Source organism: Pseudoalteromonas sp. S1727, assembly GCF_005886375.1.
GTDB classification, from domain to species: Bacteria; Pseudomonadota; Gammaproteobacteria; order Enterobacterales; family Alteromonadaceae; genus Pseudoalteromonas; species Pseudoalteromonas haloplanktis.
This window is the reverse complement of record NZ_PNDT01000017.1, coordinates 1-49,451: the sequence shown is the minus strand read 5'-3', so window position 1 is coordinate 49,451 and position 49,451 is coordinate 1. Positions and strand designations below refer to the sequence as shown.

Sequence of the window (49,451 nt, the reverse complement as noted above, 5' to 3'; positions counted from 1 at the left end):
ACCTTGAACCTTGAACCTAATTTACGGTTTCTTCAATATCTTATCTTTAAAGTCGAGTACTTTGCCGATGCCTGAGCCTAGCTTCATTAGGCTTTGCAGTTGCTCAGGGCTTAAGCGTTGTAGTTCTGATGACCACTTTGTGACGGTCTCTAACAAGTCGTGAATTTCTTGCATTTGTTGCTGAGCGAAACGCTCATCATCGTTGTGGGCTTCTTCTAATATGTTGTCACGTAATAGGCTTAAGGTTGGGTCTATTTCACGTTTTTTGCGCTCTTCAAATACGCGGTTGGCCATATCCCAAATAGTACCGGCGGGGGCGTAGTATTCTTTTCTGTCACCGGGAATATGCTGCACTTTAATTAAGCGCCAAGATTGTAACTCTTTGATCCCCATGCTGACATTACCGCGCGAGATGCTTAAAGCATCGGCAATTTCATTTGCTGTCATAGGTTCTTTAGTGATGATCAAAAGCCCACACATTTGCCCAATTGTGCGATTAAAGCCCCAGCGGCTGCCCATCTCACCACAGTGCATTACAAAAGCAAAATTTTTATCTGATAATGTCATTGCTGCTCAAGTTTCAATAAATAATGAAAGCTATGCTAGCACGCTGGAAGGTGATAGCAAGTGCTAAGCAATGCTTTAGCGTTTATCATCGAATTAAGTATAAAAACTATTCGCAAAAAACTTGATGTAGATTAATATTTGTGCAGTCGTGCTATGTTAAGTTATGACTTAATCATAACTATAATTAACCGTTATTTACTGACTCTCTCACAACCGAAGGAATGAATATGAAAGCTGCAATTAATACACAATACAAAGGCCGTTTAGAAATTACTGATTTACCCATCCCCGCAGTGGGAGCTAATGATGTGCTGGTAAAAATTGCCGCATGTGGGGTGTGCCATACAGACTTACATGCTTGTCATGGTGATTGGCCAGTAAAGCCAAAAATGCCGTTAGTACCAGGCCATGAGGGCGTGGGGGTAATAGAACAACTCGGTAGTAATATTACTCATTTAAAAGTCGGTGATCGTGTGGGTATCCCTTGGCTTTATAGCGCTTGTGGGCATTGTGAATTTTGTTTAGATGGCAAAGAAACCTTGTGTTTATCGCAACATAATACGGGTTATTCAATTGATGGCGGTTATGCAGAATATTGTTTAGCGCATGGTGATTATGTAGTTAAACTTCCTGATGGTTTAGGCTTTTCAGAAGCCGCACCATTATTTTGCGCCGGTGTTACCACTTATAAAGCACTGAAAGTGTCGGACGCAAAGCCTGGGCAGTGGGTTGCCATTGTCGGTGTAGGTGGGCTTGGCCACCTTGCTGTGCAATATGCTAAGGCTATGGGTTTAAACGTGATTGCTGTTGATACAGGTAAAGAGAAGCTCGCTTTAGCTGCTGAGCTTGGTGCAGATATAACACTTGATTTTAAAGAATGCGTACCCAGTGAAGCTATTTTTGACAAAGTAGGGGGCGCACATGCTGTTGTATGTACGGCGGTGTCTAAAGCGGGATTTGAACAAGCATACAAAAGTGTACGTCGCGGCGGAAAATGTGTATTAGTCGGTTTACCCCCAGAGGAAATGCCGCTGCCGATTTTTGATACCGTGTTAAACGGGGTTTCAGTGGTTGGTTCAATTGTTGGCACGCGTAAAGACTTACAAGAGTGCTTAGAGTTTGCGGCTCAAGGCAAAGTTAAAGCAATTATTGAGGAAAAGCGCCTTGATGATATTAATGACATTTTTGACGATATGTTAAAAGGTGAAATTAACGGCCGAATTGTCGTAAAAATTTAATTTGAAAGAATGCAAAGCGCACAGTTTGTGCGCTTAACTTCGTATCCTCACTTAGCTCATAGTTTATAGCTTAAGGTTAACTTCGCATTTCGCTCTTCACCCGGCATGCCGCCTAAAAACATGGCTTTTGAATAATACACTTTATTAAATAAGTTATTTAAGTTGAGCTGCAATCCCCATTTATCGGTGTTGTAGCTCAATGCGGCATCATAAATAGTATAACTTGGCACATAGCCATCGGGGATGCCAAATGATGATGAGTTAGTACTGCGATCATCAACGTATTTAACACCGGCGCTTATTTTTAGTGGCTTTGAAAGTTCAAACCAGTGAGCGCTATATGTTAACCAGCTACTTGCAGTGACATATGGCACGCCTTTTTGACGGGTATCAAACGTACTTGAGTTGGGGTTTTGTTTATCACGGGCATCCTGATAAACACCATTGATGTTCACTTTCCATTGCTCATTTAAATAGGCGTTTAAATCAAGTTCCACACCGCGGGTTTTTTCTTCGCCATCAAAAAAACTCTCTGGTATTGATGGATCAGGATTCATGTCGTCAAATGCAGGGTTTACATACTCTAAGTTAGTTCTTGCGGTATCAAACACCACTAATGAGGCGAGGAGCTGATCATCAAAGCCTTTCATTCTAATACCTAAATCAGTACTGAGCGACTGCGCATCATCACGGTCGGCCTCATTACCTGCAACTGAACCTAAAACACTATATGCTGTGCGACCTTTTGAATGGTTAATAAAAATAGAAACGTCATCGCTTGGTTTGTATGTCGCACCTAGATTATAGGTTAAGCCGTTATCTGAGGTACTGGCTTCTGGGGTTGCTGCAGCGGCACTTGCACGGTACCGGGCATCAACACCTAAATGTTCATACTTTTGGGTAATTTCGTTGTAAGCGATGCCCACTCGTGTGGTAAACGTATCGTGAATGTAGGCTACATGCTGTAAACCTAACCCCCAGGCTTGTACTTTTTTATTATAATTACTGGTTTTTAGCGGATCGTAATCACTAAATTGACCTTCGCCCCAATTCGGGTTACGAATATCTAAAATATAAGGTAAAGCGCCTTGATAAGTTACATCGCCGTTTTTATCGGTTAGAACGTAATCTTTATCCCAAATAGAATACTGCGTAAAGCGGATATCACGGTCTTCGTAGTTTGCATTTACTAAGAATTCGTTATCAATATCTGCAAGGGTAAAGTCGTATCGTAAATCTGCAAAATATTGCCATGACTTTTCGTCTGCCTCAACTTGGCGATATTCTTGGCGTCGTGCTGCAAATGGATATAGCACATCATCAACCACCAAAGGTGCACGAGGATCTGCATTGATCACCCCATTGCGTTGCCAATACACATAATTGTATGCACCGGTTTGACGGGCAAAACTCGATTCATAATTACGGTATTGTAATTGTTGGTTCAAAAATAAATCATCAGTTAGATAATAGTTATGCGTCAACTTAAAGCGTAATTCTTCACCTTCATTATCTTTCGCCATTGGTGAAATAATACCACGATGACCGAATTTATACGGGGTTAAACCATCGCTATCAGCTAGTGAATTAGCTAATTGCTCACGTTGCGCATCTGATAATTGCAGACCGGCAGAGGTTGGATCGTTAACTAAATCATCTGCTGTAACTTGTCCTGCTGTTTTACCATCTACAGACTGCGCATTATAAATACGGATAGGGTGGCCTATAGAGTCAACAGCAATGGCATCCTTAATATAAGCTGCTGAAATCATGATATCTTGCTTGTCATCGAACACATATTTCAATGCGCTGTAAATTTCATCTCTGTCATCTTTTAAATCACGATAACCATCACTACGTGCAGTTTTAACATTCACTCTGTATGCAAGGTTATCTGTGATCGCGTCAGTACTATCAAACGATAGCGAGTAAGTATTCCATTGGCCTACTTCAGCTTGAACTGTGTGTTTGGCTTCAAACTCTGGTTTCTTTTCAATTAGGTTGATTACACCACCCGCACTGCCCATACCATATAAACCTGTAGCAGGACCTTTAAGAACTTCTACGGCTTCAACATTAGTCAGTGACCGTGTTGGGTTAAAGGTATTACCTAAACCTGCACCACCGTACATGCCATCATAGGTGTAATTTGCACCTAAGCCACGAATAATTAAGTTATCGCCAATGCCGTAGTTGTTACCGGCTTGTGTTACGCCGCTAATATTACGTGCTAAATCTTGTAAGTTATCGACACCTTGCGAATTTATCAGTTCTTGGTCAACGACTACAATTGGTGCGGGAGTTTCCATTAGCGACATATCAGACTTAGTCGCTAACCCAGAATTAAGCACGACATGGTTTTGCTTTTGATAAACTGAGATGTGCTCAATATCTGATTGTTCAGCAGCTAAAGTGCTATAAGATGTTAAACAGGCGAGGGAAAGTAGTGAAAGTTTATGGGTCGTCATAAAATGTTATCATTGAATTGTTTTTAGCAATGATAATGTGTTGCATTTGTATTTCAAGTGTTAATTACCTAGAACAGGCAAATTATTTTATTTTACGAAAGTTTATTACCTTTTGTTTTCCAATGGTTTACAAGGAGTGTGTTTTATAGCCACCTCAAAAGCGAGGGGGCTATCAGCCCCCACACCAATACTTATTTGTATGTTACTCCTGCTTTCATTACAAATGCGACATCTTCTAGCAAGGTAATATCTTGCAAAGGGTTGCCTTTGACTGCAATGATGTCTGCTGCAAAACCTTGTTTAATTTGCCCAAGCTGATTATCAACTTTTAGCAATTTAGCGCCATTTATTGTTGCGGCTTGAATAGCTTGCAGTGGTGTCATACCAAACTCAACCATTCGTGAAAATTGCTTGGCATTATCACCATGAGGGTAAATTGCAGCATCAGTACCAAACACCATATTTACGCCGGCTTTTACTGCACGGCTAAAACTATCACGTTGTTTTTTAGAAACTTGGCGCTCTTTAGCTAGGTTTTCTTCAGCAACCCCATTTTGCTCACCAAAGGTGAGGGTATATTCAGTGTTATAAATATCCATTGAAAACCAGGTGCCATGTTTTTTTGCAAGTGCAATTGCTTCATCGTCAACAAAGCTAACATGCTCAACACTATCTACACCGGCGACAATCGCGGCTTTTATCCCACTTGTACCGTGAGCATGAGCTGCTACAGTTAGGCCGCGCATGTGGGCTTCATCTACAATCGCGTTCATTTCATCTTGACTATATTGTTGAATGCCCACTTTTGTGCCTTTTGAAAACACCCCGCCCGTGGCGCAGAACTTAATAACATTGGCACCGTACTTGATGTTTTCACGCACTTTTTCGCGCACCGCCCATGGGCCATTGGCAACGCCTTCAGCGGTGTATTTCATTTCAGGCGGTAGGCGGTTGTTATCACAGTGGCCACCCGTAACTCCTAATGATGGACCAGCAGCCCAAATTCGCGGGCCTATAATATCACCGGCATTAATACCATCACGTACAGCAATGACACTGTAACCGTCTGCACCAACATTACGTAATGTGGTAAATCCAGCCATAAGCGTCTTTTCGGCAAAGTAAGCCGCTTTTATTGCTTTGCGTGGTATTGACTGACCAATACGTTCGCTGCGAGGTACGGTTGGATCGCTAGTTAAATGCACATGCATATCCATTAAACCTGGTACAAGCGTTAGCTCAGAGAGTTCAATATGGTGATCACCTGCTTGCAGCTGCGGTACTGCACCTTTGGTTACTTTGGTAATAATTCCATCGTCGATTTGAATAAGGGGAGCATTAATTAATTTGCCATTATTAACATCAAGCATTGCTTTAGCTGTAATGTACGTAGAAGCTTGAGCATTAAATGCACTGGCAAACAGTAAGCTTAATGAAGCTGATAATGATAATTTATTCATTGTTTTCTAATTTTTGGTTATTTTATATGGCAATGTAGCAGGGAGCTTTTCTCCTGTAAACAAAACGCGTTGACCGTCGCATTTTCTTTATTTAGCTGCAGCAAAGTCGCATAATTATTGGTAATACTTACACTCAGGGAAAATTATGAATACATTTAAGATTACTTTGTTGGTTGCCGGCGTGCTTAGCGCCTTAGTTGGATGTTCGAACACAGTCAATAATAATCCCACTTCACAAACAGCAACTCTTTCAGAAACTGCTACTACTGCAAGCCAACAATTAGATGCGTTAGTCGAGCAGTACTTTGTAGAGTCGTTACAATTTTCCCCACTTGATGCGACATATATTGGATACCGTCAATACAATGACCAGTTTACAGCCCCCAGCAATGAACAAAACAGAGCTATGCAGTACGCTTTTTATAAAGACTATCAGCAGCGTTTGGCAGCAATAGATCAGCAGCATTTAACTGGTCAAGCGTTATTAAGTTACGAAATACTTGAGCGAGATTTAGCATTAACGATAGAAGGCTTTCAATTCCCTCGTTATTTATTACCAATCAACCAAATGTCAGGCGCGCATAATACTTTTGCAGGCTTTGGTTCAGCACAAAGTGCACAACCTTTTGTTACTGTTCAAGACTACGAAGATTTCATCCATCGTGCTGAGGGATTTGTGACTTGGTTATCATCGGTACAAGTTGCAATGCGCCAAGGCATAAAACAAGGTGTGGTGTTACCTAAGCCGCTTGCTGAAAAGTTATTACCACAATTTCAAGCGCATGTAGTTAGTAGTGCTGAACAATCGCTTTTTTATAGTCCTATAAAACAGTTACCAGCAGATTTCAGTGCAGTGCAAAAGCAACAACTTACAGAGCAGTATCGTGTACTCATTATGGATAAGTTAGTGCCTGCTTATGCGAACATGAGTGAGTTTTTAGCCACCACATATATTCCCAATAGCCGTGAAACCGTCGGCTACAGCGAATTACCAAATGGTAAAGCGTGGTATGAGTATCAAATAAAGCAAAATACAACGTTGAACTTGAGCGCTGATGAAATCCACGAAATTGGCTTACAAGAAGTGTCACGCATTTTAAATGAAATGAAAGCAGTAAAAGAGACGGTTGGCTTTGAAGGTGACTTAAGTGAGTTTTTCACCCATTTACGTGATTCTGATGAGTTCTACTTTGACACACCAGAGCAACTAATTGCCGCTTATGAAGCAGTGAAAATAAAAATTGATGCACGTGTGCCTAAATTATTCAACATAGTGCCTAAAGCCGACTATGTTGTAAAAGCCGTTGAAGATTTTCGTGCTGAATCTGCCGCTGGTGCATCTTATCAATCCCCCGCGCCGGATGGTTCTCGACCAGGTATTTTTTACGTTAATACCTTTAATTTAAAAGCACAGCCTAAATTTTTATTAGAAACATTGTCTATCCATGAAGCGGCGCCTGGGCACCATTTTCAAATTGCCTTGCAGCAAGAGGTTGAGTCACTTCCTGAATTTCGTAAATTTGGTGGCTACACGGTATTCGCAGAAGGCTGGGCTTTATATGCAGAAAGCTTAGGTAAAGAGCTGGGTTTATTTACCGATCCATATATGTGGTATGGTCGTTTATCTGATGAGCAATTACGTGCCATGCGTTTAGTGCTCGATACCGGTTTTCATGCCAAAGGCTGGACGCGTCAGCAAGGGATTGATTACATGCTTGCTAATTCATCGATGGCATTTACAGATGTGGTGGCCGAAGTTGAGCGTTATATTGCTTGGCCTGGTCAGGCGCTGTCCTATAAATTAGGTCAGTTTAAAATTCAAGAGCTACGTGATTACTGTAAACAGGCTTTAGGCGATAAATTCGATATCAAAGAATTTCATACCCAAATATTGATTGATGGTGCATTACCAATGCCAATCCTAGAAGCCAAGATCAAACGTTGGGTTGAAAAACAGCAATAATCACTTAAAACGGCGCACAAAGCTATTGGGCTTTGCGCGTCGTAGTTGATTACGTTAAAATGCGCGCTCAATGGGGCGCTGAGTTTAACTATGTTAGAAAACCAATTTTGGCTTAAAAAATCACTTGAGCAAATGTCACAAAATGAATGGGAAGCTATTTGTGATGGTTGCGGTAAATGTTGTTTAAATACACTCATTGACAGTGATTATGATGATGAGTTTACTGTAACAGAGCAACTGCGCGAAGGTGAAGAGTTACTTTTTACTAATATTGCTTGTCAGTATTTAGATGAACAAAGCTGTGGCTGTAGTGATTATGAAAATCGTCAAACCCTTGTCCCAAGCTGTGTCAAATTAACTAAAGAAAACTTGGCGAGTATTTTCTTTATGCCGCCAAGTTGTAGCTATAGACGTTTACACGAAGGGCGAGGGCTGGCATCTTGGCACCCGTTGCGTAATAACGGTAGTAAAGAAAAAATGCATCAGCTTGATATTTCAGTTCAGGGTAAAACGGTCAAAGATTGTGATGTCGATTTTGATGACTTTGACTTGTATGTTGCTCAATGGCCGATGAAGGATTGCGATTAATGACAAATTTGATGGCAACAATTGGCCTGATAAACCCTAAAAGTCCAACCAATGTGGGGGGAGTATTACGAGCTGCCGGTTGTTATGATGCACATCAGGTATTTTTTACTGGTACACGGTATTTAAATGCTAAAAAATTCCATACCGATACAAAGAATGTGGTGGAGCGGATCCCACTCACGCCTGTCGCTGATTTAGCAAAAGCTAAACCTGAAGGGGCAACAGTTGTGGTGATTGAGCTTATTGAAGGGGCCACCCCATTGCCTGAATTTGTTCATCCTGACAATGCATTTTATATTTTTGGCCCTGAAGATGGCTCTATTAGTAAAGATGTGCTGAAATGGTGTGATGAAGTGGTGTACGTTCCAACTATAGGCTGTATGAACTTAGCGGCCACTTGCAATGTAGTGCTTTATGACCGCTTGGCTAAACTTGGCGGTGTTGAAAGTTCAGATAAAACAATCATTAAAAGCCGCGATACAAATAATAAAATGAGATGGGCAAAAGCATAGTATTGTTAAAACTGATACGATGCACTAATAATTGGCCCATGGGTGATGGTTTTGTATTCAAAATAACTTTTATCATCTTCATCACCTGTATGGTAATTCACGTATGTGCCTTTGTACAAAGCAGAAACGTCCCAATGATCGCTAAACTTATAACTAACCCCTAGTTTTAAGCTTGCTGTTAGTTTGGCCGATAAGCCAAACCCACCTATATCGCCCGATGAAGTGAATAACCAGTTATCTGCAAGCTGTTTATCCACTTTAAAACCTAATATAAGATCGACCCAATCTTCATCTCGGTCGACTAATGATGTCGATGGTAACCTATTGGGCTCAAGGTTAAATTCATAACTGTTATCCCAACGACGTAGACCAACATAATTAATCCATTCTCCTAAACTAGGGCTAGACTGTTTATACGCAACGGAGACTTCTAATACGCCTTGCCTGACTCTTGCATCAAGCACGCCTAAAGCGGGTTGTGACAAAGACTTACTTAAATCCATAAAAGCCCAATCAAACATTAAGCCCCAATTACTTTCATGAAAAGCTTCACCTCTAAGCATAAATCCACTATCAAGGTTGTTTAATATGGTGTCAAAATTCACTTCCAGCGGTGTATCCACAGTACCAATTGTTGAATCACCGTCGATATTGGTGAACATCAAATAAGGTTCAATTTTCAAATCCCATGATTCACTGTGAGCATATGAACTAACGAAACAAGAAATAGTTGTTAGCAAATAAGGAAGTGTTTTATTCATGTTTAGTCCTTGTGCATAAATTAGTATCACTAATTTAGTATAGTTCGCTATTTTTGTTTTGCTCTGGTCTTTTAATTTATTATTGATATTAAATTGGTATTTTGTATTGGTAACTTAAATTGGTAATGTTTGTTGCTGTCCTTCAATAATTGTTAAACACAGTCGTTAATTAAGTGATTGTTTAGAATGTGTTTATTTTTAATCTTATATGTGGCTTGTTTTTCCATAATTGAGCGTGGTTTTTTTGTTAGTTATTTCTTGATGTTGTGTTAGAGTTTTGTTACTTATGGTTTTTACCAATTCAACTAATTGGTTTTAACCTTTTTTGGGTCGCACACACTGTAAATGTAAGGGTAAGTAATGAGGTTTATACGGCTTTTTTGTAGTATTTTAGTCTGCACGTTGTTGTTTGGGCTTGTTGGCTGTGATTCGTCAACGCCATCGAGCGTTAATACTTCAAATAACAATGGCAATGCTGTTGAAAATGAATTTGATGAACTAGAAAATCAATGGATCAATTTTGATTTTTCTGCTCCTGTAACATTAAGTGCTGTGCATCTTGTATTTTATAAAGGGGATGAACGTACTACTTACTTTAAGTTTGAGTCATCTAACAATAATCAGGATTGGACCACCTTATTAGATACAGGGAGTTCGGCCAATACGACTCAGTTCGAATCTTTTTACTTAGCTAATAATGTTACTGCACGCTATTTTAGAATTGTTGATTTGGGTGATAGCAATGAGACTGCGAATAATATAACGCACATAAAATTCACTTCAGAAACCGATGAAGGTGCCTTAGTTATCCCTGGTTTGATTGAAGCTGAAAATTACACTTCCTCATATGATTCTACGCCAGGAAATCAAGGTGGTGAATTACGTGAGGGGGATGTAGATATTTGGCAAACAACCGATTCATCTGGAAGCTATAGCATAGGTTCTATAACTGATGAAGAGTGGTTAGAGTACGAAATTAATGTTGGTAGTAGTGGCCAATACACTGCCAATTTGCGTATTGCATCTGTTACTGGTAGTGGCTCAATTAGATTGCTTATTGATGGCATAAAAAAAACTGATTTTATTGTTCCTGCAACAACACAATGGGAAACAAAAAGTGTTGATTTAGGAATTTTAACCACGGGAGTGCATACGCTAAAGCTCGCTATGACTGATGGCGATTTCGAACTGAACTGGATTGACTTATATAAAAATACCGCACAGTTAACTGCTTTAAACCCTAATGTAGCGCCTTCAGCTAACTTTGACTTAACTGATTGGTACTTAGGTGTGCCAATTGACGAAAATGGAGATGGTAAATCAGATTCTATATCTGAAACACGGCTCGCTGCAGGTTATGAACATCCGCAATGGTTTTATACAGGCTCTGATGGGGCTATGGTTTTTAAAGTGGAAATCGATGCGCCAAAAACATCAACTAACACGAGCTATAGCCGAAGTGAGCTACGTGAAATGCTTCGCGCTGGTGATACGAGTATTAGTACTCAAGGCATCAACAAAAATAATTGGGTGTTTTCAAGCTATTCTACAGAAGATAAAAATGCCGCTGGTGGAATTGATGGCGAGCTAACAGCTACCTTGAAAGTCGATCACGTAACAACCACAGGCGATAGCTCACAAGTAGGGCGTGTTATCATTGGCCAAATTCATGCCAAGGATGATGAACCTGCTCGTCTTTACTATCGTAAATTAAGCGGCCATAGCAAAGGATCTATTTATTTAGCCCATGAACCCAGTGGTGGCAGTGATCAAATATACGACTTGATTGGCACAAGTAGTAGCAGTGCCGCTAATCCGAATGATGGTATTGAGTTAGGAGAGATCTTTAGTTACTCAATTAAAGTAACTGGCAACACGCTGTTGGTCACCATTATGCGTGATGGCAAACCTGATGTTACGCAAAAGGTTGATATGAGTAAAAGTGGTTACCATACAGGCGATGATCAATATATGTATTTTAAAGCCGGTGTTTATAATCAGAATAATATCGGCGATGCGAATGATTACGTGCAAGCCTCTTTTTATAGCTTATCGAATAGCCATAACTAAAATAAAAATAGACTGAGGGGCCTTTGTGGCCCTTGTTAATAAATGAAGCTTTTATTTTTTGGTAAGTAATACTTTTTGAACTTAGCATGTTTATGAATCGCGTCACAATTTGCGGAACGTTCCAATTAAAATTTTGTGATCTTATTTTCTCAATGTGTAGAATCGTTCTTAACTTGTTAATGGAGTGAAAATCACGTGAGTGAAATAAATACAAATAAAAGCTTTGTCACCGAACAGTCGCAACAAAATAAAAATTACCTGTTACCTTTAACGGCCATGACGACCCTATTTTTTCTCTGGGGATTTATCACAGTTTTAAATGATGTGTTGATCCCACGTTTAAAAGGGGTGTTTGATTTAAGCTACACAGAAGCAATGCTGGTACAGTTCTGTTTCTTTGGTGCTTATTTTATCGTGTCGTTACCTGCCGGCCTGCTAGTCAATAAATTTGGCTATAAGAATGGGGTGCTTACTGGGCTTATTGTTGCATCAATAGGGTGTATGCTGTTTTACCCTGCGGTGGTTGTACACGAATATTGGTTATTTTTAACTGCCTTATTTGTACTGGCTGGTGGTATTACTGTTCTGCAAGTTTCTGCTAACCCATACGTTGTTGCACTTGGTCCTGAGAAAACAGCTTCTTCTAGATTGAACTTAGCTCAAGCACTCAATGCTCTGGGAACCACTGTTGGTCCTTATGTGGGCGGTATATTATTTTTTGGTGCCGCAGGGTCTTTAACTGCAACGGCAGCCACTGCTGAGTCAGTGAAAATCCCTTATTTGGTTTTGGCCGCTGCGTTATTAACCATTGCAGTGGTGTTCGCCTTTTTAAAACTACCGGAAATAGCATCGCATAAAGAAGAAGTAGATTGTAAAACGAAAGGTCACTCTTTAACTCAAGCTCCTCATCTAGTGATGGGAGTTGTGGGGATTTTTTGTTATGTAGGCGGTGAAGTGGCGATCGGTAGTTTTTTAGTTAACTTTTTCGGTGAAGCACATATTGCAGGCCTAGAAGAGCATGCGGCCGCAGCTTTAATTGCCTATTATTGGGGAGGAGCTATGGTAGGGCGCTTTATCGGCTCTGCTTTACTACAAAAAATAGCGCCATCAAAAGCCATTGCATTCAATGCCACTGTGGTAATTGTGCTATTGCTAGTCACCATTTTCACACAAGGGAATATCGCATTATATGCAGTCCTGTCGATTGGCTTATTTAACTCTATATTATTTCCAACTATTTTCTCAGTGGCTATTCAAGGATTAGGTGCATTGACCAGTAAAGGCTCAGGCTGGTTGTGTTTGGCTATTGTTGGTGGTGCGTTGATACCATTAATTCAGGGGGTGGTTGCTGATGTGGTGAATATTCAGATCAGCTTTATTATTCCTGCTCTATGTTATGTCTTTATTGCATGGTATGGATTGAATGTTGTTAAGCTTACTGACAAGTGGCAACACGTTATAAAGTAAATATCAAATATGCTCTGTAAAATTTTTTGAGACACGACGATGCACTTACAAACAGTAAGTGCATTGTTACTTTTTAACGTATAAATCCATAAAGCAGCCTCTCTATATTCATTTCGAGTTTCAAAACGACAAAATAATCTGCGTTGATTTACTATTGAATACGTATTCAGTAGGCTGCTATTAAAAATAATATGGAACGATCCAAAGTAATTACCCTGAGCAATCAATGGCTTGCTGAATTGGTTTAAAGCTACGATCTGATTAGCTGTGCTGCTAGAGCGTGTTGATTTTTTATTTTGATACTGTGATATTAACCATGCTTTTGTCGTATTTTTGTCTGTGATATGGCTACTTTTTAGGAATAGTTAAGACAAAGTAATTTTATTTTGTTAAAAAGTAAGTTGTTAACAATGATAAAAACAAAAATAGGTATGTTATGCACAGCTCGCTTAAATTTACCACTAAGGTGACTATCGCAGCGTCCGTTGTACTTGTGCTGGTGCTGGGGTTATTCACTATCAATAACTTTATGTCAATGCGCGCGCAGACACAACAGCAACTGTCATTAGTATTACAAGAAAGTTCTCAATCAGTTTCTCAAAATATAGCGAATTGGCTCAATAATAAGCTTGCTATAGTCAAATCGATAGCAAATACTCATCAGCAAAATGATCCTCAGGCATTAACGCTCAATCAGCTTAACACTGCCGAAATGGCGGGGGATTTCAAAAATACTTACATAGGCAAGCCTGATGGTACATTTGTACTTAATGACCAAACTGTGGTGCTACCTGCCGATTACGATGCAACAACCCGCCCTTGGTATAAATTAGTTGAAAACAAAACCAGCACAGCTTTTACCACTCCTTATGTTGATGTGACCACGAATGAATTAACGATCTCTGCGGTAGCACCCATTTTAAATAATGGCCGTTTTAGTGGGGTTGCCGGTGCAGATATTGATATGCAAACAATCACTAAAATAGTCAATGAAATTGACTTTTTAGGGTTTGGTTATGGGTTTTTACTCGACAGTAATGGCCGTATTTTAAGTCATCCTAATACTGAGTTTAATGATCAGAATATGGCTACTTTATTTGGCAAAAATTTGGCGTTACAACCTGAGTTTGTTGAGCTTAAAGTCAATGGTGACGAGCATTTAGTTTCTTTTACACGCATTAAAGGAATTGAAAATGTTGATTGGTATTTAGGCGTTGTGATCAACAAAGATATTGCCTTTTCTTCGGTTGCTTCATTTCGAAACATGGCGGCTATCTACATGTTATTAGGGATTGTAGTAACTATTTTTATGATGCAATTTTCATTGCGTTATTTAATGCAACCAATGCAACGTTTGAATGAAGCAATAAAAGATATTGCCCAAGGAGAAGGTGACTTAACTCGCCGTTTAGAAATTGAAAATAATGACGAATTTGGTGAGTTGTCAGGTTACTTCAATGCCTTTATAGACAAAATTCACACCTCTATCGAACAAGTTAAAACCACTACAGTGGAACTTGAGCGTTCGGTAGAAAGTTTAGTCGAGCAAACGCAATCAACATTAAGAATGTATAGCGACCAAACTAAACGTACAGATAATGTTGCCACGGCAATCAACCAATTGTCATCCAGTGCGATTGAGATATCGAATAGCGCTACTGATGCATCTACGCTTGCAACGGAAGCAAATACACAGTCTGTACAAAGCCAAAATTCATTAACCGATAATATTAACGCGATCGGTGTGTTATCTAACAATATGCAACAAGCTCAAGATATTATTAATCGTGTGGCGGAGCATTCAGCTAGTATCGAGCAAGTACTTGAGGTGATCAAAGGGGTTAGTGAGCAAACTAATTTACTAGCACTAAATGCGGCAATAGAAGCGGCGCGTGCAGGGGAAGCTGGTCGTGGTTTTGCTGTTGTGGCGGATGAAGTACGGCAACTCGCTCATCGTACTCAATTATCAACCCAAGAAATTGAAAACACAGTAAGTCAATTGCAACAGGGGTCAGCAGAGGCAGTCGCGGTTATGAAAGACAGCTTAGTTGAAAGCGAAAACAGCGTAAAACAAGCGCATATAGCGGGCGATAAAATGGCTGCGGTCACTCAATCAATTAAAGCAATTGACGATGTTAATCATGGTGTGGCCAATGCAACAGCAGAACAAAATCAAGTTATTCAATCACTCGATAATGACATTCATACAATAAGTGAGTTATCTCAACAAGGCCAATTAAACTTAAATAATACCTTGGCAGAATGTACGCGCTTAAAAAAACAGTTTGATGAACTTGAGAAAATGGTATTACGTTTTAAAGTTTAGTTAGATTGTTCGTTGTTATGATTTTTAAAAAATAAGATAAATAATGCCTAAGTCACAACCAAGCCAGCCCAGTTGGCTAAATTTAATTAATATTGAAAGTGTTTACAGCGCTGAAAAACAGCGTCGTGCATTTACATTTTTCACGATGATCTCAATAGCAGTGGTATTGATTTCAACATTACTTATTCTCAATTATACGGTTTATGCAACGTTATTAACGGTAATGCTCTTGATTTCCGATGTGACTTTGTTAGGTTGTGCTGTTTACTTTGTTTCGACTGGGCGGTTAACTTGTGTCGCAATATTGGTGCTCAGTATTATTTGTGTTTTATGTTTAGCCTTAGTGTATACCGGTGGTAAGCAAAATACCGCGCTTTATTGGTTGATGTTTTACCCTATTGTCGCTTTTTCAACATTAGGCTTAAGGGTTGGCTTTTTTGTCGTCTCAGTTTTATTAGCATTTACTTGCTTTTTTTTATTTGGTGCTGATATAGGTCAAGTAAGTTATGGTCATGCTGAAAAAGTGCGTTTTACAGCTTCATTCATTTTAGTGTTTTTATTTACCTTCATAGGTGAATACTTTCGTAATAAAAGCCACTTAGAAATTGCCCGGATGACGTTACTGCAAAAGCAAGATGCACATACAGATCAGTTAACTGGGCTTGCAAATCGTCGTTTTGTTAGTAGCCATTTTTTGCCACTTGCAAAATCACGACCTGAGCAGTATTTACCTTTTACAGTATTATTAATCGATCTTGATCATTTCAAAGAGATTAATGATAACTTTGGTCATGACTTTGGCGATCACGTACTCATTGAGTTTAGTAATATGCTTGAAGAGCAGTTACGTTCATCTGATATAAAAGTTCGCTACGGTGGCGAAGAGTTTATGGTAATACTGCCAAAAACTCAGCTGACTGTAGCACTGAGTGTTGCTGATAAGTTTAGGGAACACATTGCCGCACAAACGATAACGTTTACACAGCAGCAATTAACGCGGCTCACCTGTAGTATTGGAGCTGCCCAAGTTACAAAAATTGATGATTTTAATAAATCAGTTAAGCTGGCAGACGAGTATTTATATCAAGCCAAGCGTGAAGGTCGTAATAAAATAGTGTCAAGCAATTAGCAAGGGGATGATAATGAACAGTAGTACTCAGCTTATCTATGTATACGACCCAATGTGCAGTTGGTGTTGGGGGTTTAAAGAATGTTGGCAAAAAATTTACGCTGAGTTAGCCTCTGAGCTCGATATTGTTTATAAAGTCGGTGGACTTGCTGCTGATTCTGATCAGCCAATGCCTGAGAATATGCAACGCTTTTTACAACAAACTTGGCAACGAATTGCTGCTCAGACGGGGGCAAGGTTTAATTTTGACTTTTGGAAAAACTGTCAGCCTCGTCGCAGTACATACCCGGCATGTCGTGCTGTGATTGCTGCTCGCCAATTTGATAAAGAGCAAGCCATGTTACAGACAATTCAACAGGGTTATTATTTGCAAGCACAAAACCCGTCAGATCTATCCACACTTGTGAGCTTTGCACAGCAACTTAACCTCGACAGTGACGTTTTTTTAGCGCGAATGCAAAGTGCTGAACTTGAACAGCAATTACAACAAGAGTTAGCCTATGTTCAGCAATTACCAATACAAGGCTTTCCATCGTTAGTGCTGCGTCATCAGCAGCAGTATCATGCCATTGCCGTTAATTATACCGATGCGGATGATGTGATAAACCGCATACGAGCGGTACTTAATTGATAAATTTTATTGCAGCTTAGCTGGTGCTTGCTGATAGAGCGCATCTGTTGTTTACCTAGCTGCATTGTCTTATTACGCTATGAGCGTGTACTTCAGCGTGCGGTACCTTAAATAGCAATTCATTATTCGTTTGTTGGCATTTTTTGTAATTTATTGCCGTTGTCATAAAACAGACTTTTTACCGCAACACCTTTGTCATTTTTCATCTATAGAATCTCGTGCATTGATATAAAGCAACTAGCAAATCCGCTAATTTAACGAGTAAAGGTGTATGCGATGAAAGGCGTTAAACCATTGATATTAGCTAGTATTGTTGCCATGAGTGCAACAGTGCAAGCAAATGATCTAGATAAGGTTATCGATAAAAGCAGTGAAATTAATCAATCAGCTGCGCAATCACAAACAAAAATAGACAAGATTGCAGATTCAATGCAAGGGCGTTTACAACAGTTTAAAACTCTCAATAAAGAAATTGATGGTTTAACGGTTTATAACGCTCAACTAAGCAAACAGCTTAGTAATCAAATCAGTGAAATGGAAGCCATTAACCTATCAATGGATCAGGTTTCTATTATTGAACGTCAAATTACCCCATTAATGCTACGCATGGTCACAGGTCTTGAGCAATTTGTTGCACTTGATGTGCCTTTTCTAAAAGAAGAGCGTGCGAAGCGCATTGCTTCACTAAAAGACATGATGGATCGTGCAGATATCAACTCTAGTGAGAAATTTCGCCGCCTTTTAGAAGCGTACCAAGTGGAAGTTGATTATGGCCGCACAATTGAAGCGTATACAGCTTTACTAAGTGTTGAAGGTCAAGAGCGTGAAGTTGATTTTCTTCGTATTGGTCGTTTAGAGCTTATCTATTTAACGCGTGATGGTAAAAATGCAGGGAGCTGGGATCAAAATACCAAGTCATTTGTTGCGTTACCAGACTCAACAATTAGCCAGATCAGTAAAGGTTTACGCATTGCACGTAAGCAACTTGCCCCAGATATGTTAACACTACCAGTACACGCGGCTGAATAAGAGGTTTATGACGATGAAATTATTAACCAAAATGACAAAAATGGCCGCTTTAGTCACTGGCCTTGGTTTTGCCTCTACGTGTATGGCAGCAGAGCCAATTGACTTAGATGCGTTATTAAAAACACTTGAGCAAGGTAAATCTGCACAGTCAGCACAAAACCTGCAACGTGAACAAGCGTTTAAATCGCGTGAAAATGAACAAGTACAAATGCTTAAAGATACTCAGGCAAGACGTAACCAAATGCTTGCTGAGTCTGAGCGCCTTGAAACGCAATTTGAAGAGAATGAAGTAAAATTAGCCAATCTAACAGATACGCTTTCTAACCGTATGGGTTCATTAAAAGAATTGTTTGGTGTACTGCAACAAGTTGCAGGGGACTCAAGTAATAAATTTATGACCTCAGTTGTGTCAGCACAAATCCAAGACCGTAGTAAATTTATGGATGAACTAGCTGTTAAAATGGGTTCAACCTCAAACCTAGCGTCAATCGAAGATATCGAAAAAGTGTGGTATGAACTACAACGCGAAATGACAGAGCAGGGTAAAGTTACCCGTTTCAATACTGATGTAATCGTTGAAGGCGGCGCTAAAGCACAGCAAGAGGTTGTTCGTGTAGGTGCATTTAACCTTATTTCTAACGGTAAATACTTAGAGTATAACGCGGCAACAAATACAATTAGCCAATTAACTCGCCAGCCTGTTGCGCGTTTTACAGCTACGGCAGAAGATCTACAAAATACAGACTCTGGCGTTGTGCAATTTGCACTTGACCCTACAGGGGGCTCAATTCTTGGCTTATTAGTTCAAGCGCCTGATACTGAAGAACGAGTTCACCAAGGTGGCACGGTAGGTTATGTCATTTTGGGTGTTGGTCTTGTTGCTCTACTTATCGCTATTGAGCGTTTCTTATCGCTGATGTTAATTGGTGGCAAAGTTCGTCGCCAGCTTAAAGATAGTGTCGCACGTGATGACAATCCACTTGGTCGTGTAATGAAAGTCAAAGATCAATACCCAGATGTTGCATACGATACACTTGAGCTTAAATTAAGCGAAGCAATTCTACGTGAAATGCCAAAGATCACCCGTAATCTAACGCTTATTAAAATTATCTCAGTGGTTGCGCCGTTACTTGGTCTACTCGGTACCGTAACCGGTATGATCAATACCTTCCAAGCAATCACCCTGTTCGGTACTGGTGACCCTAAACTAATGGCGGGTGGTATTTCACAAGCACTCGTTACAACGGTACTTGGTCTTGTTGTGGCAATCCCCACTGTGTTTTTATACACCTTGCTTAACACGCGCGCTAAAAACATCTTGTTAATCATTCAAGAGCAAAGCGCAGGTATTATCGCTGAACGTAGCGAGAAAGGAGCATAAACCATGGTGCTATTGATTGATTCAATCAATGCTATCCGTGATTTTCTCGACACTGGTGGCCAAGTCCTCTTGGTCATCGGAGTGTTAATCTTCGCGATGTGGTTATTGATACTCGAGCGATTTATATTTTTCTTTCAAGGTTATAAGCACTACAAGCGTGATGTTAAAGCAAATTGGCACAATCGCCCTGAGCGTAATAGCTGGCATGCAGAGCAAATACGTCAAGCCATGATCTCACGCGCTGGTATTAAGCTTAATGCCAACTTAGCGTTAATCAATGTCATGGTTGCACTATGTCCGTTACTTGGCTTATTAGGCACAGTAACGGGAATGATAGAAGTATTTGATGTCATGGCCGTAACAGGTACGGGGAGTGCACGCTCAATGGCATCTGGTGTTTCTAAGGCGACTATCCCGACAATGGCGGGGATGGTTGGCGCACTGTCTGGTGTATTTGCTTCTACATTTTTACAACGCCGTGCTAAGCGTGAAGTAGAGCTACTTGAAGATAACATGGTTTTAGACCACTAATAAAATTTGTAAAGCAGTCAACGGGCTGCTTTACCAAGGAGTAAACGATGAGAGCCCCATTAGGTAATTTATTACAAGAAGACGAAGCAGAAGAAATTAACATGACGCCAATGCTAGATGTTGTTTTTATCATGCTTATCTTCTTTATTGTTACAGCATCATTTGTGAAAGAGGCCGGTATTGATGTGAATCGCCCAGAAGCAGCAACAGCCGTTAAAAAAGAACGTGCAAATATATTAGTTGCAATTTCTGATACGGGTGAGATTTGGATTAATAAACGTAAAGTCGATGAACGTGCGGTACAAGCAAACATTGAACGTTTAAAAGCAGAAAACCCACAAGGTAGCGTTGTGATCCAAGCGGATAAAAAAGCCACCACAGAAGTATTAATTAAAGTGATGGATGCATCACGTGCTGCAGGTGCGTTTGACGTTTCAATTGCTGCGCAAGAAGCATCATAAGGAACTGATATGTTGCGATATTTAGTTGCATTAGTCATTGCCGGTGTTGTTACCTTTATGCTTTTTTTAGGTATGCAAGCATTGATCACCGGCGGCGAAGGGGCAATGAGTGAGCCTGTCAAAGGTAACGTACTTGATTTTGTTCGTCTTAAAAAAGAAGAAACAGTTCAAAAGAAAGAGCGTAAACCGCAAAAGCCACCAACACCAAAAGAGCCGCCTCCGCCTATGGAATCACCGCAAATGCAAAACAGTGATCCAAATGCATCGGCGTCTAACTTTGATTTTGGTGCCAGTGTCGATGCCGATGTAAGTTTAGGTGGTGGGTTGGCACTTGATTCAAGTGATGGTGAGTACCTACCAATTGTGAAAGTAGCTCCTGTGTATCCGCGCAGAGCACTATCGCGTGGTATTGAAGGGTATGTGATTGTTGAATTTACAGTAACCAAGCAAGGTACTGTTCGTGATGCGAAAGTAGTGAAAGCTGAACCTGAATCCTTGTTTGACCAAGCTGCAATGGACGCGGCACTTAAGTTTAAATATAAACCACGTGTGATCGACGGTGAAGCTGTTGAGGTTGCAGGTGTACAGAATAAAATTTCTTTCCAAATTAACGGCTAGAAACAGAGGATTGCGATTATGAAATTATTAAAAACTGCATTAGCGTGTACTTTTGCTATTGGTACCAGTGTTGCGCTGCCAAGTTTAGTCTCATTGTTGCCAGGAGTTTCGCTTGCGAGCGTTTCTGCACAAGAGCAAAAAACCACAAAAGTGCCTGCACTGCGTGAAAAAGTATATAGCCAATTAGCACGTGCACAAAAGCTTGCTGACGATGGTGATGCAAAAGCTGGCCTTGAAGCGCTTGATAGTATTAATGAGCGTTCTTCAAGTATGAACTCATATGAAATTGCTATGATGCATAACTTTTACGGCTTCATTTACTATAACGAAAATGACTTGCCTAAGGCGATAGCCGCTTTTGAGAAAGTAATTGCTGAAGAGGGTATTCCTGAAAGTTTACGTGTGAGTACTACGTTTAGCTTAGCGCAACTTGCTATGGCTAATAGTGACTATAACAAAGTTATTGATTTTTTAGCTAAGTGGGATCAAATCAATACAAAAGAAAAAACCGACGCCTATTATGTGTTGAAATCACAAGCGTATTATCAGTTAAAAGAGTATCAAAAAGGTGTTGATAATATTAATCAGGCTATTGCGTTAAGTGATAGCCAAGGGAAAGAGCCAAAAGAAAACTGGTTAATTCTGCAACGAGCGATGTATTACTCACTTAATCAAACTGACAATGTTGTTGCTGTTCTTGAGCGTATGGTTAAGCTTTATAACAAGCCAGAATACTGGGTACAACTCGGCGGCATGTATGGCGAAACAGGTAAAGAAAAACAACAATTAGCAGTGCTTGAAGCCGCATATCAGCAAGGTTTTCTTACGTCAAAATCAGATTTACGTCAACTTTCCCAAGTGTACTTATATAACGGCTTAGCATATAAAGCGGCTGTTGTGATGAGTAAAGGGATTGACTCTGGTGTTGTTGAAAAGTCAGCTAAAAATTATGCGTTTATTGCAGAAGCCATGGTTCAGGCTAAAGAAGATGATAAATCAGTTAGTTACTTTGCAAAAGCGGCGGATCTTTCAACGCACGGTAAATATGAGCAGCGTTTAGCTGAGGTGTATGTAAATTTAGAGCAATACGAAGAAGCCGCAGATGCAGCGCGTAAAGCACTTGATAAAGGTTCTCTTGATTTTGAATCTAATGCTTATGTCGCATTAGGTATGGCGCAATATAGTATGCAAAATTTTGAGGCCTCTATATTAGCGTTTGAACAAGCTGAGAAACACAAAAAATCGCAGCGATTGGCTGAACAATGGATAAAATATGTTAAGCGTGAAAAGTTACACGCTGAAACTTTACGTACTGCATTGTTATAGTTCATCACTTATTATTGTAATTTTAACGGTCATCGTTTGATTACAAACCTATTTTATAATCGCAACACCAAAACCGCCTTCGGGCGGTTTTTTTCGTGTTTTTATTTCCTAACAAATTGTTTTTTAATCTAATTACATTGTCATTTTATGTTTATGAAAGTGTAACTGTATTGTCACACAGCTCCCGTAAAGTATCCCTCGTTGAAAAAGTTAAGTGACCTTAATACATGGTTTTTGTGTCTTAAAGTGACCTACAGAAAACTTAATGCGCTAATAAAATAACTAAATATTAATTACCCAAATGGAGTGAACAATGAAATTATCTGGCTTATTTAAAATCAGTCTTGTGGCTGCTGCTATGACGCTTGCAGGTTGTGGAGGAGATATTGAGATCACCCCAACTGTTAACGATAATAGTACGACTACAGATAACAGTGTGAATAATTCTAATAATACTAGTGGTGGTGGTAACACTGATGATTTTGAGTGTGCTAGTTACGAGTCAGATGCAGGTACTGTACAAGGTATTTTTGATGGTAAAGATTGTACGTACAATGATTCATTCGCAAGTAAATCTATTGAGATCACTAGTAATATAACTTTCAAAGAAATCCCAGATGGTGGTGTTCACTTATTCTCCGATGCCTTACTAATTGGCAACGATGGTGATACAACAAGCGGTTTTGTTGTGCCGGAAAATGGGCCTACTTTAACAGTAGAGCCTGGCGCAACACTTGCTTTTCAATCTGGTGAAGCAATAATTCGTATTGCCCGAGGTGCTAAAATTCAAGCAAACGGTACAGAAGCTAAACCAATTACATTCACGTCTGCAAATGCTTTTGACCGTTTTGATAGTGCAGGTAATGGCGCTCGTTATGCTGATTGGGGCGGTATCATAATCAACGGTAACGGCATTACTGATCAATGTACTGATGCAGAGCGAGCAGCAACTACATGTAATGTGCCATCTGAAGGTATTACAAGTTACTTTGGCGGTAATGATAATAGTGACTCAAGCGGTAGCATTAAGTGGGCTAAAATTTGGTATGCAGGTTCAGGCCCTAAAGTGGGTGGTGAAGGCGATGACCTTAACTCACTAACGCTTAATGCTGTGGGTTCCGGTTCAGCATTTGATTACTTGCATATCCACCAAGGTTTTGATGACGGTATCGAGTTTTTTGGTGGTGCAGCGACAATTAAACACATTGTTGTTACTGATACGCAAGATGATTCATTTGACTTCGATGCAGGTTGGCAAGGTAAAGGTCAATTCTTATTTGTTCAACACGGCACTGTAACACTTGCTGATGGCACAATTGCAAATATGGGTAATAATGGTTTTGAATCAGACGGTGTTAAAGGTGAATCTTCTGCTGAAGTGGCACCAAGTAATCCAACCCTAGCAAATATTACGGTTATTACTACTGACGCTAAGTCAGTACGTGATGATGACCCTTCACAAGCTTTTAAGTTTGACGATGAGTTTAATGCTAATATTTATAATGCTTTGTTAGTTAAGAAAAATGCAGTGGAATCGAGTTGTATCGAGCTTTCTTCTGATGGAGAGAAACAAGCCGATAAAATTATGTTTAATAATTCTGTTATGGCTTGTTCATCAAACTTCGCAGAAACAGATACATTTGCGGGTGGCCCATTAGCAGCTCAAACAAAAGCTTCTTGGTTTGAAAATGGCGGTAGTAGTGAAATTTTAACTGATGATGTTGTAGTATTCGCTGATAATGGCTTCGCTACTAATACAGCCTCTACAGATATAACAATCGCTGCTAATGATTTAACTATTCTTGATGATAGCTTTTTCGAAACTGTGGATTACATCGGTGCAGTATCTGATCAAGATACTAGCTCTAGCTGGTACAAGTGGGTTGAAACTGCTCTTGCAGCAGCTGCTCAAGACTAATACCTGCTCATTTAGAGTTATGAAATGTAGGCGCCTTCATGCTTAGTCACAAGCAATTGGCGCCTGTTTTTTATCAAATTGATTAGGATGTAAATCATGTCAAAACAATATAGGCTGAGTAAACTGTCACTCGCAATTGGCCTGGGATTGTTTATTCACACTAGTTATGTAAGCGCAGCTGACGAACAACTCGAAAATAACGAAATTGAAGAAGTTGTTGCTGTTGGTACACGCCTTCAAGGTAGCGCAGCTGCCGTAGTTGAAGAGCGTAAAAATCAAGCTTTTGTTGCAGATATACTAGGTGCTGAACAACTTTCAAGAACTGGTGATAGTGATGCTGCATCTGCACTTCGCCGGGTTACTGGTTTAACGCTCGTAGATGGTAAATTTATTTATGTGCGTGGTTTAGGTGAACGTTATTCAAGTGCTCGCTTAAATGGTGCATATGTTCCAAGTCCAGATTTAACTAGAAATGTACTGCCATTAGATATATTCCCAGCGAGTATTATTGAGAGTATGGCGGTACAAAAAGCCTACTCGCCAGATATGCCAGCAGCGTTTGGTGGTGGTAATATAGATATTCGCACTAAATCAATTCCATCAGAGTTTACTGCTGGCGTTGAACTTGGAGTTGGGTATAACACTTCTGCTAATGATGGTTATAAATATTCAGGATCAGACAGTGCAATTCCACAAGCATTAAAAGATGCAATTGTGCAATACCACGGTAACTTTAGTGTTAGTAATATTGTAAGCAGAGACCTTTTAGTTGATAGTGAACAAGGCACTCGCGCTGAGCAAGCTACGGCTATTAATAACCAATTACTTAAATCACTGCCGCGAAATTATGCATTAGAAGAAGATTCAATTGATCCCGAATATGGTGTTAAAGCGCATATAGGCGATAGTTACGAAGAGTCTTATTTTGGTGGCAAAATCGGTTTTTTACTCTCTGGTGCCTATGTAAATGAATGGGATTCTAGAACACAGTTCTCATCAGTTATTACACAAGATCAAGAGGATTTAGAAAACTGCTCAACTACGTTGAAAACATCGGAAGATGTTGCCGGATCTTGTTACAATACATTAAAAGACTCTACAGTTACGACTGAAAACGAGCGCTATAACTTAACTGGAAGTGTTGGTTATTCTTATAAAACTCATAGTATTTCAGCGCAGCATTTATACATTGTAGATAATGAGGATGAAACTGAAGTTTCAATTTCTCAAAGCCCTGCGGGCAGTTCTACATTTAGTATTGCAGGTAATGGCATTGCAAACCGTAACCATGAGTTTAACCTAGAGCAAAGAGAGTTAAATATTAGCCAATTTTTAGGCCAACATACTTTCCTTGATTACTGGGGGGTTGGTTTTGATTGGCAATATACACGCTCTGAAGCGACTACAGATATTCCAACAAATGCTAACTATAAATTTAGAGACCAATACGATAGTGAAGGTAATTACGCTGGGTCAACAATCACAGGTGATGACAACCGTGTGATCATGTCTTATACAGACATGGAGGAGCATGTTACTTCATACGGTGGTAATTTTAACCTGCCACTTACTTTTGATTCTATGGAGGTAGAATTCAAAGTTGGTTATGATTTTTCAGATAGAGCACGTGTGTATAATACATCAAGCTTTACAGTTAATAACAGCTCAGGCTCACCAATCACAATAAACGATGGTACAAATGATCCTCTTGCTAATAGCGGTTATCTTTCAGATGAGTTTATCGATAATAATGGTGTCTTAGTCGACTTTAATGAGCCAACAGCTCCTGATGCTGATGATTATATCGCTGCGCAAAAAATAGATGCAGGATACGGTTCTTTTGATGTTATCTATGATCAATGGCTACGTGTTAGCGGTGGTATTCGTTATGAGCAGTTTAGTCAATCATCTGTGGGTACTTCGAGTTTAATCTTTGATGGTGAAGACCTACAAAATATTTGGTCTCCTGAAAAGATTGAGGCAGGGACTATCTTAGAAGATGATTGGTATCCAGCTCTGTCGTTAACCTACCTAGGCGGTGAAGATTATCAAATTCGTGCTGGCTATGGTGAAACTGTTGTTCGACCTGACTTTCGTGAAGTTGTACCGGTTACATACTTTGATCCGCTCACTGATATTCGTACATTTGGACGTGTTGGCCTCAAAAGCAGCCCGATTAAAAACTACGATTTACGTTATGAATACTATGGCCAAGCTGGTAACTCATTCAGCGTAGCTGCATTCTATAAAGATATTCAAGCGCCAATTGAAACAGTATTAAGAGTCGGCGACGATGATTACTCTGCTAGTTTTGTTAATGGCGATACAGCAGAAGTTTACGGTGTTGAAGCAGAGTGGTTACAAGACCTTACAATGCTAACTGAAGGTCTTTTCACCAGTGGTAATATTACATTGAGTGACTCCGAAGCGACTATCGACCCTGCATTAGCTGGTAATTTAACTAATCCTAAAAAGCGTATGACAGGTCATTCAAAATATGTCGTTAATATGCAATTAAACTATGATTCACCCGATGGTATTCATAGTGCATCATTAGTCTATAACGTTTTTGGTGAACGTATTCTTGCTGCGGGTGTTGCGGGTCGTGATGATGCGTATGAGCAACCATTTAACTCATTGGATTTAGTTTATACTTGGTATCCAAATTTTAACTCTAAAGTTAAATTCAAAGTACAAAACTTACTTAATGAAGATAAAGAGGTTACTCAGTCAGATATCATTGTTCGTTCACGTGATGAAGGCACTGAACTAAGTATCAGTTACTCTTACGAGTTCTAAAACATAGCCTAGGAAGGCGAATATAAAACCCTACAATTATTGCCCTACCTTGTGTAGGGCTTTTTTATTGTCGTGGCTTATTGTGCATACATACTTTTATATGGCGTTATTATTAGGATTAAGATTTTAAACAGATAGGTCAGGGATTTTAAACTGCAGATACAGTGAGGCTTTATAAGAACCCAGAAATATAATTCTGGGTTCTTTTGTGGACTCTAGTTACCGCATTTTATGCTTGCATACAAAGGATAGCACTGGTTTTTACTCCCAGTACTTTTTGAAGCCCATGCGCTATCGTACCAATCGTATTCTGCATAGGAAGACTCATCTTCACCACATTTTACAGCACTGCCAGTTACTTCTTCTTTATAGCCTTGCTCTTTGCAAAATTGGTTGCCAGATAATGAACCGACAAAAAAGTTTCTATAACTATTATTTACTCGTACGGTAGGGTTGATATATGTCGCTGTAGATAAGCTGGTTGTGGAACCTGTTACTTGCTCAACACTGGTTGTTGAGCTGGCAAAAGATGTATTCGATTCTACATTGATTTCGTTAGCCTGTGCTGATACACCTAAAGATAACAAGACTACAATTAGGCTAGATAAGTATGATGTTTTCATTTGTTTGATTCCTTTTAAAAAATAAAATAATACACAATACATCTAACTTCAAAGTGCAAGTTCATTGTAAATCTTATTTATTGCATTTCTATTAACCTATTTAGGAATGAAAATACAGTATGTACACATTAATAAGCTGGGTACTGTAGTTAGTTTCGACGTTAGCTTTGTGCCTTGAAGATTATCTGCTTTAGTTAAGAAGCAAAACAATGTTGTTATCAACAATTGATGATAGATTGAATATGAAAAAATTTTATGTTCTATGAGTAACACTGGTGTTGCCTCGATCACAGTGCTAGATTAACTGTTCTAAAAATTAAATCTCACGCAATGAATTTTAATTTTTAATGAATTAGGTATTTCTTATGACTCAAACAGTGGAACAAACAATGAAAAAAGTAGGATTGGTCGGATGGCGGGGCATGGTTGGCTCTGTATTATTAGAGCGTATGCAACAAGAAAATGATTTTGCTCATATCGACACCACTTTTTTTACTACCTCGCAAACCGGTCAACTTGGCCCTGATTTAGCGGGTCCTGCTAAACCATTACTCGATGCAATGGATTTTGATTCACTCGCGCAAATGGACATTATTATTACCTGTCAAGGTGGTGATTATACCAAAGCCGTTTACCCGCAGTTACGTGAAGCCGGTTGGGATGGTTACTGGATTGATGCAGCGTCTGCTCTTCGTATGAGCGACGACAGTATTATTGTACTCGACCCTGTCAATAAAGATGTGATTGAACAAGGCCTTGAGCAAGGTGTTAAAACCTATGTGGGTGGTAACTGCACGGTTTCACTGATGTTATTAGCGCTGGGTGGTTTATTTGAGCAAGACTTGATTGAATGGGTAAGCCCTATGACCTATCAAGCAGCCTCAGGTGCAGGTGCGCGCAACATGAAAGAGCTAATCGCGCAAATGGGTTCTATTCACGCAAGTGTTGCTGATAAACTTGCCGACCCACAAGCGGCTATCTTAGAAATTGATAAACTAGTCACGCAGCAAATTGCATCAAGTGATTTGCCGCAAGATCAATTTGGCGTGCCTTTGGCTGGTAGTTTAATTCCTTGGATTGATGTGCCAATGCCATCAGGCCAATCAAAAGAAGAATGGAAAGCGCAAGTTGAAGCGAATAAGATTTTAGGCTCATCTAAGCAACCTGTTCCTGTAGATGGTTTATGCGTACGTATTGGTGCAATGCGTTGTCACTCACAAGCAATGACCATTAAATTACGTGAAGATATTAGCGTTGAGAAAATCGAGCAAATTTTAGCATCACATAATGAGTGGGTTAAAGTTATTCCTAATGAGCGAGATATTACAGCCACTGATTTAACACCTGTGAAAGTAACTGGCACGCTTAGTATCCCTGTAGGACGTATTCGTAAATTAGCGATGGGTCCTAAATATATCAGTGCATTTACCGTTGGTGACCAATTATTATGGGGGGCTGCAGAGCCTTTACGTCGTATGCTACGAATTATTGTTGATAACAATTAATTCGTTTTCGCTTTGTTTTTAAAAAGAGGACTATGTCCTCTTTTTTTATTGCTAATATAAATATTCTTCTGTTTTTGTGAATAATCTGTACAGCGTTGTTTTTTGTTCAGTATAATGACTTAAATGTATTTGATAATAATTTAGATTATTGTATAAGCTTAAACAGAGGTGCACATGCGCGTGAGTTACCCCATCAGATTAAATCTATTAACGAAAGCAATTCTGACGGTTATCGCTGTTCCTTTCGGGGGATTTGTTAGTTTTCAATCTCAAGCAGCAGATGATATTGAATCAATTGAAGTTTTCGCTCAGGCATTGAAAATAGATACCCCTGCCCAAGAAACGCCTAAAGCGGTCTCTATCTTAACAAAAGAAGAGCTCGCTATTCGAGCTCCACAAAAATTAGATGAAGCTCTGCGCTATACCTCAGGTGTAACAGTGCAGCCATATGGCGCTGACAATGATACCGATTGGTTTAAAGTACGTGGCTTTGACGCTGCAACTTATCTAGATGGCAATCGTTTATTCCGTGATGGTTATTATACTTGGTTGCTTGAGCCATTTGGCTTGCAGCAAGTTGAAGTTGTTAAAGGCCCTTCAGCGATTTTATTTGGTGAAGCGCCTCCTGGTGGGGTGGTCAATGCGGTTTTAAAAAAACCAAGTTATGCGCCGCCTGGAGAAATACGCTTGGAAGTGGGTAATAACAACCTTAAATCAATTGGCTTAGATGTGTCAGGTCAAGCGAATGAAAGTAACTCAATGCGTTATCGTATGGTTGGTTTATTGAAAAGTAATGACGGTGAACTAAATGGATCACAAAATGATCGTATTTATTTTGCGCCTAGCTTAGAAATTGATATTTCAAATAAAACAATAATGACATTAATGGCAACTTACCTAAAAGACGATGGTACGCCTACTAATCCATTTTTTCCTGCAGCGGGTTCGGTTATTGATACGCCTTATGGTCAAATAGATCCTGCCACTAATTTAGGCGAGCCGGACTATGATAAATATAAGCGTAGTCAAATGTCTGTTGGTTACTCCCTCGAACATACCTTGAATGATACATGGGTGTTATCGCAAAAATTTAATTATGGTCATAACGATTTATTTTTACGTAGCGCTTATGCATTTCCAAATTCAGATCCGCAAGCGACACAATTATATCGCGGCATTGTATTTCGTGATGGTAATAATCAAAGTGTAACCCTTGATAATAAAGCTGTTGCTAATTGGAATAGCGAACGCCTTGAACATACGCTACTTGCAGGTATCGATTTACAATATCATGAAACCAATGGTGACGAGCAAGATAACTATAGCTTTGGGACCATTGATCCGTGGCAGCCTGAGTATGGTAATTATACAGCCTTAGATTCTGCTAATAATATTGACCGCGAAATAAGCAAATCTCAAGTAAGTGCGTATTCGCAATATCAAGTTAAATTTGATTCACAGTGGATTGCCCTTGTTGGTGCACGTTACGATGAAGTTGAAACAGATAATCAAAGTAATAAACTTGCTCAGCAGCAATCACAAAAAGATGATCAGTTATCACTTAATGCTGGGGTGATGTATTTAGCTGAGAGTGGTTTATCTCCGTATGCCAGTTATGCGCAGTCATTTGAGGTGTTAAGTACGATAGATCCAGCAACGGGAGAGTTATATAAACCGTTGGAAGGTGAACAAGTTGAGCTTGGCGTTAAATACCAACCAAGCTTCATTGATGGTTACATTAACGCATCATGGTTTGATATTACTCAAGAAAATGCTTTGGTAACAAACCCAGCGACGTTTGTTGCCACGCAAACAGGTGAAGTGAGTTCGCAAGGGATTGAGCTGGAAACGGTCACTCAGGCATCGCAAAGTGTTAAATTAACAGCAAGCTACACTTATACTGATGCCACAACCGATGACACCGCTGGGCAAGGTACTAAACAAGCTGGACTTATTCCTAAAAATGCCGCTTCAGTGTGGGTTGATTACGATGCATCGTTTGCGGGTATTAATGGCCTGAATATTGGCTCGGGTCTTCGTTATATGGGGGAGTCAAAAGATAGCCCCGCCAGCAGCGACTTAACAGTTAAAAGTGCCACCCTATGGGATGCGGTTGTAAGCTATAGTATCGCTGAACAATGGCAGCTACAGCTGAACGTGAATAATATTTTAGATAAAGAGTATGTATCAGCATGCGATTACTATTGTTATTACGGACAGTCTCGCTCTGTTGTGTTAAGTGCAAATTATCGCTTCTAGTTAGTGCCAGTACATCAAGCAATTCAATAATTGATAGTGAAAAGGCTGATAGAACCTATCAGCCTTTTTTATTTATTTTTTCTCAAGCAATGCTTTTAATTCATCGAGTTGAGCTTTTAATTGATTAATTTGTCCTTGTGTTGCTGGTAAAGAGTCGACATCTGCTTGTTCTTCTCGGGCGTTACGGTGCTCTTCAGACATAACTTCTAAAATTGCCCCGACCATCATATTTAAAAATACAAACGCCGTTAAAAATATAAAGGTTAAGTAGAAAATCCAGCTTAACTTATAAACCGCCATGGTTTCGTACATGACATCGGTCCAATCTTCGAATGTGGCAATCCTAAATAGTGTTAACATTGAGATTGACACGTCACCCCATAACACGGGGTTTATGTCTGCGAATAACATACTGCCCATTGCGGCATATATGTAGAAAATAACAAACATCAATAATGCGATATACCCCATTTGTGGAATGGCTTTGAGTAATGAGTTAACCAGTAAACGCAGTTCTGGGATCATAGAGACCAGCCGCAAGACGCGGAAGATTCTTAACAATCGGGCAATAAAGATAGTTGATCCCGCTGCAGGGTATAAGCTCCCAACGACGATAATAAAATCAAAAATATTCCAGCCTTTGGAAAAGAAGTCCTTGATCCCTTTGCTTGCAACATAGCGGATCACAAGCTCGATTAAGAAGAATATGGTGATCCCAACGTCCATCCAGTGCAGCGCAAATTCAACACTCGGGTGCAATGAGTAAGTGTGTGCACCAACAGTCAATGCAGATACAACAATAACGGCGATAACAAATGATTGAAATATTTTACTTTTATCGATACGCTGGAACAGCTCTTGTAACTGCGACAACATCATAATACGGCCTTAACGGTAGTTAATTTGAAACGTTTGCAATATACAGCAAAACCACGTTTGATGAATTAGTTTTGCGGTATAAAATGTAAGGAATTTTTAATGGTTTTCAATACACTGAAGTTACTTTTTAGTGCTTCAATTGTTTTTATCTTATCGGCGTGCTCATCAGATAGCCGTTATCACGAAATTCAATCTGCGCGTTTAGGTGAATGTAGTTACATGGCCGATAAAGAATACCATGAATGCATTAAGCGCCAAGAAGATAGCTACGACGAATATAAAAAAAATAGAGCCACAGAACAAACAACTAAAAATGACTAAAACAGAAAAACGACTCGACAGTATGCTGCGTAAAGCGTTGACATGTGCTTGTGAAAATATAAAAGACAGTCATAGCGATTTTAGCCACTTAACTCATATAGTTAATTTAAAAAAGCCAACAAATACATTGCAAGTAACCTGCTACTTTGTTGATGACTTAGCATTGTCACACGCTGCGAGTGAGCTGTACTTACCGGCTATTGAAAGTGAGATAAACAAACAACTCACCGTTATAGATATAAAGCCACAGACAATCAATTTTTTAGCAATGTAAGGGAGTTTATGTTTGCGAATTTGACGAATAAACAAAAGCGCCGCAGTTTGTTAACCCTTGCTGTGATATTTTTTATTTTAGGTATTTATCAAAGTACAGCATCAACTAATGGTATGCCGATGCTTGTTTTTAGTAATGGGTTTATTATCGCAATTGCTTTTTGGGCATTCTCACGACGCTACAGTGAAAAATTTATAAAACAACATGCTTTGGTTAATGCAATAACACGAGTGAACAATCAATTAGTGATAAAACAGGCGCCAATAAAAAAAATAGCTGAGGTTGATATTACCAGAGTAAGCCAAATCACAATCAGTGATAATTACCTCAGTTGTATCCTTGATGGTAATGGGCAAGGTTTTGATTTTCAATTAATTGGTAAAGCGGGTGAGATCAATACACAGGTAAATTCAATTTTAACAGTGAACGAACAACAAACGATTACTATCACTGTAGTTTAATTTGGTGTAGGCCTCACATACCGCTATAATCGAGCCAAATAGTAAAAGAGATATATTTATGGCTGTTCCTACTCGTTCTCAAATTTCCCCTGGCATTGAAGTCAATATTGTTTTAAAACAAGATCAACGCAGTGGTACCCTTACTAATGGTATTGTTTCACGGTTACTGACTAAATCACCCTCTCACCCTCATGGTATTAAGGTGCAATTAGAAGATGGTCAAGTGGGCCGTGTAAAAGAGATTATCTCATGAGCGTGCTTTCATCGAGCGAGTTTTGGCAATTAGTGACTGTTGAAGACAAAACCGCTGAGCCAGAGTCGGTAAGTGAGCGCTTGAAAAGCCTGTTAAGTGATCTAACTGATGATCAACTAATTGAATTTGATAAACAGTTTAGTATCTGTATGCGCCAAAGCTATACGTGGGAATTATTTGGTGCAGCCTTTGTAATGGCGGGTTGTAACGATGACTATGGTTTTTCTGAATTTCGCTGTTGGTTGATTTCTCGTGGTGAGGCCGCCTTTAACGCTGCGCTGGAAAATCCAGATTCACTCGCTGAGTGTACGCCAGTTTATCACCTAAATGAGCAGCCTTATCCGTATTTAGATGAATATGATCTAATAGCCGGGTTGCTTTATGAAGCGCGTAATGACGATGAGTTACCGTTTGTACCATCAGGTCTTGAGCAACCAAAAGGTAAACGTTTTAAAGATAAAGCTAAGTTTTTAAAACTTGCCTACCCGCAGTTGTTTGCTAAGTATTGGCAATAATACGTCGGTTTATTCAATAACTTAGATAAGCATTTAGCTGATTGATGTTATTTTAATTATTGTAGTTATGCTATGCTGATGGTACACATCACGAATAATTAGGTTTTTAATGCGTTATAGTGAAGTCTTACTGTATACCATCTGCTTATCTATGAGCGCCTTAGGCTGCGCTAAAACTGAGTTGCCCAGTAATAAAAGTCAGTTTATATCTTTGTTGAATAGCAAAGTGGGTAATTATCAAGTCGTGGCTGGTACTGCGGATAATTGCACTTCTGGATCGCTTACCTGGCTTGATAAAAATAACCCTGATCAGGGCTTTAAACTTGGCAATAGTATCATGTTTAATGCTCTGCATAATGGAACACAAACTAACAAAGTAGCAAATTTCTGTTTAGTCACCACAAAATATAAATACACTACGCAAAGCATCACTATGTCTTTACGCCATACTCGTTGTGAAAACGACAGCGATAATCTTAATACTAGCCAGACCTTACGATTTATTGCCGATAGCCGCTTACATTATAGTGTGGAAAATAGTGATAACGTTTGTCAGTTTGAGTTACAACGCTAGCAACACGCTATTTTCGGTAAGTGGTGCCAGCGCGTTGTATAGTGGGGCGATAAAAAAGTGCGTTTCATGTGCCATTGGTTAGTTTGTTGCTGACTGGCAAGGGTTAATGTATCTGCGCCATAACGTTTATTGACAGCATCTAAACAGGACATAAGTTTAATATTATCTGTTTTTTGATTAAATAAATCGTGTTGCTGAAACTGCGCCGCACTTACCTCTAATGCCCCAACTCCACATTTATAATACCGTACACCCACTTGATACAGTTGTTCGAAAATAGCGGTTACTGCATTAGCAAAGATAGTGCTGTCGGCACTGGGGGTCGGTAGTTCATAAATAAGAGATTTTTTTGCGTAATGTTGCTCATGAGGGGAGCTGGCAATAAACAGCAATAATCGCTTAGTGACACAGTGCTGGGCGCGTAGTTTACGTGCAACAATCATGGCATGATTCACTAGCGCTGTTTTTAAAGCAATAGGGCAAGTTAACCTATTAGCAAAGCTGCGAGTTGAAAACACCTCGCGCTTATTGTGCTGTACATCATGCCAATTTAAAGTAGGGCGACCGTTTAGCTCATCCACAGTGCGGGCAAGTACCACACTAAATAATCGTTTTATGTGTGATGGGGATTGCTGGGCTAAATCGAGCGCGCTGTTAATATTCAGTAGTTTTAATTTCTTAGTCAAGCGTCTGCCAACCCCCCAAACATCACCTACATCCATGGCTGCTAATATTGTCGTGCGCGATTGTTCGTTATCAATCACGGCAACGCCATTAAAACCACTGAGTTTTTTTGCGGCATGATTAGCTGCTTTTGCCAAGGTTGGCGTAGGACCGAAGCCAACCCCCACAGGTAGTTTAGTTTCGCGCCACACAGTACGGCGAATTAACTGGCCGTACTGGTGCCAGTCATTAATGAGTGGCGTAAAGCCGTTAAAGTGCAAAAATGATTCATCAATTGAATACACATACTGATTATCGCAAAAGCGACTGATGATATTCATCATCTTATCGCTCAAGTCGGCATACAACTCATAGTTAGATGAGCAAATAACCACATTATGTTTGGCTAATAAATGTTTAACCTTAAAATAAGGCTGAAACTTAGGAATATTTAGCCGTCGTGCAATCGGGCACACAGCACAGATACAGCCGTCGTTGTTAGTAAGTACCACAACCGGTTTAGTACGCAAAGCAGGGTTAAACACTTTCTCGGCGCTGGCATAAAATGCCACTGCATCCACTAAGGCATACATTGATGTAACTCAGGATTTGTACGGTGTAATCGGATAGAAAGGGTAACAACGCCTTCTAGTTGAAACTCATCTTCTTGGGTTAATTGCACTGGGCCATACAATGATGATGCTGATAATAAGCGCGCATTGGTTTTATCAAGTAACTTGCAGACAAATAAGCCGTTTAGATTGGCTACGATGACATCATTATTTTTGGCATCAATAGCGCGATCAACCAGCAGTAAATCACCGTCAAAAATACCCACTCCTTGCATTGATTCCCCTGAGGCAACGCCAATAAAGGTTGCATCAGGGTGCTTAATTAATAATTGATCAAGGGATAACCCCAGCTCTTTGTATTGTGCTGCGGGGGATTCAAAGCCACAAATACCCGCTTCGATGTAAATTGGAATAACAAGCATATAAAAAACACACTATACTGTACGTTTGTACAGTATAGTGTAATCGTTAATAAATTACCAAGCAGAAGATCGCTATAAAGCGTAAATCCCTTTCTATTTTTGGTTATTCACATTGTTGATCATAGTGTTAGCGACCATTAAAAAATTATCAATTTGTGCTTGGTCAAGGCCCTTACAGAGTAGGGTATCAACCGTGCTCTCGGCTTGCTTTAACGTTTTATAAAGTGTTTTGCCGCTGTTTGTTAATGACAAAATAAAACAGCGCTTATCATTTTCATCTGCACACTTGGCGATCAGCGCTAAAGACAAAAGTTCTTTAATTAAACGCGCTATTTGTGCTTTATCGCGTTGTGTTTTATTAACGATATCATTTGCTGTGCAGTGTGGAGTATCAGCAATGATATGCAGGCATTTTACATGTAATGCATTCAATCCCAATTCGGTGGCATTGATAGCATCTCTTACAATCAGTCGATAACTTTGTGTAAGGGTAAATAAGGTTGAGGCTAAATTTTGTTGTGGCATTACACACCTAGTTAGTTGACAAAGTCAATTAAATGTTTATAGTAGACTTTATCAACTAATGGGGCGTTGTGCAATTAAACAATGAGTAAAATCGTGAGGAGACAACAATGACTAGAAGAGTACGTCGTGCCACTGTGATCAGTACAACCGATATCGCCCCACATTTAAAGCGTTTGGTTGTGGGCTCTGATGAGTTTCATGATTTCCCAGCAGATCAACAAGGTGCTTATGTAAAAGTACTATTACCTCATAGGGGACAAGATGAGGTGGAAATAGACCTTAAGGCGGATAAGCCAGCACCTAGACGCTCATATACAATCAGAGCAATAGATACGCTTAACCACACAATTACCCTTGATTTTGTAGTTGATCAGCATCGTGGTATTGCAACTGATTGGGCCAAGCAAGCCAAGCCTGGTGATAAACTCGCTATTGCTGGCCCAGGAGCTAAGAAGCTGCAAGATTTTAGTCAGTCACAGTATTTAATGATTGCTGATCTGACCGCAATTAACGCCATCAACGGCTATTTACAGCAACTACCCGCCAGTGCGAATGTTGATGTGATCATTCATATTGCTGATCCAAACGATGTTATCGCGCTTGATACCATTAAAGCGCACAGCAATCACAGCGTTAATTGGTTAGTGACAGCGCAGCCACAAACCGATGTAGTTAATCAGATCACGGTGTTGCTTAGCCAGTATACGCAAAAGCCATTGATTTTTATGGCACTCGAAGCCTCTTTGCTGCGTACAATTAAAGACTTAGCGATTGATAATTATGCGATACCGCGAGAGAAAATAGTATGTTCAGCGTATTGGCAGCGTGGTGTTGATGCTGACGGCAAGTTAACGGCTTGATTATATATTTTTCAGTGTAAAACGTGTGAAACAGTCAATTCGAGTGCATACCCATGAGAGGAAGTCTACTTAAATAAAATAAGCGTCTCACAGCATTTATTTTAGAAAAATAGGCTTAGGTATGCACTCAGGTTTGGTTTCGAGGCGTTAATTTTTTTTATAAGGTAAACGGCTCGCTTTTAAACTGCTGTTGTTGTATTACTTTTTGTAGTTCATTGAGCACGTGTTTAGGTCGCCATTTACTTTTAAATACCCACTGCGTTAACGATGGCTCAGTGAACTGTGTGTATTGCTCAGGAGTTATATTGGTTGCTAACCACAGGTGATCTCGCGGGCTCTGATTAGCATAAAAGTAGTAACGATCACCATAATAGTTATTACGGTTACGCGTTGTGTCTTTATAGGTTTTCTTAAAAATAGCTTTATTAGCCATGTTTTTAGAAAATTGATTATTAAACAAATAAAATTGCGCATCGTAGTGGTGACGTCCTAGCCAAAAGTTTTCTACACCGTCAAATGTACTGTTTGCGACCACTAGTTTTTGCTCCGAGTCCAGTTCACCGTCATGCCACAAGGTTGCCGTTTGTTTCAGGTTGAAAAACGTTGAGTGCTCGATAAGCGCTATACCACGAGGGCACACCATATCCGTTGCCCCAGTAAATGAGCAATAAGAATGGTAATAAAGCCCGTTTTCTTTATTCCATAAGCTCAAGGTATCAGCACCATCGGCGCTAATATCACATTGATGTAATATGATCCGCGTAGCGCTTTCAAAACTGCGAATAGCAAATTGGTGCTCATCGGTATCATGCAAGCGACCATAATTATTGGTGACACTCAGGTTCACAATATTAATATCGCTGCCAGCGATATTGATCACCGCTGCGCCCCAATCACTGTCATGTTTTTCTCGCCAGTTATTACGCAGCTCAGCATACTCGATTCGGGTATCGCTAAGCGAACTGCCTACTAAGCTTAGATTATTACGAGTGATGTACAGTTTCTCGTGGTATAACCCAGGCCCAATCAAGATAATGACAGACTTATACTGACTACTAGCGTCAATGGCACTTTGTATGGTTTTAAAGGCAGTAGGCTGTGTCTTATTAACAGACAATATTTTACTCGGTTCGCTACCTATTGGTGGTGTTGCTGCCAGCAAGCCAAAAGAGCCAATGAATAAATAAAAATATAATAAAAACCGTTTCATCATCATGTTAATTATTTTCTATTGTGTTTTTTATTGCTTGGCTGTCAATTTCAACAATGGCACCGCGTTGTTGGATCACTTGGGCTGCGAGTAAATTACCTGCTAGAGCACAATGTTTAATAGGCTGTGCTGTTAGCCAGTATGCTAAGAACCCTGCATTAAACGAATCACCAGCGGCTGTTGTATCGATCACTTTTGCTATTTTTTGTGTGCTGAATGCTTCAACGGATACTGATTCATCAACGTGCTTTTTACTATATTGGCAACCCTCTGCGCCGAGCTTGATAATGACTTCGTTAGCACCTTGTTGATGCAAACGTGCTGTACAGTCGGCGACAGAGCTGTCTGCCCAAAGTTGGACTTCATCATCAAAGGTAACTAAGGCTAAGTCGGCAAGAGCATATGCTTTATTATTAGTTTGCTGACTATGTTCTTTACTAGACCATAACGCAGGGCGGTAGTTGCTGTCATAGATGATCATCACCCCTTGTCGTTTAAGCTGCGCTAAGTGAGTCAACAAGGTATGGCAGTCTTGTTCTGGCAAAATTGCTAATGAGATCCCTGATAAATAAACGGCGTCAACATGGGCAAGGACTTTAACTACATCACCAAAGTTTTCGTGCTGCACTAAATATTTAGCCGCGGAGTCATTTCGCCAATACTGAAAAGTACGCTCTCCCGAAGCATCATTTTGAATCATATACAAACCGGGTTGCTTGTTATGACTAAGTAGTACACTCTCTGTATTGATATGGTGAGCTTGCCATTTATCGATCAATGCACGACTCAATGGGTCGGTGCCCATCGCGCTTACGTAATTAACGTTGACCGTGTTACCAGCAAGTTTTTTTAAGTAAATGGCGGTGTTCATGGTATCTCCGCCATAGTTTTGCTGCATGGCAGTAAATGGTTGGCCACTTAGCTCAACCATACACTCGCCAATAATTGCGATGGACTTAGGGCTCATTTACAATGTTACTCCCTTTTTCCAAATTGCGACTTCGCGAATATCATTTATTTCATTGCAAGTCGGCTTGCCGTTTACAATATCAACGAGTAACTGCACGAACTCGCCGTGTACTTGTTCCATCGTGACATCGTTAATTAATACGCCAGCATCAAAATCAATCCAGCGTTTTTTCTTATTTGCAAGTTCCGAATTAGTGGCAATTTTTAGTGTTGGTACGAAACCACCATAAGGTGTACCGCGGCCCGTAGTAAATAACACCATATGACAACCAGCTGCACCGAGCGCGCTGGTGGCAATAGGATCATTACCTGGTGCATCCAATAGGTTTAATCCTGCCACTTGTAAGCGCTCGCCATAATGTAATACTGCTTGCACTTTGCTGGTGCCAGCTTTTTGCGTACAACCCAGTGATTTATCTTCTAAGGTGGTGATACCGCCTTTTTTATTACCCGGTGATGGATTTTCGTAAATCGGTTGATTATGTGCTTTGTAATAACCTTTAAAGTTATTCACCATGCTAACCAATTTATTAAAGGTGTCTTCGTCTTTGCAGCGCGACATTAATAAGGTTTCTGCGCCAAACATTTCAGGAACTTCAGTCAGTACTGTAGTTCCACCCTGAGCAATTAAATAATCAGAGAAATAACCCAACATTGGGTTCGCGGTAATACCAGACAAACCATCGCTGCCACCACATTCAAGGCCAAATTTAACTTCAGATAGAGTGCCCGGTTGGCGTTTATCTTGTTTTACTTGCGCATAAATTTGCTCAAGTAAAGCCACGCCTTCTTCAATTTCATCTTCAGCTTGTTGGGTGATCAAAAATTTAATTCGGCTGTCATCGTAATCACCTAAACCATCACGAAAGGCTGGTAATTGGTTGTTTTCGCAGCCTAAGCCAACGACTAAAGCACCACCTGCATTAGGGTGCAGTGCCATGTTTTGTAACAGTATCCGTGTTGTGTCTAAATCATCACCCAACTGAGAGCAGCCAAATTGGTGAGGAAAAGCATAAATACCATCTATTTCTAACTGTGGGTTACGCTGTTTAAATTCTTTGATCATTTGATTGATCATGCCATTAACGCAACCTACTGTGGGGATCAACCAGATTTCGTTTCGAATACCGACTTCGCCATTTTTTCGACGGTAAATATTCACAGCAGGTGAGGGCGTTGCTTCACTTTGCTCAATAAACTCAGGAATATACTGATAATCTAACTCATCGTTCAGGGTGGTTTTAACACAATGAGTATGCACCCAGCCGCCTTTTTGAATATTTTCTAGGGCAAAACCAATGGGCGCGCCATATTTAATTACATTTTCTTGTTTAGCAATATCACGCAGTGCCACTTTATGGCCTTTATCGATGTTCTCATTGACTAAGAGCTCTTCGTTATCAACAGGGAGTATTTCGCCTGCAGTGATATTTCGCATTGCAATAGCAACATCATCGGTTGCATGTAATTTTATTAGTGCTTTCATATTATTGGCCTAACTGATTAGTAAGCGTGGCACCAACACCGTTGGTGAGCATAGTACGTAGGTGAGTGGTAACGGTGGCAGTTAATTCTGGGATTTCATTTAAATCACTTTCCCAATGCCATTTTGCGCCTAAAACTTGTTCAACAAGGGCTGTTAGGGACAATGCATTGTTATCAAAGTCATGCCATAAGGTGTTAAATAACTCTAACCATTGTGGTGCGTCACTTAATTCAATTGGTTGCTCATTGCGTAGACCTTTATACATTAAGATTTGCCCAGCAATAGCCAGTGCCATCATATTTGGAACTGCGTTATTAGTTGCTACATAAGTATGTAATTGCGGCAAAATACGGGTTTTAAACTTAGTCATACTGTTGAGAGAGATAGACAGTAATAAATGGCAAATATACGGATTCCTAAAACGATTGAGCACATCATTAGCAAAGCGTTTTAGTTCTTCTTCTGGCAAATCAAGGGTAGGGATGATTTCACTAAAAATTAATTGTGTTAAATACTTTTCAAACAATGGATCCGCCAGAGCATCCCCAACAGAGTCAATATTTGCCATATAAGCCAGTGGTACTAGCGCGGTATGTGCCCCATTTAAAATCCCCACCTTTTGTTGTTTATATGGTGAAATATCATCAACAATTTTGATATTTAGATCACTGTTTTGTAGGCATAGTAGCTCAGCGAGATGCTGCGGGCCTTGAATAACAAATAAATGGAAATACTCAGCTGTCACCATAAAGTTATCTAAGTAACCTAATGATTCTTGTAGTTGCTGATGCTCATCGCGAGGAAAGCCTGTCACAATTCGGTCAACCAAGCTTGAGCAAAAGTAATTAGACTCATTAAGCCAGGTTACAAATGTGTGTGGTAGTTGCCAAAGCTGGCAGTATTGAAAGACGATTTCTTTAAGTTTCTCGCCGTTATAATCGATTAACTCACAAGGAATGATCACCATACCGCTGTCAGGCGAGCCATTAAAATGGTTAAAACGATGGAATAACCATTGCGTTAATTTTGCTGGGAATGCCTTTGCTGGCGCATCATCGAGCTTATCCGTATCAATATACTCAATCCCAGCTTCAGTGGTATTTGAAAAAATAATTTTCAGATCTGGGTTTTCAGCCAGTGCCATGTAACGTGGGAAATCTTTGTAAACAGGAATTTCTTCATTGATTGAACTAATAATACGATGATCAGCGACCGTTTCTCCTTGCTCATTTAGGCCACGAATAATGGTGGTATACAAACCATCTTGGACATTAAGTAAAGGAATTGCGTCATAATCAATAGGTCGGATCACTGCTACACCGGCATTTAAATCGCTTGTTTCGTTCAATTTATCAATTTGCCAATCGATAAAAGCACGCAAGAAGTTTCCCTCACCGTATTGCATTATTTTTGTTGGGTATTTGTTTTTATTAAAGTTTTTTCTATTCAGTGCTTGCATAATATGAACCTATAAACGTTATATGGGCTGATTGATTTTTATATCTTAGCCACATTTGCCACCGGTGGCAAATAATATTTGACAAACTGCCACCGGTAGCGAAGAATGGGTGTTAACAAGTTTAGCTAATTCGATTTACATCAAGTTAGTAATTAAGCAATAAATACTTTTATAGGAATTTAAAATGACAACCACTTTGTTTGATCTTACTTCAAAAACAGCGTTGGTCACCGGTGCAAGCCGTGGATTGGGTCAACAAATTGCACTGGGTTTAGCTGCTGCAGGCGCAAAGGTTATTTGTAGCAGTAGTAAAGAGCTGGGCTGCCAAACAACGTGCCAGATGATCAAAGAACAGGGGGGGGAGGCTTATGATTATGCTGCAGATCTAAGTGATGCAGATTCAGTAAATACCCTAGCAGCAACAGCTTTAGCAAACCATGGCAGTATTGATATTTTGGTTAATGTTGGTGGCACAATATTTCGTAGCCCCGCAGTGGATTACCCATATGAGCAATGGCAGAACGTGATGAAAGTAAATCTCGATGCCAGCTTTTTATTAGCACAAGCTGTAGCGCCGAATATGATCAAACAAGGTTTTGGCAAAATAATAAATATTGCTTCAATGCTGTCCTACAGTGGCGGTATGACAGTGCCGGCATACACTGCGAGCAAACATGCCGTGGCTGGTTTAACTAAAGCGTTGGCGAACGAGTGGGCACAACATAATATTCAAGTTAACGCCATTGCACCTGGTTATTTCAGAACAGATAACACTCAAGCTTTGCAAGATGATGCGACCCGTAATAGCGAAATTGAAAAACGTATACCCGCAGGGCGTTGGGGCGAAGCTGAAGATTTAATTGGATCAGCCATCTTTTTATCATCAACAGCCAGTGACTACGTCAATGGCCATATTCTTGCCGTTGATGGCGGCTGGTTAGCACGATAATTTTTAATTTTAGGTAGCAATTATGAGCACACAAATAGAGTCACGTTATGCCGTTGGTCCACATGAAGTGAAAGGCTATAACACCCAACAGTTAAGAGATGAGTTCTTGGTCGATAAACTCATGCAAGATAACACCATTTATTGGCTATACACTCATTATGAACGCTTTATGGTGGGCAGCGCAGTACCAACAAATACACCGCTTACACTAGAGACGGTAGATAATTTAAAAGCCGCAAACTTTTTAGCAGGCCGAGAGCTGGGGGTCATTAATGTCGGTGGCAGCGGCGCGGTGACTGCTGATGGTCAAGATTTTAAGCTTGGCTATAAAGATGCATTGTATTTAGGTAAAGATACTAATGATGTGGTATTTAAAAGTCACGATAGCCAGAACCCTGCAAAATTTTATCTTAATTCTGCACCGGCACATCACAAGTACCCAAACAAGTTAGTCACCCGCGATGATGCCAATGTATTGCATTTAGGAGCGCTTGAAACCTCCAACGAGCGCGATATTAATCAAATGCTGATCAATACTGTGGTGCAAACATGTCAGTTACAAATGGGCTTAACGGAATTAAAACCGGGTAGTGTTTGGAATACTATGCCAGCTCATCAACATGATCGTCGTAACGAAGTGTATTTCTATTTTGAAGTTCCCGAGCAACAAGCTGTGTGTCATTTTATGGGAGAGCCTACAGAGACTCGCCATCTTTGGGTACATAATGAGCAAGCAGTCGTTTCACCACCATGGTCTATTCACTCTGGCGCGGGGACACAAAATTACAGTTTTATTTGGGGCATGGCAGGAGAAAACCTCGATTATGATGATATGGATAAATATCAACCGAGCGAGCTGAGATAATCAGCTCTTTTGTGATCATATAGCGATAAGAAGAAATAATAATGCATAGAAATCTTCTCATAAAATTAGTACTGGTGTGTTCGTTAATGTTACTTAGCAGTTGCAGTAATGAGAAAAAAACAGTGCGACTGACCATGGCGCATACTCTCGATACCCGCCATGTGGTACACCAAGCAATGGAATATATGGCCGAACGTTTAGCGTTTTATTCAAATAACACAATGGAAATTGTTATTTATCCCGGTGGTCAGCTTGGTTCAGAGCGTGAACTTATTGAATTACTGCAAATTGGCAGTTTATCCATTACGAAAGTCTCAGCAAGTCCTCTTGAAGGATTTGTGCCTGAAATGAAAGTGTTTGGTATTCCGTATTTATTTCGTGATAGCGAGCACTTTTGGCGGGTGCTAAAAAGTGATTTAGGGGCTGAGTTACTCAATAAAGTGAGTACCGCAAGGCTCAAAGGCTTAGGGTATTACGATGCCGGTAGCCGTAGCTTTTATACGACCAATGGTGCGATTAATACGCCGGATGATTTAATTGGTAAAAAAATCCGCGTGTTAAATAGTCCAACAGCGGTTGCAACAGTGCAAGCGTTAGGCGGCGCAGCAGCACCGATTGCATGGGGGGAATTATATGCTGCATTGCAACAAGGGGTTGTGGATGGCGCAGAAAATAATCCACCAAGCTATTACCTATCTCGTCATTATGAAATTGCCAAATACTATTCGTTAGATGAACATACTTTTGTTCCTGACGTTATTTTAGCAAGCCTTGAAGTGTGGAACTCACTCAATAGTGAGCAACAACAATGGTTAAGCCAAGCAATGGCAGACTCGGTTGAGTACCAACGCTCATTGTGGCAAAGCGCATCCGATGAAGCCCTTAAAGCGGTCATTGCAGAGGGGGTAGAAGTGACTTACCCAGATAAGCAAGCGTTTCAAGATAAAGTGGCTGATTTTCATGCTTCGTTCGCTAATACAGCGGTTGCAGAGCATATTAAAAAAATAAAAAGCATGTAGAGGCACACAATGCGACAACTAAACACACACTTAAATCGCATCATCGAGCGATTACTGATTTTAGCCATGATAGCGATTGTAACCGTTGTCTGTTGGCAAGTTTTTTCACGATTCATTCTGCGTGCACCAAGCTCGTACACCGAAGAGTTAGCCCGCTTTTTACTTATTTGGATCGGGGTGTTAGGGGCCTCCTATGCATATCGAACTAAGGCCCATTTAGGACTTGATCTGTTTTACCAAAAAATGATCCCATCAATTAGACATAAATGTTCATTTGTTATTGAAATTTGCGTGCTAGTCACTGCGCTCAGCATTTTAGTCTATGGCGGTAGCCGCTTAATGATGTTGAGTTTTGAATTAAAGCAAACATCAGCGGCTCTGGGTATTAATATGGGTTACGTGTATCTGGTATTACCGCTCAGTGGTGTATTGATAGTTATCAACTGCATCGAAAACTTGATCACCTACGCTCAGCAAACATTTAAAGAGGAAGCATAATGGATTTAACGGCAATAGTATTAATCGTTTGTTTTTTTGCGTTATTGTTTATTAATGTGCCAATATCTTTATGTATTGCATTATCGACTTTAGCTGCATTATTAATGCACATTGATTTTACCCCCGCGACTACCACCATAGCCCAACAAATGGCGGGGGGCATAGATAGCTTTGCATTATTAGCTATCCCATTTTTTATTCTGTCTGGGTTAATTATGGGGCAAGGCGGTATTGCTAAGCGGCTTATTGAATGTGCGATGGCGATGATTGGTTTTTTACCTGGCGGCTTAGCCTTAGTGAATGTGATGTCGTGTATGCTATTTGGCGCAATTTCAGGATCAGCAGTGGCTGCAACTTCAGCAATTGGTAGTTTTATGGTGCCTGAAATGAAAAAACATGGCTACAGTGCCAGTTTTGCTGCAGCCGTAACGGCCAGTGCCGCCACCACCGGAATGTTAATACCACCGAGCAATATTTTAATCATTTATGCGATTGCAAGTGGTGGGGTGTCGATTGCTGCTTTGTTCATTGCAGGTTACTTACCAGGAATTTTGGTTGGCCTGGCACTGATGATTGTCTGTGCAATCTACTCAATTAAAAATAATTACCCAGTAACCGCACGTTTACCATTTAAAATTGTGCTTGAAAAAGTACTCGCTGCGTTACCGAGTTTATTGCTTATTTTTATTGTTATTGGCGGCATTATTGGTGGGATATTTACAGCAACCGAAGCTGGGGCGATCGCGGTTATTTATGCGTTAGTGTTGTCGGTATTTATTTATCGTGAAATAAACCCTGCTGAATTACCTGCTTTATTATTAAAAGCATGTGAAACAACGGCCATTGTTATGTTGATCATTGCGGCATCATCGGGCATGTCGTGGTTATTGTCATATACACATATTCCACAATTGGTCAGTGAGTTCTTTTTAACACTCAGTGATAACCCATTATTAATTTTACTGTTGATCAATCTAATTTTAATTTTGGTTGGTGCGTTTATTGATATGACCCCAGCGGTGTTGATATTTACACCTATCTTTTTACCTGTGGCAATGGAATTTGGTATGTCACCCATTCAATTTGGTATTATGATTGTGCTTAACTTATCAATCGGCTTAGTGTCACCACCGGTTGGCAGTGTATTGTTTGTCAGTTGTGCGGTGGCAAAAACATCGTTACATAAAATCATCAAACCAATGTTACCACTGTATGGCGTGATGTTTTTGGTGTTAATGCTGGTTACGTATGTGCCGGCAATTAGTGAAACATTACCTCGCTTATTTGGGCTTATAGAGTAACGTATAGCCTAATTATTATTTAGAATGGAACTCAAGTAGTTCCATTTTCTTTTCTATTATTAGATCATGCTTTTATTTAACCCGTTCACCGGTTAACACCCCTGAAATACAGGTTATTAACTTTCATTAAAAGAACGGCTGACGAGAGACTTTTATGAATCTAGGGTTAGTGTTAAACTTTGATAACATCCTAAAACAGGAACTTTTATGTCAGTAACGATTAATGATGTGGCGAAATTGTCCGGTGTGTCGAAACGCACCGTATCGCGTGTGATCAACCGCTCTGGGGCAGTTGGCGAGGCTACCCGAGAACGGGTTTTACAAATAATAAAGGAAGTTGGCTTCTCACCAGATAAACAGGCACGCGGTTTAGCGTCTAGTCGTTCTTACTTATTAGGCTTGATTTACGATAACCCCGATGCCCTGTATATCGACCAAGTTCAACGCGGGGCACTCAGTGTGTGTTCAGAGCTAGGTTATGAGCTGGTTGTGCATCCAAGTTACTCTAAAAGTGCTGAATTTATTGATGATTGTTTGTCATTTATCTCACGCTCTAAACTTGATGGCGTCATTATTTTGCCACCGGTATCAGAAAATAAAGAGCTTGCTGCTGCTATTCGTGATGCGGGTTGCCCGTATGTGCGTTTAGCATCCGTTGATTTAGATGATGCTGATAACATTGTTGTTTCAGATGAGCGCGCGGCGATGAAAGAAATGGCCAGCTACTTAGTTGAGCTTGGCCATAAAGACATTGGTTTTATCTCAGGTCCGCAAGTGTATCGTTCATCAATTGAGCGTTTGGCAGGCTTTTTAGCCGAGTTGCAAGTGTGTAATGTACAATTGCCGCCACATCGTATTGTAGAAGGGAAAAACAGTTACGAAAGTGGGATAGAGTGCGCAATGAGTTTATTAAGCACAGAGCCTCGTCCAACCGCCATAGTAGCTAATAATGATGAAATGGCAGCGGGTGTGTTACGTGTTGCTAATAACTTGAATATAAAAGTACCGCAAGAGCTTTCAGTGGCAGGCTTTGATGATAATATTTTGGCCTCACGTATTATTCCATCGTTAACCACTATTCGGCGTCCAGTGCAGAATATGGCGTGCTTAGCAGTGCAAAAGTTGATTAATAAAAGTCAATCAACTCAAAGTGAACGTGTAAAACTCGATGAGGTGATCACCCCTTATTTAGTGAAGCGTGAATCTACGAATAGATGCGCTAAGTAGTACAGATTAACTCCCCAGAACCTTTGGTTACGGACATACAATGCGCCTTACTTAGTAGGGCGTTTATTTTTTATGTCTGGCACATTTTCAATGGTGCAAGTCCCGCCACGTTTGACCCTAATATTAATTTAAAAACTTTAATTTCATGATGCCTTAGCTCTTTAAGCTCAGCGTTTCTTAATCTCTTTGTGAATTATTCACTTAAAAATTTTATTGCATAAAGAGAAAAGAATGAGGAGTAAATGAGGGCTTCAATCTGAGGTTCGCTGTGTCAGGTAATGAAATTATAGGAATAAAAAAATACCCTTGTCGTGCGAGGCAAGGGTATTGGTAACTATCAAATTGTGGGATACCAATCGACTTAAATATTTAACCATTCTAGCGGGCTAAATAAAGCGCTAACTGCGTTATAAATTTTTCATGTAGAACAACTATATGTCAAAATTTATGCCTTGTTATCACGCCATTTATCTGTAATAACCTATCGCTATTCCATCACCCATTGTAAACCCTCACAAT

At 40.0% G+C, this 49,451-nt stretch carries 45 protein-coding genes; 32 read left to right on the top strand and 13 right to left on the bottom strand.

Annotated elements, in window-relative coordinates; all coding sequences use genetic code 11:
- Positions 1 to 21: 21 nt before the first annotated feature.
- Complete coding sequence (locus CWB85_RS05875) at positions 22 to 567, bottom strand: GbsR/MarR family transcriptional regulator (RefSeq protein WP_016706614.1); 546 nt, start codon at positions 565 to 567, stop codon at positions 22 to 24.
- Between the two features lie 227 nt (positions 568 to 794).
- On the opposite strand from CWB85_RS05875, the gene adhP reads away from it, so the two are divergent.
- Positions 795 to 1,805, top strand: coding sequence for an alcohol dehydrogenase AdhP (adhP, locus tag CWB85_RS05870; protein WP_138554370.1), 1,011 nt, complete (start codon positions 795 to 797; stop codon positions 1,803 to 1,805).
- Between the two features lie 56 nt (positions 1,806 to 1,861).
- On the opposite strand, the gene CWB85_RS05865 is transcribed toward adhP, so the two are convergent.
- Both CWB85_RS05865 and CWB85_RS05860 read right to left on the bottom strand, forming a co-directional pair.
- Positions 1,862 to 4,273 carry a TonB-dependent receptor gene (locus CWB85_RS05865; protein WP_138554369.1) on the bottom strand — a complete coding sequence of 804 codons (2,412 nt, stop codon included), beginning with the start codon at positions 4,271 to 4,273 and terminating at the stop codon, positions 1,862 to 1,864.
- Between the two features lie 191 nt (positions 4,274 to 4,464).
- The gene (locus CWB85_RS05860; protein ID WP_016706611.1) at positions 4,465 to 5,733 is read right to left on the bottom strand and encodes a Xaa-Pro dipeptidase; all 1,269 of its coding nucleotides are present in this window, start codon (positions 5,731 to 5,733) and stop codon (positions 4,465 to 4,467) included.
- Positions 5,734 to 5,878: 145 nt separating this feature from the next.
- On the opposite strand from CWB85_RS05860, the gene CWB85_RS05855 reads away from it, so the two are divergent.
- The 3 genes from CWB85_RS05855 (at position 5,879) to CWB85_RS05845 (ending at position 8,796) form a co-directional block, all read left to right on the top strand.
- Positions 5,879 to 7,696 (top strand): DUF885 domain-containing protein, encoded by a 1,818-nt coding sequence (locus CWB85_RS05855; protein ID WP_138554368.1) that lies wholly within the window; start codon positions 5,879 to 5,881, stop codon positions 7,694 to 7,696.
- A 90-nt stretch (positions 7,697 to 7,786) separates the two neighbouring features.
- The gene (locus CWB85_RS05850) at positions 7,787 to 8,284 is read left to right on the top strand and encodes a YcgN family cysteine cluster protein (protein ID WP_016706609.1); all 498 of its coding nucleotides are present in this window, start codon (positions 7,787 to 7,789) and stop codon (positions 8,282 to 8,284) included.
- Complete coding sequence (locus tag CWB85_RS05845; protein ID WP_016706608.1) at positions 8,284 to 8,796, top strand: RNA methyltransferase; 513 nt, start codon at positions 8,284 to 8,286, stop codon at positions 8,794 to 8,796. Before CWB85_RS05850 ends, CWB85_RS05845 begins: the two co-directional genes overlap by 1 nt.
- 5 nt (positions 8,797 to 8,801) lie before the next feature.
- On the opposite strand, the gene CWB85_RS05840 is transcribed toward CWB85_RS05845, so the two are convergent.
- A complete protein-coding gene (locus CWB85_RS05840; RefSeq protein ID WP_016706607.1) occupies positions 8,802 to 9,557 on the bottom strand; it encodes a hypothetical protein in 756 nt (251 codons plus the stop codon).
- A 360-nt stretch (positions 9,558 to 9,917) separates the two neighbouring features.
- Here CWB85_RS05840 and CWB85_RS05835 point away from each other — a divergent pair, with 360 nt between their 5' ends.
- From CWB85_RS05835 to CWB85_RS05775, 13 genes are all read left to right on the top strand, one after another.
- Complete coding sequence (locus CWB85_RS05835) at positions 9,918 to 11,627, top strand: polysaccharide lyase family 7 protein (protein WP_171038990.1); 1,710 nt, start codon at positions 9,918 to 9,920, stop codon at positions 11,625 to 11,627.
- A 195-nt stretch (positions 11,628 to 11,822) separates the two neighbouring features.
- The gene (locus CWB85_RS05830) at positions 11,823 to 13,094 is read left to right on the top strand and encodes a sugar MFS transporter (RefSeq protein ID WP_016706605.1); all 1,272 of its coding nucleotides are present in this window, start codon (positions 11,823 to 11,825) and stop codon (positions 13,092 to 13,094) included.
- Positions 13,095 to 13,530: 436 nt separating this feature from the next.
- The gene (locus CWB85_RS05825; RefSeq protein WP_138554367.1) at positions 13,531 to 15,420 is read left to right on the top strand and encodes a methyl-accepting chemotaxis protein; all 1,890 of its coding nucleotides are present in this window, start codon (positions 13,531 to 13,533) and stop codon (positions 15,418 to 15,420) included.
- 43 nt (positions 15,421 to 15,463) lie between these two features.
- The gene (locus tag CWB85_RS05820) at positions 15,464 to 16,549 is read left to right on the top strand and encodes a GGDEF domain-containing protein (protein ID WP_138554366.1); all 1,086 of its coding nucleotides are present in this window, start codon (positions 15,464 to 15,466) and stop codon (positions 16,547 to 16,549) included.
- A 13-nt stretch (positions 16,550 to 16,562) separates the two neighbouring features.
- Entirely contained in the window at positions 16,563 to 17,180 is a 618-nt protein-coding gene (locus tag CWB85_RS05815; protein ID WP_138554365.1) for a DsbA family protein, read from the top strand.
- A 276-nt stretch (positions 17,181 to 17,456) separates the two neighbouring features.
- On the top strand, positions 17,457 to 18,209 hold the full coding sequence (locus tag CWB85_RS05810; protein WP_016706601.1) for a DUF3450 domain-containing protein: 753 nt from the start codon (positions 17,457 to 17,459) through the stop codon (positions 18,207 to 18,209).
- Between the two features lie 13 nt (positions 18,210 to 18,222).
- On the top strand, positions 18,223 to 19,590 hold the full coding sequence (locus tag CWB85_RS05805; RefSeq protein ID WP_016706600.1) for a MotA/TolQ/ExbB proton channel family protein: 1,368 nt from the start codon (positions 18,223 to 18,225) through the stop codon (positions 19,588 to 19,590).
- A gap of 3 nt (positions 19,591 to 19,593) precedes the next feature.
- Positions 19,594 to 20,121 (top strand): MotA/TolQ/ExbB proton channel family protein, encoded by a 528-nt coding sequence (locus CWB85_RS05800; protein WP_016706599.1) that lies wholly within the window; start codon positions 19,594 to 19,596, stop codon positions 20,119 to 20,121.
- 47 nt (positions 20,122 to 20,168) lie between these two features.
- Positions 20,169 to 20,582, top strand: coding sequence for an ExbD/TolR family protein (locus CWB85_RS05795; protein WP_016706598.1), 414 nt, complete (start codon positions 20,169 to 20,171; stop codon positions 20,580 to 20,582).
- 12 nt (positions 20,583 to 20,594) lie between these two features.
- The gene (locus CWB85_RS05790; RefSeq protein WP_029215970.1) at positions 20,595 to 21,200 is read left to right on the top strand and encodes an energy transducer TonB; all 606 of its coding nucleotides are present in this window, start codon (positions 20,595 to 20,597) and stop codon (positions 21,198 to 21,200) included.
- Positions 21,201 to 21,218: 18 nt separating this feature from the next.
- On the top strand, positions 21,219 to 22,526 hold the full coding sequence (locus CWB85_RS05785; protein WP_016706596.1) for a tetratricopeptide repeat protein: 1,308 nt from the start codon (positions 21,219 to 21,221) through the stop codon (positions 22,524 to 22,526).
- A gap of 313 nt (positions 22,527 to 22,839) precedes the next feature.
- Positions 22,840 to 24,444 (top strand): beta-helix domain-containing protein, encoded by a 1,605-nt coding sequence (locus CWB85_RS05780; RefSeq protein ID WP_138554364.1) that lies wholly within the window; start codon positions 22,840 to 22,842, stop codon positions 24,442 to 24,444.
- A 96-nt stretch (positions 24,445 to 24,540) separates the two neighbouring features.
- The gene (locus CWB85_RS05775; protein WP_138554363.1) at positions 24,541 to 27,243 is read left to right on the top strand and encodes a TonB-dependent receptor domain-containing protein; all 2,703 of its coding nucleotides are present in this window, start codon (positions 24,541 to 24,543) and stop codon (positions 27,241 to 27,243) included.
- Positions 27,244 to 27,458: 215 nt separating this feature from the next.
- On the opposite strand, the gene CWB85_RS05770 is transcribed toward CWB85_RS05775, so the two are convergent.
- Complete coding sequence (locus tag CWB85_RS05770; protein WP_016706593.1) at positions 27,459 to 27,866, bottom strand: hypothetical protein; 408 nt, start codon at positions 27,864 to 27,866, stop codon at positions 27,459 to 27,461.
- 365 nt (positions 27,867 to 28,231) lie between these two features.
- Between CWB85_RS05770 and asd the strand changes: the two genes are divergently transcribed.
- Together asd and CWB85_RS05760 are read left to right on the top strand one after the other, a co-directional pair.
- Positions 28,232 to 29,371, top strand: a complete 1,140-nt coding sequence (gene asd / locus CWB85_RS05765) for an aspartate-semialdehyde dehydrogenase (RefSeq protein WP_016706592.1) — start codon at positions 28,232 to 28,234, stop codon at positions 29,369 to 29,371.
- 174 nt (positions 29,372 to 29,545) lie between these two features.
- Entirely contained in the window at positions 29,546 to 31,630 is a 2,085-nt protein-coding gene (locus CWB85_RS05760) for a TonB-dependent siderophore receptor (protein ID WP_138554362.1), read from the top strand.
- Between the two features lie 72 nt (positions 31,631 to 31,702).
- Here the strand turns inward: CWB85_RS05760 and CWB85_RS05755 are convergent, their stop codons facing one another.
- Positions 31,703 to 32,506 carry an ion transporter gene (locus CWB85_RS05755; RefSeq protein ID WP_029215969.1) on the bottom strand — a complete coding sequence of 268 codons (804 nt, stop codon included), beginning with the start codon at positions 32,504 to 32,506 and terminating at the stop codon, positions 31,703 to 31,705.
- Positions 32,507 to 32,608: 102 nt separating this feature from the next.
- Here CWB85_RS05755 and CWB85_RS05750 point away from each other — a divergent pair, with 102 nt between their 5' ends.
- From CWB85_RS05750 to CWB85_RS05725, 6 genes are all read left to right on the top strand, one after another.
- Complete coding sequence (locus CWB85_RS05750) at positions 32,609 to 32,830, top strand: hypothetical protein (RefSeq protein ID WP_016706589.1); 222 nt, start codon at positions 32,609 to 32,611, stop codon at positions 32,828 to 32,830.
- Complete coding sequence (locus CWB85_RS05745; protein WP_138554361.1) at positions 32,823 to 33,104, top strand: hypothetical protein; 282 nt, start codon at positions 32,823 to 32,825, stop codon at positions 33,102 to 33,104. Before CWB85_RS05750 ends, CWB85_RS05745 begins: the two co-directional genes overlap by 8 nt.
- An 8-nt stretch (positions 33,105 to 33,112) precedes the next feature.
- Entirely contained in the window at positions 33,113 to 33,565 is a 453-nt protein-coding gene (locus CWB85_RS05740; protein ID WP_138554360.1) for a hypothetical protein, read from the top strand.
- 58 nt (positions 33,566 to 33,623) lie between these two features.
- Complete coding sequence (locus CWB85_RS05735) at positions 33,624 to 33,818, top strand: YwbE family protein (RefSeq protein ID WP_016706586.1); 195 nt, start codon at positions 33,624 to 33,626, stop codon at positions 33,816 to 33,818.
- Complete coding sequence (locus CWB85_RS05730) at positions 33,815 to 34,333, top strand: DUF4240 domain-containing protein (RefSeq protein WP_016706585.1); 519 nt, start codon at positions 33,815 to 33,817, stop codon at positions 34,331 to 34,333. Before CWB85_RS05735 ends, CWB85_RS05730 begins: the two co-directional genes overlap by 4 nt.
- Before the next feature lie 109 nt (positions 34,334 to 34,442).
- Complete coding sequence (locus CWB85_RS05725) at positions 34,443 to 34,907, top strand: hypothetical protein (RefSeq protein WP_138554359.1); 465 nt, start codon at positions 34,443 to 34,445, stop codon at positions 34,905 to 34,907.
- Here CWB85_RS05725 and CWB85_RS05720 read toward each other — a convergent pair.
- From CWB85_RS05720 to CWB85_RS05710, 3 genes are all read right to left on the bottom strand, one after another.
- Entirely contained in the window at positions 34,904 to 36,163 is a 1,260-nt protein-coding gene (locus tag CWB85_RS05720; RefSeq protein WP_138554358.1) for a Y-family DNA polymerase, read from the bottom strand. The two genes, CWB85_RS05725 and CWB85_RS05720, sit on opposite strands and share 4 nt — an antisense overlap.
- Positions 36,151 to 36,564: a translesion error-prone DNA polymerase V autoproteolytic subunit gene (gene umuD, locus CWB85_RS05715; protein WP_138554357.1), complete on the bottom strand. Its 414-nt coding sequence runs from the start codon at positions 36,562 to 36,564 to the stop codon at positions 36,151 to 36,153. The genes CWB85_RS05720 and umuD overlap by 13 nt, the downstream gene beginning before the upstream one ends.
- Positions 36,565 to 36,657: 93 nt before the next feature.
- Positions 36,658 to 37,089 (bottom strand): MarR family winged helix-turn-helix transcriptional regulator, encoded by a 432-nt coding sequence (locus tag CWB85_RS05710; protein ID WP_138554356.1) that lies wholly within the window; start codon positions 37,087 to 37,089, stop codon positions 36,658 to 36,660.
- A 107-nt stretch (positions 37,090 to 37,196) separates the two neighbouring features.
- On the opposite strand from CWB85_RS05710, the gene CWB85_RS05705 reads away from it, so the two are divergent.
- On the top strand, positions 37,197 to 37,949 hold the full coding sequence (locus CWB85_RS05705; RefSeq protein ID WP_138554355.1) for a siderophore-interacting protein: 753 nt from the start codon (positions 37,197 to 37,199) through the stop codon (positions 37,947 to 37,949).
- A gap of 157 nt (positions 37,950 to 38,106) precedes the next feature.
- Here CWB85_RS05705 and CWB85_RS05700 read toward each other — a convergent pair whose 3' ends face one another.
- From CWB85_RS05700 to CWB85_RS05685, 4 genes are read right to left on the bottom strand one after another with little or no spacing between them, the layout of a single operon-like run.
- Entirely contained in the window at positions 38,107 to 39,165 is a 1,059-nt protein-coding gene (locus CWB85_RS05700) for a pectinesterase family protein (protein ID WP_138554354.1), read from the bottom strand.
- A 1-nt stretch (position 39,166) separates the two neighbouring features.
- Positions 39,167 to 40,126: a sugar kinase gene (locus tag CWB85_RS05695; RefSeq protein ID WP_138554353.1), complete on the bottom strand. Its 960-nt coding sequence runs from the start codon at positions 40,124 to 40,126 to the stop codon at positions 39,167 to 39,169.
- Entirely contained in the window at positions 40,127 to 41,614 is a 1,488-nt protein-coding gene (locus tag CWB85_RS05690; protein ID WP_138554352.1) for a UxaA family hydrolase, read from the bottom strand. It lies immediately after the preceding gene.
- A 1-nt stretch (position 41,615) separates the two neighbouring features.
- Positions 41,616 to 43,073 carry a tagaturonate reductase gene (locus CWB85_RS05685; RefSeq protein ID WP_016706576.1) on the bottom strand — a complete coding sequence of 486 codons (1,458 nt, stop codon included), beginning with the start codon at positions 43,071 to 43,073 and terminating at the stop codon, positions 41,616 to 41,618.
- A 184-nt stretch (positions 43,074 to 43,257) separates the two neighbouring features.
- On the opposite strand from CWB85_RS05685, the gene kduD reads away from it, so the two are divergent.
- The 6 genes from kduD to CWB85_RS05655 all read left to right on the top strand — a co-directional run bounded on the left by kduD (position 43,258) and on the right by CWB85_RS05655 (position 48,932).
- Positions 43,258 to 44,022, top strand: a complete 765-nt coding sequence (kduD, locus tag CWB85_RS05680; RefSeq protein WP_138554351.1) for a 2-dehydro-3-deoxy-D-gluconate 5-dehydrogenase KduD — start codon at positions 43,258 to 43,260, stop codon at positions 44,020 to 44,022.
- A gap of 22 nt (positions 44,023 to 44,044) precedes the next feature.
- On the top strand, positions 44,045 to 44,887 hold the full coding sequence (gene kduI, locus CWB85_RS05675; protein WP_138554350.1) for a 5-dehydro-4-deoxy-D-glucuronate isomerase: 843 nt from the start codon (positions 44,045 to 44,047) through the stop codon (positions 44,885 to 44,887).
- 41 nt (positions 44,888 to 44,928) lie between these two features.
- Positions 44,929 to 45,906, top strand: a complete 978-nt coding sequence (locus CWB85_RS05670; RefSeq protein ID WP_029215968.1) for a TRAP transporter substrate-binding protein — start codon at positions 44,929 to 44,931, stop codon at positions 45,904 to 45,906.
- A gap of 9 nt (positions 45,907 to 45,915) precedes the next feature.
- Complete coding sequence (locus tag CWB85_RS05665) at positions 45,916 to 46,404, top strand: TRAP transporter small permease (protein WP_016706572.1); 489 nt, start codon at positions 45,916 to 45,918, stop codon at positions 46,402 to 46,404.
- Entirely contained in the window at positions 46,404 to 47,705 is a 1,302-nt protein-coding gene (locus tag CWB85_RS05660) for a TRAP transporter large permease (protein WP_138554349.1), read from the top strand. Before CWB85_RS05665 ends, CWB85_RS05660 begins: the two co-directional genes overlap by 1 nt.
- A 207-nt stretch (positions 47,706 to 47,912) precedes the next feature.
- Positions 47,913 to 48,932, top strand: coding sequence for a LacI family DNA-binding transcriptional regulator (locus tag CWB85_RS05655; protein ID WP_016706570.1), 1,020 nt, complete (start codon positions 47,913 to 47,915; stop codon positions 48,930 to 48,932).
- Positions 48,933 to 49,451: the final 519 nt, after the last annotated feature.

Bases quoted from the DNA above. Each gene is read 5' to 3' on its own strand.
- CWB85_RS05875 (WP_016706614.1), bottom strand. From the start codon at position 567: ATGACATTATCAGATAAAAATTTTGCTTTTGTAATGCACTGTGGTGAG.
- adhP (WP_138554370.1), top strand. From the start codon at position 795: ATGAAAGCTGCAATTAATACACAATACAAAGGCCGTTTAGAAATTACT.
- CWB85_RS05865 (WP_138554369.1), bottom strand. From the start codon at position 4,273: ATGACGACCCATAAACTTTCACTACTTTCCCTCGCCTGTTTAACATCT.
- CWB85_RS05860 (WP_016706611.1), bottom strand. From the start codon at position 5,733: ATGAATAAATTATCATTATCAGCTTCATTAAGCTTACTGTTTGCCAGT.
- CWB85_RS05855 (WP_138554368.1), top strand. From the start codon at position 5,879: ATGAATACATTTAAGATTACTTTGTTGGTTGCCGGCGTGCTTAGCGCC.
- CWB85_RS05850 (WP_016706609.1), top strand. From the start codon at position 7,787: ATGTTAGAAAACCAATTTTGGCTTAAAAAATCACTTGAGCAAATGTCA.
- CWB85_RS05845 (WP_016706608.1), top strand. From the start codon at position 8,284: ATGACAAATTTGATGGCAACAATTGGCCTGATAAACCCTAAAAGTCCA.
- CWB85_RS05840 (WP_016706607.1), bottom strand. From the start codon at position 9,557: ATGAATAAAACACTTCCTTATTTGCTAACAACTATTTCTTGTTTCGTT.
- CWB85_RS05835 (WP_171038990.1), top strand. From the start codon at position 9,918: ATGAGGTTTATACGGCTTTTTTGTAGTATTTTAGTCTGCACGTTGTTG.
- CWB85_RS05825 (WP_138554367.1), top strand. From the start codon at position 13,531: ATGCACAGCTCGCTTAAATTTACCACTAAGGTGACTATCGCAGCGTCC.
- CWB85_RS05820 (WP_138554366.1), top strand. From the start codon at position 15,464: ATGCCTAAGTCACAACCAAGCCAGCCCAGTTGGCTAAATTTAATTAAT.
- CWB85_RS05815 (WP_138554365.1), top strand. From the start codon at position 16,563: ATGAACAGTAGTACTCAGCTTATCTATGTATACGACCCAATGTGCAGT.
- CWB85_RS05810 (WP_016706601.1), top strand. From the start codon at position 17,457: ATGAAAGGCGTTAAACCATTGATATTAGCTAGTATTGTTGCCATGAGT.
- CWB85_RS05805 (WP_016706600.1), top strand. From the start codon at position 18,223: ATGAAATTATTAACCAAAATGACAAAAATGGCCGCTTTAGTCACTGGC.
- CWB85_RS05800 (WP_016706599.1), top strand. From the start codon at position 19,594: ATGGTGCTATTGATTGATTCAATCAATGCTATCCGTGATTTTCTCGAC.
- CWB85_RS05795 (WP_016706598.1), top strand. From the start codon at position 20,169: ATGAGAGCCCCATTAGGTAATTTATTACAAGAAGACGAAGCAGAAGAA.
- CWB85_RS05785 (WP_016706596.1), top strand. From the start codon at position 21,219: ATGAAATTATTAAAAACTGCATTAGCGTGTACTTTTGCTATTGGTACC.
- CWB85_RS05780 (WP_138554364.1), top strand. From the start codon at position 22,840: ATGAAATTATCTGGCTTATTTAAAATCAGTCTTGTGGCTGCTGCTATG.
- CWB85_RS05775 (WP_138554363.1), top strand. From the start codon at position 24,541: ATGTCAAAACAATATAGGCTGAGTAAACTGTCACTCGCAATTGGCCTG.
- CWB85_RS05770 (WP_016706593.1), bottom strand. From the start codon at position 27,866: ATGAAAACATCATACTTATCTAGCCTAATTGTAGTCTTGTTATCTTTA.
- asd (WP_016706592.1), top strand. From the start codon at position 28,232: ATGACTCAAACAGTGGAACAAACAATGAAAAAAGTAGGATTGGTCGGA.
- CWB85_RS05760 (WP_138554362.1), top strand. From the start codon at position 29,546: ATGCGCGTGAGTTACCCCATCAGATTAAATCTATTAACGAAAGCAATT.
- CWB85_RS05755 (WP_029215969.1), bottom strand. From the start codon at position 32,506: ATGTTGTCGCAGTTACAAGAGCTGTTCCAGCGTATCGATAAAAGTAAA.
- CWB85_RS05750 (WP_016706589.1), top strand. From the start codon at position 32,609: ATGGTTTTCAATACACTGAAGTTACTTTTTAGTGCTTCAATTGTTTTT.
- CWB85_RS05745 (WP_138554361.1), top strand. From the start codon at position 32,823: ATGACTAAAACAGAAAAACGACTCGACAGTATGCTGCGTAAAGCGTTG.
- CWB85_RS05740 (WP_138554360.1), top strand. From the start codon at position 33,113: ATGTTTGCGAATTTGACGAATAAACAAAAGCGCCGCAGTTTGTTAACC.
- CWB85_RS05735 (WP_016706586.1), top strand. From the start codon at position 33,624: ATGGCTGTTCCTACTCGTTCTCAAATTTCCCCTGGCATTGAAGTCAAT.
- CWB85_RS05730 (WP_016706585.1), top strand. From the start codon at position 33,815: ATGAGCGTGCTTTCATCGAGCGAGTTTTGGCAATTAGTGACTGTTGAA.
- CWB85_RS05725 (WP_138554359.1), top strand. From the start codon at position 34,443: ATGCGTTATAGTGAAGTCTTACTGTATACCATCTGCTTATCTATGAGC.
- CWB85_RS05720 (WP_138554358.1), bottom strand. From the start codon at position 36,163: ATGTATGCCTTAGTGGATGCAGTGGCATTTTATGCCAGCGCCGAGAAA.
- umuD (WP_138554357.1), bottom strand. From the start codon at position 36,564: ATGCTTGTTATTCCAATTTACATCGAAGCGGGTATTTGTGGCTTTGAA.
- CWB85_RS05710 (WP_138554356.1), bottom strand. From the start codon at position 37,089: ATGCCACAACAAAATTTAGCCTCAACCTTATTTACCCTTACACAAAGT.
- CWB85_RS05705 (WP_138554355.1), top strand. From the start codon at position 37,197: ATGACTAGAAGAGTACGTCGTGCCACTGTGATCAGTACAACCGATATC.
- CWB85_RS05700 (WP_138554354.1), bottom strand. From the start codon at position 39,165: ATGATGATGAAACGGTTTTTATTATATTTTTATTTATTCATTGGCTCT.
- CWB85_RS05695 (WP_138554353.1), bottom strand. From the start codon at position 40,126: ATGAGCCCTAAGTCCATCGCAATTATTGGCGAGTGTATGGTTGAGCTA.
- CWB85_RS05690 (WP_138554352.1), bottom strand. From the start codon at position 41,614: ATGAAAGCACTAATAAAATTACATGCAACCGATGATGTTGCTATTGCA.
- CWB85_RS05685 (WP_016706576.1), bottom strand. From the start codon at position 43,073: ATGCAAGCACTGAATAGAAAAAACTTTAATAAAAACAAATACCCAACA.
- kduD (WP_138554351.1), top strand. From the start codon at position 43,258: ATGACAACCACTTTGTTTGATCTTACTTCAAAAACAGCGTTGGTCACC.
- kduI (WP_138554350.1), top strand. From the start codon at position 44,045: ATGAGCACACAAATAGAGTCACGTTATGCCGTTGGTCCACATGAAGTG.
- CWB85_RS05670 (WP_029215968.1), top strand. From the start codon at position 44,929: ATGCATAGAAATCTTCTCATAAAATTAGTACTGGTGTGTTCGTTAATG.
- CWB85_RS05665 (WP_016706572.1), top strand. From the start codon at position 45,916: ATGCGACAACTAAACACACACTTAAATCGCATCATCGAGCGATTACTG.
- CWB85_RS05660 (WP_138554349.1), top strand. From the start codon at position 46,404: ATGGATTTAACGGCAATAGTATTAATCGTTTGTTTTTTTGCGTTATTG.
- CWB85_RS05655 (WP_016706570.1), top strand. From the start codon at position 47,913: ATGTCAGTAACGATTAATGATGTGGCGAAATTGTCCGGTGTGTCGAAA.